Genomic DNA, 57,671 nt, shown 5'->3' with positions numbered 1-57,671 from the left:
CGAACTGCACGTGCGGGCTCGCGTAGATGTCGAAGGCGAGGACCTCGACGCCCGCGTCGGAGTAGAGCCGGTCCGCGCCGTTGCCGATCTCCCCGCCCCCGACGACGAGCACCGTCGGGCGGGGGTGCCGGGCGCGGAGCCGGTCGAGGAACACGTCGAGGTTGCGACGGGTGCCGCTGTCGGGGTTGGTGATCCGGCGCAGGTTCCGGCGCAGCGCGGCGAGCGCGCCGTGCCCCCGGTCGATCTCGCTGGCGGCGCCGCCGGCGAGCAGCCGGTCCCGGTCGAGGACGCTGGTGGCGAAGTCGACGTACACCGGGGTGCCGCCGACGTGGAGCGGCTCGTCGGGCCACTCGACGAACGCGCTCAGCCGCTCTGCGGGTGCGAGCATGTCCCCACCTCCGGGTCGGTCGGGCGGGCCCCGTCGTCCGGGGCGTCGCGAAGTCCACCGCGCAGGTCGCGCAGCAGGTCGAGGTTGGTCAGCGCGGCGACGGCGGCCACCGTCACGACGACGACGGTGCCGGCCGCCAGCAACGCGGGCACCGAGGCCGGGTCGTCGGCCCCCGCGGCGCGGACGGCGAGGTCGGCGAGCTCGCCCGCGGCGAGCGCCGCGGCCAGCCCGCCCACGGTCCGCAGCACGGGCCACGGCCGGGGGAGGCCACCGGCCCGGTACAGCACGAGCAGCGCGGGCGGGACCACCAGCCACACCGCGACGAGCTGCGCCCAGGCCGTCGCGACGACGCCGTGGGGGACCAGCAGCGCCAGCCCGGCGACCAGCAGCGCCAGGTGCGCGAGCTGCAGCAGCAGGTAGGCACCCGGCCGGTCCACGGCCCGCACGACCTCCTGCAGCATGTACTGCAGGCCGAAACCGATGCCGTACCCGCAGAGCACGACGAGCACCGGGGCCGCCGGGGCCCAGCGGCCGTCGAGCACGACGATCCGTTCGGCGAGCAGGGCGAAGGCCACGTAGGGCACCCCGGCGAGCACGAGCAGCGCCCGGACGAACCGGGTGACCGCGGGCCGCAGGTCCCGGCGCTCACGGCGCAGCCGGGCGTACACCGGGAACGACACCGCACCCAGCACCAGCGACACCATCACGTACGGCGCCCAGGCGATCCGGAAGCCCAGCGAGTACACGCCGACCGCGTGCGGGCCGAGCGTGCGGGACACGGCGAGGTAGTCGACGTTCACCAGCAGCACCGCGACGACCGCGCCCGGGCCGACGACCCGGGTCCAGCGCAGCGCCTCGGCGGCGGCCGCAGTGTCCCAGCCGGGGCGGATCCGCACCCCGGCGGCGATCCCGAGCAGCGGCAGCGCGACCGCACCGGCGAGCAGACCGACCGGCAGCGACAGCGCGCCGAACCCGCCCGCCGCGAGCGAGACCGCGAGCACCGAGGAGACCAGCGCGGACCCGACGTCGGGGACCATCCGGCGGCGGAACTGCAGGCTCCGGTGCATGAGCCCCATCTGCACGCCGCCGGCCGCGGTGAACGGCAGCGACAGCGCCGCGATCCGCACGAGCGGTTCGGCGTGCGGCGCGCCCATCGCCGCCGCGATCGGGGCGGCGCCGAGCAGCCCGGCCAGCGCCAGCAGCACCCCGATGCCGACCGAGATCGTCATGAGGACGCCGGCCATCGTGCCGGGGTCGCGGTCGGTGCGGGCGACGATGTCGAAGACGCCCATCGACTGCACGACCTGCCCGACGCCGATCAGCGCCACGGCGACGGTGACCAGGCCGAGCTCGGACTCGGTGAGGAACGCGGCGAGCACGACCATCAGGACGATCTGGCTGCCCTTGGCCAGCAGGTTGACCAGGCCGAGCCACAGGGTCCCGCGGGTGGCGCTGCGGGCGAGACCGGAGGCGGAACCGGTGTCGGCCCCGGTCGGGGTCACGGTCATCTCAGGACACGACGGCGGCGAGCACCCGGGTGCCCGGGCGCAGCGAGCGGACCACCGCGTCCAGGTCGGCCCCGTCGGCGGCCCGGTCGACGACGAGCACGAGCGACTCGTCGGCCTGCCCGCCCGCACGGCCGCCGGGTTCCCGGGCCAGGTCGGCCTGCAGACCGAGCACCGCGTCGGCGACGCCGGGCGACCCGGCAGCGACCTGGACCGGGCCGCCCGCGGCGCGGGCCAGCACGAGCAGGCGCTCGCCGGCGTCGGGGTCGCGGGCGCTCAGCACCGGGACGATCCCGTGCCCGGCCGCGACCAGCGTCGAGAGCACCGAGCGGCGCACGTCCCCGCGGCGGGCACGCATCCGGCCGACCAGCACCACGGCGGTGCCCAGCCCGGCGAGCGTCCCGGCGATCAGGCCCAGCCCGACGCCGAGGGTGAGGTCCGGGCCCTTCTCCAGCAGGGTGGCCTGCCGGTCGAGGACCCGCAACGTCCCGGCCGGGGCGAGGAGGTCGGCGGCGGCGACGCGTCCGGCGAAGGCCTCGGCCAGGCGCGCGGCGAGCTCCGGGGACCCCGCCGAGACCGACACCCGGGCCACCCCGGAGCCGGCGAGCAGCTCCACCGACACGTCGTCGGCCAACTCGGTGGGGGCCGGGCCCCCGGGCACCGCGGCGGCGACGGCGTCGAGGGTCGACGGGGAGGTCACCAGGTCCGCGATCGAGGGCATCGCCAGGGTGACGACCTCGCCGTAGCTGGTGGACACCCCGGACTCGCTGATCAGCGCGGAACCGGTGGAGCCCGAGGGCAGGGCGAGCAACCCCACCCGACCCTCCCAGCGGCCGGGCAGCGCCGCGAACACCCCCGCGACGAGCGCAGCCACCAGCAGGCCCACGAGCACCGCGACCGCGGCGACGCGCAGTCCCGGGCGGCGGGGCCCGGCGGCCGTGGCCGTGCGGGTGGGCGGCGGCGGGGCGGGGTCCACGGGCGTCGTGCCCGGGGCGTACCGATCGCGCACCACACCGTTCGACCTGCTCACCGCGTTCCTCCCCCACCGAGCGGTCCTGTCGATCACCCGGTTACTCCTGACTCGCTCCCCGCCGTCGATCCGTTTCCCGGAGCCGTCTCCGGCGGGGATGACGTGGGCCACTCGCCAGCGGCCAGCTCGGCGACGATTCCGACGATCCGGGCCGTCATCCGGCTCCGGTCGAACAGCTCCTCGGCCCGGGCGCGGGCCGCCCGGCCCTCCCCGGCGGCCAGGCCGGGCGCGGCGAGCCGCAGGGCGATCGCGTCGGCGAGCGCGGGCACGTCGCCGGGCGGGACGGTCCGCCCGGCCGGTCCGACCGCCTCGGCCATCCCGGTCACCGCGAAGCCGACGACCGGTCGGGCGCTGGCCATCGCCTCCAGCGCCACCAGCGGCATGCCCTCCCACCGCGACGGCAGCACCACGACGTCCGCGGCCCGGTGGTACGGCGCGGGGTCGGTCGTCGGCGGGTGCAGCAGCACCGAGTCCCGCAGCACCGGGTCGGCCGCGCAGCGTGCCCGCAGCGCGTCGGCGTCCGGTCCGTCGCCGACGACCAGCAGCCGCGCACCGGGAACCCGGGCACGGACCGACGGCCAGGCGTCGAGCAGCAGGTCCTGGCCCTTCTGCTCGGTGACCCGGCCCAGGCACAGCGCCCAGGGCCCCGGTCCGAGGCCGAGCACGGAGCGGGCGTCGTCCGGCCCGCCCGGGGTGAACCGGTCGAGGTCGACCCCGTTCGGGACGACGACCGCGGCACCGCCGATCCCCGCCGCGCGGCCGGTGGCGAGCTCGTCGGCGGAGACGCACAGCAGCAGGGAGGTCCAGCGGGCGCCGACCCGTTCCCAGGTCCGGGCGGCGCGGGCGAGGGGCCCGGCGACGGCGTCGAAGGACCAGGCGTGCGGCTGGACGATCGTCGGGACCCGACCGCGGACGGCGAGCCGCCCGGCCAGCCCGGCCTTCGACGAGTGCAGGTGCACGACGTCCGGTGCGGTGCGGGCCACGATCCGGGCGAGCGCGCGGACCTCCGCGAGGACCGACCGGCCGGGCGAACGGGTCGCCTGCCAGGTCCGTACCGGCACACCGGCACCGCGGGCGGCGTCGGCGAGCGGACCGTCGGGGCAGGCGAGGCTGGCGTCCCAGCCGCGGTCGTGCTGGTCGGCACACAGCGTGCGCACGACGGCGGCCACCCCGCCGTCGACGGGCTGGCTGACGTGCAGGACGCGTAGGGGGCGGCTCATCGGGGCTCCGCGGGGTGCGGTCGGTGGCGGCGTGGCGGCATGGAGGTTCAGTGGACGGACGCGAACACGACGACGTTGTCGGTGTAGGAGCGGACGGCACGGTCGAACGACCCGCCGCAGGTGATCAGCCGGAGCTGGGCGTTCGCGGTGCCGCCGTAGACCTCGGCGGCGGGGAAGGCGTCCTTCGGGTAGGTCGCGACCCGGTCGACGGTGAAGGTGGTCCGCCTGCCGTCGGTGCGCGGGACGACGATCTGCGCGCCGACCGGGATGTCGCGCAGCCGCCAGAACACCGCGGGCCCGGCGACCGAGTCGACGTGCCCGACGATCACCGCGGGCCCGGCCTGGCCGGGCCGGGGACCGGCGGCCCACCAGCCGATCCGGCCGAAGTCGACCGGGGCGCCGAGCGTCCCGTCCGGGCCGACGACCAGCTGTTCCGGTGCGCCGGCGGTCAGTCCGATCGCGGGGACCACCAGCCCGGACGGCGGCGCCACCGGACGCGCGGCCCGGGCTCCGGTCGTCGCGACGGTGGCGGCGCGGGTCGCCTCCGGGGCGGACGGCCCGGTGACCGAGGCGGCGGTGACCACCGGCGGCGACGACGGCCCCGGCTCCGCCGCCGGGGTCAGCACCGGGACCAGCGGCAGCGCGAGCACCGCGGCGGCGACGGCGGCCCGGGCCGCGGGCCCGCCCGGGGTTCGGGCGACCCCGGCGCGCGCGGACACGCCCACCCCGGACGCCGCCGCCCGCAGCCGCCGGACCGGCCCGGGCGGGGTCCGCAGCGGCGGGGTCCAGGCGGGGGCGGTCGGCGCGCGCAGCGGCGCCCGCCAGGGCAGGCCGGTCGCGTCGAGCCACGTCGGGTCGGGGGTTCCGTCGGGACGGGTGCCCTCGGTGCGGGTGCCCTCTGTGCTGCTGCTCTCGGTCCGCGACCCGGCCACCGTTCAGCCCCTGCGGCGGGCGGCGCGGAGCACCGAGGTCCCGTAGACGAGGACGGGCGCCGCGAGCAGGCACAGCACCAGCGGCAGCACGCCAGGGCCGTCGTCGTCCGCCGTGCCGCCGGCACCGGCGGGGACGCCGCCGCGGGGCGGCGGGGCGCCGCCGTGAGCGGCGGCGGGCGCGGGGCCGACCGGCAGGCCGGGGGTGTCGGTGATCGGGTGCGCCGTGAGCGCCCCGCCGGGGCCACCGGTCACGACGACCGTGGTGACCGACCCGGCGCCGACCGGGAGCTGTGCGGCCTCGGTCGCGGCGCCGGAGGACAGGCGCACGTCCCAGGTGCGGGCCGCGACGGTCGCGTAGTCGGTGACGGCGCCGTAGGCGAGGTCGGTCGCCAGCCGGGGGCCGCCGACCGCGAGGGCCTGCAGCGGGGTGGGCGTCCGGACACCCTGGACGATCCGGACCCGGCCGGAGCCGGCGGCGGGCGCGGTCAGGTCGTCGGGGACGAGGTCACCGCGGACCTGGCCGGAGCCGGTGTCGAAGAAGAACAGCGACTGCGTGGTGCCGGGTGCGATCTGCAGCCCCGCCGACAGCGGTGCCGGCCCCGCCGGGTCACTCCCGACCGGGCGCATGGTCACCGTGTAACGCCCCGGGACGAGCCGCAGGTAGCCGGTGACGTCGCCGTACGCGGCGTCCCGGGCGACGACCTGCTCGGTCGAGCCCGCGCCCTCGGGGCCGGAGATCGTCGCGACGACGGCGCCGGTCCCCGGCGACAGGTGGCCGAGTCGCAGCTGCCCTGTCGGCTGCGCCGCGCCCGCGACCGGCGCGAACGCCAGTCCGACCGACATCGCGAGCAGGATCGTGCCCACGAGGACGGCGGCCCGTTCACGTCCGCTCCGCCCGTGCATCCCGCTCTCCCCCCGCCCCGTGTCCGGCTCGGTCGCCGAGCCCGTCGCATTACTGAATGCAACGATCTCGCCGGCGCGACTACCCACGATCAGGGCATAGTGGCCAAGTTCATCACTCTGCGTGCCCGACCGTGGACGAGCGGCTCACGCGGCGGCGGTCAACCACGGTTCCCAGGCCGACAGCGGCTCCACCGCGAGCACCAGGACCCCGGCCCCGTTGCGGGCCGGCGGTGCCGGAGTGGTGCGCAGCGTCCAGCCGATCTCCTCGATCAGCCGGTCGGCCTTGCGGGAGTTGCAGGCCTTGCAGGCGGCGACGCAGTTCTCCCAGCTGTGCGCCCCGCCGCGGCTGCGCGGGACGACGTGGTCGATCGTGTCGGCACGTTTGCCGCAGTAGGCGCAGCGGCGGGCGTCGCGACGCAGCACACCGGCCCGGGTCATGGGGACGACGCGGCGGTAGGGCACCCGGACGTAGCGCGACAGGCGCAGTACCGACGGGGCGGGGAGCGAGAGGGACTCGGAGCGGAACTCCGCCCCCTCGAGCGCCTCCTGGAGGCACTCGGCCTTGCCGGAGAGCAGCAGGCAGATCGCACGTTTCGACGTGACGACGGCCAGCGGTTCGAAGCTGGCGTTGAGGAGCAGGACCCGGGACCCCGCCGGGATGCGAGCCGTGGTCGACGGCTCGGTCCCCGGTGCCGGGACGGGATCGTCGGGGAGCGGGTCGACCGCTCTCAGGTCGCCAGGGACGATCATCTCGGCACCACTGGGGACGGGTTGTCGGTACGGCACGCGACCACCTCCGGAACGCACGAGGTCCGTGATGTAGTCGACCATACGGAAGCCCGGTTACGCGAGGGTGATAACGCGCCCTCGGGGAGGTGACCGCGCGGCGCGGGCGCCCCGGGACCGCCCACCCGCCCGCCGGTGCCGCACGACGGCCCTCCGGGTCCGCGCGACCGTTCGTCGGACCGGACCGGACCGGACCAGGTCAGGTCAGGTCAGGACGACCGCCAGCACCCGCTCCCGCTCCGGGACGGCCGTGAGGACGCCGGTGAGGTCCTCGGTGCGGGTGCGCCGCGGGTCCGCGAGCGCGACGACCGCGCCGGGCCGCGCCGGGCCGGCCACCGGACCGTCGCGCAGCGCGAGTGCCTCGGTGATCCGCCGGGCGTCGGTCTCCAGGCCGGGACCGGCCGGCACCACCCGGGTGCGGTCCGGCCCCGCCAGCAGCCGGATCCGGTCGACGAGCACCGGGTCCGCCGCATCCAGCACCGCGACCGGGCCGCGGCCCGACGCGGCGACGGCGCGCAGCAGTCCCGAGTTCGGGGTGGCACGTCGGCGGGGCAGCAGCGCCGCACCCGTCACGACGGCGACGACGATCCCCGCGAGCAGCGCGAGCGCCGCGGCCAGCGTCGTCGAGGTGGCGACCGGGGTGACCGCGGCCCGGGTGTCGACCGGCACCAGCCGCCCGGCCGGGTCGAGGACGTCGGCCGCCACGACCTGGTCGACGACGGCCTCGGCCAGCGCCTCCGCACGGCCCGGGTCGGGGTCGCGCACCGAGATCCGCGCCAGCCCCGACGCCGGGACCAGCTCGACCGACACGGCGCGGCGCAGCTGCTCGGGGTCGGGACCGCCGGGCACCGCCGCGGCCGCCCGGCCCAGCAGCGACGGCCCGGTCACGATCTCGGGCAACGCGGGCAGGGCCAGCGAGACGACCTCGCCGTAGCTGGTCGAGACCACGGGGCGGGCCGGGTCCAGCGAGACGGTCGCTCCGACGTCCGGGCGGGCCACCAGCGTGACGCTGGCCTGCTCGGTGATCGGTCCGAGCGCGACGGCCAGCAGCACCGCGGCCGTCGTCGCGAGCCCGGCCAGGGCGGCCACGCCGGCCAGCCAGAACCGGCCGGGCCCGCCGGCGCCCGCGGCACGGGCGTCGTGGAGCAGCGCGTCGTAGTCGGCGGCCAGCGCGACCGGGTCGTGCTCGGCAGCCACCCGGGCCCGCCCGGCCGCGGCCGGTGCCCCGCGGCGGCGCGGGTCGGCCAGCCCGTTCAGCGCGGCGGCGACCGCGGCCGGGTCGCCCGGCGGTACGAGCAGCCCCGCCGCGGGTGCGTCGGCGCGCGGGCCGAGCGCCTCGCGGACCCCGTCGACGTCGGTGGCGACCACCGGGAGCCCGGCGGCCATCGCCTCCAGGACGGCCATCGGCAGGCCCTCCCAGTCGCTGGTCAGCACGGCGACGTCGGCGGCGGCGAGCAGGGTGGGCATGTCGTCGCGGGCGCCGAGGAACCGCACCCGGTCACCCAGGTCCGCGACGCGTTCCTCGAGCCCAGCGCGCAGCGGGCCGTCCCCGGCGAGCAGCAGCACCGGCCCGCCCGGCACCGCGCGCCAGGCGTCGAGCAGCACGTCGTGGCGCTTCTGCGGGACCAGCCGGGCCGCGCACAGCGCGACGCCGACGTCGTCGGGCAGGCCGAGGGCACGCCGGGCGTCGGCCCGGGCGGGCAGCACCGGCGGGGTGACGGCGTTGCGCAGCACAGCGATCCGGGTGTCGTGCAGGCCCGCGGCACGCAGCCGGTCGGCGACCGCCGCGGACACCGCGACCACGACGTCGGCGGCGCCCGACAGCAGCCGGGCCGCGGCCGGGTAGTCGTCGGCGGCGACGCCGTGGAACACCGTCACCAGCGTCGGTCGGCGGCGCCGGGTGTGCGCGGCGAGCCGGCAGACCAGCCCGACCAGCACGTTGTGGGCGAGCACGACGTCCGGGCGGTGCCGCCGGAGGGCGGCGGCCACGGCGAGGGCCCCGCGCAGGATCCCCACCGGGGTGCGGCGTACCAGCGGCATCGTCTCGGTGCGGTACCCCTGCGCGGCCAGCTCGTCGGCCCGCACCCCACCCGAGGACAGGACCACGGTGTCCCAGCCGAGGCCGGTCCCGTGCCGGGCGAGGTCGGCGACGACGCGCTCCGCTCCCCCGGTCCCCATCTCGTTGACGACCTGCAGGACCTTCACCGGATCGCTCCCTCGCTGCGCAGGCCCACGGCGCAGGCCGCGGCGGTCAGAGCGTGTTTGGAAATGGTGGGTGTGTCGGGATGGTCGACACGGCTGGGGTGCTCCATCGTGGTCGGCATGCAGGAACGACCGCGCCGGTACCCCTCGGACACCAGTGATGCCCAGTGGGTGGTGATCGAGCCGTTGTTACCGCCGCTCGCGCGGCGGGGGCGGCCTGTTGCTCATGCTCGTCGGGACGTGCTGGACGCGATCTTGTATGTCGTGCGGACCGGGTGTGCCTGGCGGGCGTTGCCGGTGGACTTCCCGCCCTGGCAGACCGTCTACTGGTACTTCAACCAGTGGGAACAGCAGAAGGTCACCGAGAAGATCCTCCCGGTCGTGCGGGGGCAGTTACGTATCGCCGAGGGCCGTGATCCGGAGCCGAGTGCGGGGATCATCGATTCCCAGTCGGTCAAGGGCGCCGACACCGTCGGCCAGGACTCCCGCGGCTACGACGCCGGGAAGAAGACAGGCGGACGGAAACGGTTCATCGTGACCGACACCCTCGGTCTGCTGCTGACCACGATGGTGTGCTCGGCCTCGGTACAGGACCGCGACGGCGCCAAGCCGATCCTGCTCAACCTCTACCTGCGCACCAGGGTGCGGTTCGTCTACGCCGACGCCGGCTTCGCCGGGCGACTGCTCGACTGGGCCGCCACGATCCTGCAGACAACGATCGAGATCATCCGCAAGCCACCCGAGCAGCGCGGATTCACCGTCCTCCCACGAAGGTGGGTGGTCGAACGGACCCTGGCCTGGCTCACCGCACACCGACGCCTGGCCCGAGACTACGAACGCCACCCCACCACATCCGAAGCCATGATCCGCTGGGCCGCGATCAACACCATCACCCGCCGCATCGCCCGTGGATACCCCGCCACCCGCCAGCAGAAACACACGACACCCTCAACCCACTAGAATTTCCAAACACGCTCTCAGTGCCCACAGGGGCATGTAGTACTGCTCGGACAGGAACGTCGAGGCGACGCAGACCGCGATGAGCGCGGTCTGCACGGCCAGCGGCAGCAGCCGCCCGGGGCCGGGGCCGGCGGCCCGGACCGCCCGCTCGGCCGACCACAGCGCCGCCGCGATCATCCCGACGAAGCCGGCCAGACCGAGCACCCCGAGCTCGGCGGCGACCTCGACGTACATGTTGTGGGCGACCGGGGTCTGCTCCTCCAGCTCGGCGTTGTGGGACGCCGCGAGGTAGTGCGAGCGGAACCCGCCGGGTCCGACGCCGAGCAGCGGTTGCTCGGGCAGCAGTGTGGCCGCCACCTCCCAGCGCAGCGCCCGGCTGTCGATGTTGGAGGCGGCGACCTGGTCCTTCTGGGAGAGCGCGCGGCCGACGTCGTCACCGAAGCCGGCGACCAGCCCGACCCCCGCGACCACGACGGCGACGGCGGCCGCGGCGAGCACCCGGGGCGCGATCGCCCCGCGCACCGTCAGCCACACCATGGCGACGACGAGCGCGATCATGCCGCCGCGGGACACGGTCACCGCCGCCCCCAGCACGAGCAGCACCAGCAGCACCCCGACCAGCACCTGCGCGGCCCGGGGTGCGCGCTCAGGCCCGTCCCGGCGCGGACGGCGCAGCCACAGCGCGAGCAGCAGCGGCACCGCCGAGACCAGCACGTAGGCCAGGTCGTTGGGGTCCTCCAGCGGCCCGGTCGCCCGCGGCGAGCCCTCGATGAGGAAGCTCCACAGGGCCCCGCTCGCGGCGACGGTCGCGCCGGTGACCGAGGCCCACACCGGCACCCGCACCGGGACCTCGCGGGAGCAGACGTCGATCAGCACCGTCACGGTGACCAGGAACGACACCCAGCGCTGGGCGTAGCTCATGGTGAAGGTGTCGCCGGCGTGCACCGCGGTCGAGGCGAGCACGGCCACGGCCAGCACGGCGAGCGGCACGTGGACCGGGTGGAAGCGCGGCAGCCGGAACGGGCGCAGCCGGGCCACCAGCCACACGAGCACGAGCGTCGCCGCGGGGAGCTTGGTGACGACGTCGTTGATGTCGAGCAGGTAGCCCTCGCAGGAGGCCACGCCCACGGTCAGGAACACGAGCCCCTGCAGCAGCCGGGCCAGTGGCGTGCGGGTGGCGATCTCCTGCACCAGCGGGGTGCCGGGCCGCGGGCCGGTGTCCCGCAGGACTATCCCGGCCGGTGCGGTCTGCTGCACCATCCCGCCTCCGCCCGCCGCCCGCCGTGATCCGTACTGCGGTGCATTCGGCCGTTCACCAGGGATCGTTACCGCTCGTGGCGGAGATCGACGACACTGCGGCGTAACGCGGGTGCCACTCCGGGACGACGGTCATCCCAGCGACCCCGACAGAACGGACGAGAATGGGCCACCACCGTCAGGCACGTCCGCGGTTCAGCTTCCTGTCGACCGCCTACCGCACCGAGCACGCGGTGTCGGGGATGATCGGGTCGGTGCAGGCCCAGACCGATCCTGACTGGGAGCTCGTCGTCGTCGACAACGGGATGTCGGACGAGATGGCCCGGATCGTCGGTTCCCACGCCGAGCACGACCCGCGGATCGTGCTCGTCCGCCAGCCCAACCGGGGCGCCGCGGGCGGCATCAACCGCGCCTCGGCCGAGTCCTCGGGCCGGTACGTCACCCTGCTCAACTCCGACGACCGGGTGCTGCCCGAGTTCTGCGCCCGGCTCGGCGACGTGCTCGACTCCCGTCCGGACCTCGCCGCCGTCACCTGCGACGCCTGGTTCACCGACGCCGCCACCGGGGCGCGGCTGCCCGCCTCCTACCTGGAGAACGCCGGGGCGCCGACACCGGACCCGGAGCACGTGCTGACCCTGCCCGAGCTCATCGAGGGGCCGTGCCCGTACTACACCGGGGCGGTGCGCCGGGAGGTGTGGGACGCCCACGGCCACGTCGACGACGCCGGGGTGACCGTCGCGGACCTGCACCTGTTCCTGCGGATCGTCGCGGCGGGCCACCGGATGGTGACGCTGCCCGAGCGGCTCGCGAGCTACACCCAGGCGCCGCAGTCGCTGTCCCGCGGCGGGCCCGCGGTGCTGGCCGTGGAACAGGCCCGGGAACGGGCGGTCCGCGCGGCCGCCGCACGCTCGGACGACCCGGCCGTCGCCGCCGCCCTGGAGCGGGAGCTGCGCCGCAGCCGGCACCGCCGCGGTGTCGTCGGGGCCCGGGTCGCGCTGTTCGAGGGCGATCTCGCGACCGCCCGCGCCCGGGTCCGGGCGGCGTTGCGGGAGCGGACCGACCCGCGGACCCTCGCCGTCGCCGCCGCGGTGCTGCTCGCCCCGGGCGCGACCCGCTGGGCCTACCGCCGCTCCCGGGGCGGGGAGGTCCCGGCGCCGGTCGTCCCGGTGCGGGTCACCGACGCCGCGCGCTGAGCGCGCTCACCCGGTCCGGCGGGCCAGCACGACGAGCTTGTTGCCCCGGCCCATCCGCCGGAACAGCGCCTCCGCCGCGGGCCAGCCGCGCGCGAGCAGCCGGTCCACCGGGCCGGAGCCCTCGGCCCCGTGGTCGAAGGTGGCCTGCATCTTCGCCACCGGCGAGGTCATCCGGTGCACCTCGACGACGGTCACCCCGTGCGGCGCGAGGACCCGTTCCAGGCCCCGCTCGGTGAAGTAGATCTTGTGTTCCCAGTAGTACATGTTCTTGGCCAGGTCGACCCGCCCACCGGTGGCGCGGTGCAGCGCACGCACCAGCGGCCGCACCGGGAACGCGGCGTCCGGGGTCTCCAGCAGCACCCAGCCGCCGGGACGCAGCCGGGACAGCGCGTCGGTGAGGAACGGGCCAGGGTCGGCGACGTGCTCGATCACGTCCCAGAGGGTGACGACGTCGACCTCGGTGTCCTGCGCGGCGAGCTGCTCGGGGGTGAACACCGTCAGCCCGCGGGCGGCCGCGCCGGCCAGCGCGCGCTCGTCGACGTCGGACCCGACAGCGTCCAGCCCGCGGTCCCTCGCCCACGCCAGGAAGTTCCCGATCCCGCAGCCCACGTCGAGCACCCGCCCGCACCGGCCGGCCCGGTCCTCCAGCCGGTCGAACACGGCGGCGTAGCGCTGCTCGTAGCCCACCCGGACGGCGTCGCCCGCGTAGACGTCGAACTTGTAGTCCTCCCAGTACTCCCCCGCCGTCGAGCCGCCGGGGACCGGGTCGCGCAGGAACTCGGTGCCGCAGCCGGTGCAGCGCAGCAGCCGGTACCGCTCCTGGACGACGTGGCGGAGCAGCCGGCCCGGGGCGCCGCAGGCCGGGCAGGCGGCGGCACCGGCCGACCCGGTGCCGGACGTGCGCTCGGCATGGTCGGCGTAGTCGGTGTGACCGGCGTGGTCGGCGCGGTCGGTGGTCATGGACGGCACCTCGTCTCGCGGCGGATCGTGCACCGCTGCGCTCGTGCCGGACCTGCCCGCCGTTACCCCCCGAGGGCGCCGATCACGTCCGCGAGGAGGTCGTCGGTGTCCTCCACCCCGCAGGACAGCCGCACCAGGCCGTCCGGCACCGCGTCGCCCCACCGGGCCCGCCGGTCCGCGGCCGTGCGCAGTCCGCCGAAGCTCGTCGCCGAGTCGACCAGCGTCGCGGCGGCCAGGAAGTCCGAGACGGCGTGGGTGTCGGCCAGGGTGAACCGCAGGATGCCGTTCCAGCGCCGCATCTGGGTCCGAGCGAGCAGGTGCGACGGGTCGTCGGCCAGCCCGGGCCAGCGGACGTCCCGCACGCCGGGGGTCTCCCGCAGCGCGACGGCGAGCGCGCGGGCGTTCTTGGCCTGCCGACCCAGCCGCAGGTCCAGGGTGCCGAGCCCGCGCAGCGCCAGCCAGGTCTCCATCGGCCCGGCGATCGCGCCGCCGCGGGTGCGGAAGGCGCGGACCCGCTCGTGGTGCACCGGGTCGGCGGCGGAGACGTGCCCGAGCAGCAGGTCCCCGTGCCCGGACAGCGCCTTGGTGTCGCTGGCGACGACCAGGTCGGCCCCCAGCGCGAGCGGCTGCTGCCCGAGCGGGGTGCACGTGGTGTTGTCGACGGCGACGACCGCACCGGCCGCGTGCGCAGCGGCGGCGACCGCGGCGACGTCGCAGACCTCCAGGCCGGGGTTCGACGGCGTCTCCAGCATCACCAGCGCGGGCCGGTGCCGGGCGATCGCCGACGCCCAGTCGCCCGCGGTCGCGCAGTAGGCGACCGGCACCCCGAGCGGGGCGAGCTCCTCGTCGGCGAGCAGGCGTGCGACGTAGTAGCCGTCGCTGGGCAGCAGCACGCCGCGCCCGGCGCCGGTGAAGGCGCGCAGGACCGCCGCGACCGCGGCCATCCCGGACGGGAACACCGTGCACGGCCCGCCGTCGAGCTCGCCGACGGCGGCCTCGAACTCCCGCCACGTCGGGTTGTCCGCGCGAGCGTAGAAGTCCGCGCCCTGGTCGGCCTCCTCCGGGCGTCCGAGGTGGTACGTGCTGGTCAGCACCGGTCCGCGATGGATCGGGTCGCCCACGGCGTGGGCGTGCTGCTCCCCGCCGTGCACACAGCGGGTGCCGTCTCCGAGCATGGGGTTCACTCCGGTTTCGGGGCCCGGGAGATCAGTTCCTTGGCCATCTGGTGGGCGGTCATGCCCTCGTGGCAGACCCGGCGGACCGCGTCGGCGATGGGCAGCTCGACCCCGGCGCGCTCGCCGAGCTCGCAGATCGACAGGCAGGACTTCACGCCCTCGGCGACCTGGCCGTGGTTGGCCTTCTCCGCCTCGGCGAGGCTCGCGCCGCGCCCCAGCTGCTCGCCGAAGGTCCGGTTGCGCGACAGCGGGGAGCTGCACGTCGCCACCAGGTCGCCCATGCCGGCCAGGCCGGCGAAGGTCAGCGGCGAGGCGCCGAGCGCCATCCCGAGCCGCGACATCTCGGCCAGCCCGCGGGTGATCAGCGACGCCCGCGAGTTGTCACCCAGCCCCATCCCGGAGGCGACGCCGACGGCGAGCGCGATGACGTTCTTGCCCGCCCCGCCCAGCTCCGCCCCGACGACGTCGGTGTTGGTGTAGGCGCGGAAGTAGCCGGTCGCGCAGGCGGTCTGCAGTGCCACCGCGCGCTCGTGGTCGGAGCAGGCGATGACGGTGGCCGTCGGCTGCTCGTGCGCGATCTCCGCGGCCAGGTTCGGCCCGGACACGACGGCGAGCCGGTCCGCGCCGACACCGGTGACGTCGTCGATGACCTCGGTCATCCGCTTGAGCGTCCCCAGCTCGACACCCTTGGCCAGGCTGGTCAGGGTGACCCCGGCCGGGACCAGGTCACGCCACTGCTCCAGGTTGGCGCGCAGCGACTGCGACGGCACCGCGAGGATCACCGCGTCGACGCCGTCGAGGGCCTCGGCGGCATCGTGGGTGGCGCGCAGTGTGTCCGGCAGCGCGACGTCGGACAGGTAGTCCGGGTTGCGCCGGTCGGCGTTGATCGCCTCGGCGATCTCGCAGCGGCGGGCCCACAGCCGCACGTCCCGGCCGGCGTCGCCGAGGACCTTCGCGAACGCGGTGCCCCAGCTGCCCGCGCCGAGCACGGCGACGCGCTGGATCGAGTGCACCGGCTCGTTGACCGGGCGCTCCCCGAACGACGGGACCCCAGGGACGCTCATCGGCCTGCCTCGCTCTCCGGGCGTCGGCGGTAGAACTCCTCCGGCGCGTCCTCGTCGCGGACCTCGGCGAGCAGCTCCCGCACCCGCCCCATGATCAGGTCGGTGACCTCGCGCAGGACGTGGGCGTCCAGCGGGCGCCCGCGGTAGGCGCTCAGGTCCACCGGGTCCCCCGCGCGCAGCACGACGTCGGTGCGCGGCAGCGGGCGGAACTTCTTCTCGTAGCCGTTCAGGACCTCGCGGGTCCCCCAGTGCACCATCGGGATGACCGGCGCGTCCGAGGCCAGCGCCATCCGCGCGACGCCGGTGCGCGAGCGCATCGGCCACCCGTCGGGGTCCCGGGTGATGGTGCCCTCCGGGTAGATGATGACGATCTTGCCGTCGGCGAGCGCCTGCGTGCCAGCGGCGAGGCTCTGCTGGGCGTCGGCGGAGTCGCGGAACACCGGGATCTGGCCCGAGCCGCGCAGCACCGCGCCGAGCACCGGCACGTTCCACAGGCTGCTCTTGGCCAGGAACCGCGGCACCCGGCCCGCGCTGTGGACGTAGGTGCCGGTGTGGATCGGGTCCAGGTGGGAGATGTGGTTGCCGACCAGCAGCGCACCGCCGCGGGCCGGGAGGTGCTCGCGGCCCTGGTAGCGCGGCCGGCCGGTGAGCCAGCCGATCGAGTAGAAGAACGGGACGGCGAGACCGACCCAGAATCCGCCCTTCTCGCGTGCCACCGGCGGCCTCCTCCTGCCCGCCGCTGCGGCGGGTCGTGGGGTCGTCGCGGATCGGGATGATCCGGATCTGATCCGTGGAGTCTCCCCACAGAGGCCCCACGGTGTCACGCGGGGTGCCAGACTGGGGCTGTGACCCTGCGGGTGGACCTGGTGGTACCGGTGAAGCCGCTGCCCCGCGCGAAGACCCGGTTGCGTGGCGCCGCCGATGGCGGGGTCGGCGATCTCGGCGCGCACCAGCGGCTCGCGCTGGCCCTGGCCCGCGACACGGTGGCCGCCGCCGTCGCCGCGACGGCGGTCCGGCACGTGCTGGTGATCTCCTCGGACCCGGCGGTGGCGGTGGAGGTCGGCGCGCTCGGCGCCGAGGTCGTCACCGACCCCGGGCGCAGGCTCAACGGCGCGCTGCGCCACGGTGCCGCGCTGCTGCGCTCGCGCGACCCGCACGTCGCGCTGGGGGCGCTGCAGGCCGACCTGCCCGCCCTGCGCCCGGCCGAGCTCGACGCCGCCGTCGCCGCGGCCGCCGTGCTGTTCGCCGGCGGCGCGTCCCGCGCCTTCCAGCCCGACGCCCCCGGCGAGGGCACCACGCTGCTGCTGGTCGCCCCGGGGCAGGACCTCGACCCACACTTCGGCCGCGGGTCGGCCGCCCGGCACCGTGCCTCCGGGGCCCGTCCGCTGCCCGGTGACCGTCCCGGTCTGCGCCGCGACGTCGACACCGCCGCCGACCTCGACGACGCCGTCGCCCTCGGGGTGGGGGCGTGGACCCGGGCCGTGGTCGACGCCCGGCACGGACCCCCCGCCGTACCCCGCCCGCCCGGATGTCACCCGCCGGGGGAGGCCGTCGCCCGACGGTGTGGCACACCACGCACGTGACGGTGTGGCACACCACGTACGTGACGTCGTCGGCCGGGGCCGTGTCCCCGTGGACGGTTGCGGAGCGGTACGAAACAATCGTGACGTGAGCGACGACTCGGCGACCCCGGACGGACGGAACGGCACCTCCGCGCACCCGGGCGGCCGTCCCCGGACGGCCGCGCGCCGTGCCCCGCGGCCGGCGTCGCGGCGGTTGCACACCGCGAGCCGCAGCGTCGCCGACCAGGCACCGTCCGCGGAGATCCCGGCCCAGCAGCACGCGCCAGCGGGTCCCGCGGCACCGCCCGCCCCGCCGGCCGCCACGCCGTCGCCGAGCCAGGGGCGGCCCCGATCGCGCCGCCCGCGGGGGCGACCACCCCGGCGTCGACGATGGGCGAGCTGCTCCCCGAGGACCGCTACCTCAACCGCGAACTGTCCTGGCTCGACTTCAACGCCCGCGTGCTGGCCCTGGCCGAGGACTCCAGCCAGCCGCTGCTGGAGCGCGCGAAGTTCCTCGCGATCTTCGCCTCCAACCTCGACGAGTTCTACATGGTCCGGGTCGCGGGCCTGAAGCGCCGCGACGAGACCGGCCTGTCCGTGCGCAGCGCCGACGGCCTCACCCCGCGCCAGCAGCTGGCCCGGATCACCGAGCGGAGCCGCGCGCTGTCGCGGGCGCACGCCGAGGTGTTCATGGACGAGCTGCTCCCCGAGCTCGACGCGGCCGGCATCCACCTGCGCAGCTGGGAGGATCTGACCGACGCCGAGCGCCTGCGCCTGTCGGACTACTTCACCGAGACGGTGTTCCCGGTGCTCACCCCGCTCGCGGTCGACCCGGCGCACCCGTTCCCCTACATCTCCGGGCTGTCGCTGAACCTTGCGGTGACCGTCCGTGACCCGGAGGGCCGGACCGAACGCTTCGCCCGGGTGAAGGTGCCCAACAACGTGCCGCGGCTGGTGTCGGTCGACCCGCCGGACACCGACACCCGCGCCGGGAACCGGCAGTGCACGTTCCTGCCGATCGAGGACCTGATCTCCGCGCACCTCGGTGACCTGTTCACGGGCATGGAGGTCACCGAGGTCCATCCGTTCCGGGTCACCCGCAACGCCGACCTCGAGGTCGAGGAGGACCGCGACGAGGACCTCCTGCAGGCCCTGGAGCGCGAGCTCGCCCGGCGCCGGTTCGGGCCGCCGGTGCGCCTCGAGGTGCTCGACACGATGTCCGAGCACGTGCTGGAGCTGCTGCTGCGCGAGCTCGACGTCGATCCCAACGACGTCGTCACCGTCCCCGGGCTGCTCGACCTCACCAGCCTGTGGCAGGTGCACGGGGTCAACCGCCCCGACCTGAAGGACGAGCCGTTCCGCCCCGCGACGCACCCCGCGTTCGCCGAGCGGGAGACCCCCCGCAGCGTGTTCGCGACGCTGCGCGAGGGCGACGTGCTCGTGCACCACCCCTACGACTCGTTCTCCACCTCGGTGCAGCGCTTCATCGAGCAGGCCGCCGCGGACCCGAACGTGCTCGCGATCAAGCAGACCCTCTACCGCACCTCCGGCGACTCCCCGATCGTCAACGCGCTGATCGACGCCGCCGAGGCGGGCAAGCAGGTCGTCGCCCTGGTGAGATCAAGGCCCGGTTCGACGAGCAGGCCAACATCCGCTGGGCGCGCGAGCTGGAGAAGGCCGGCGTGCACGTCGTCTACGGCCTCGTCGGGCTCAAGACGCACTGCAAGACCTGCCTGGTCGTGCGCCAGGAGGGGTCGGAGATCCGTCGGTACTGCCACATCGGCACCGGCAACTACAACCCGAAGACCGCGCGGCTCTACGAGGACGTCGGCGTGCTCACCGCCGACCCGCCGATCGGCGCGGACCTCACCGACCTGTTCAACTCCCTCACCGGCTACTCGCGGCAGACCTCCTACCGGAGCCTGCTCGTGGCGCCGTACGGGATCCGCCGCGGCATCGTCCGCCGCATCGACGACGAGATCGAGGCGCACCTGTCCGGCGAGGCCGGCGCGCGGGTGCAGATCAAGGCGAACTCGCTCGTCGACGAGGCGACCATCGACGCCTGCTACCGGGCGTCGCAGGCGGGCGTGCCGGTCGACATCGTGGTGCGCGGCATCTGCGCGATCGTCCCCGGGCGGCCGGGGCTCAGCGAGAACATCACGTCCGGTCGATCCTCGGGCCGTTCCTGGAGCACTCCCGGGTGCTGCACTTCGGCTCGGCCGACGAGTACTGGATCGGCTCGGCGGACATGATGCACCGCAACCTGGACCACCGGGTCGAGGTGATGCTGCGGGTCGCCGACCCGAAGCTCGCCGACCAGCTCGGCGCGATGTTCGACTCCTGCCTGGACCCGGCGACGCGCTGCTGGACGCTCGGCCCGGACGGGACCTGGTCGCCGTCCCCCGCGCCGGGATCGGAGAACATCCGGGTCCGCGACCACCAGGTGGAGATGATGAACTCCCGGCGAGGGAAGAGCGAGGGACTGATGCTCTCGCGCAGTTCCGGACCGACGGGGCCGAGGTCGACCCGGCGGGATCGCCGACGTCGTCGCGGCCGGGACGGTGCCGTGGCGCCGCGCGGACGACGGCACCGTCGAGGTGGCCCTGGTCCACCGCCCCCGCTACGACGACTGGTCCTGGCCCAAGGGCCACCAGGACCGGGCGAGGCGCTGACGCTCGACCGCGCGCTGCGCGAGACCGTCGAAGAGGCGCACTGGAGTGCCGCCTCGGCGCGCGGCTCGGCCACACCGCGTACGACGTGCCCGGCAAGGGCCACAAGGTCGTGCACTACTGGGCCGCCGAGGTCGTCCGCGACCCCGGCTTCACCGCCACCGACGAGACCGACGAGCTGCGGTGGCTGCCCCGCGACGAGGCCCCACGCTGCTCAGCCGCCCCGGCCGACGCCGACCTGCTGGACCGGCTCGACCAGGTGGGGCCGCCGTCGTCGACGGTGGTGCTCGTGCGGCACGCCAAGGCGGGCAGCCGGACCGCCTGGGAGGGCGACGACGACCTGCGCCCCCTCTCCGGCACCGGGTTCACCCAGGCCGACCGGCTCGCGGACTTCCTCGCCCGCTTCGGCCCGGACCGGCTCGCGACCGCCCCGCCGCTGCGCTGCGGCCAGACGGTCGAGCCCTACGCACGGGCGTCCGGTGCGGGCGAGCCGGACGTGGAGCCGCTGCTGGGCGAGCACGGCTACTGGGTCTCGCCCGCCGACGGCCTGGCCCGTTTCCGCACTCTCGCGGCCCAGCCCGGCGTGACGCTGCTGTGCAGCCAGGGCGGGGTGATCCCGGACGTCGTCGGGCACCTGCTGGCCGATGCGGGGAGGTCCCCCGATCCCGACCTGCCCTCGCACAAGGCCAGCACCTGGGTCCTGGGCTTCGGCGACGACGGGGCCCTGCTGTCGGCCGACTACTACCGCCGCCCGCCGGCCTGACCCGCCTCGCCGTCCCGCTCCGCCCGCCTCCGGCATCCCCGGTGCCGCGCCACTCGTCGATCAGTACCTGAGTGCTGTTCGGGCCCGGATCGACAACCCTGATGCACTGATCGACGCCGGGACCGGGAGGGCCCTCCTGGCGTCGGGGTGTGCGATCGCGAACGGGCGCACCGGTTCCGGCCCGGCGGACGTGGGCCGAGGTGCAGGGTGCGCGGGTGGAGGAGCCGTTCCGGGGGTCGGACGCCGTCGCGCGCGGGATCGTCACGCCGGGCGGCTGCGCGGGCCACGGTTCGTGCGCCTGTTCCCCGACGTGTACGCGTCCGCCGCGGTCCCCGTGACGCCGGTGCTCCGGGCCCGGGCCGCGTCGATCTACGCCGGGCCGCTCGGGGCGGCGTCGGCCTACTCGGCGGCCGAGATCCTCGGCGCGTCCTGCGGACCGTGGGGTGCTCCGGCCGAGCTCGTCGCGCCACGGCGGATCCGGCCCGCCCGGACCTGCTCGCCCACCAGGGCGTCCCGCTCGAACCGGGCTCTGCGACGGCGTCCGGGTCACCTCGCCCCGCGCCACGGCGTGGGAGCTGTGCCGGCGACTCGAACTCGTCGACGCCGTCGTCGCCCTCGACGCGCTCGCCGCCCGGAGGCGGGACCGGCCGGTGTTCGTCCCGCTGCGGGGCACACCGGCACCCGAGCAGCGGAAGCCGTCCCGGATGCGGACGCCGTGTCCCGGCTTCGACCCCGCCGACCTGCTGGTCCTGCGGTCGCTGTACCCGCATGTGCGGGGCTCGGCCCGGCTGGACCGGGTCGTCGCGCTCGCCGACCCGCGTGCGGAATCCCCGCCCGAGACCCGGCTACGGCTGCTGCTCGTGCTCTCCGGGCTCCCCGGTCCCGCAGGTCCAGTTCCCGCTGTACGACGACCGGGGCCGCCCCTGGGTGCGGTTCGACCTGGCCTACCCCGACGCCCTGCTGGCGATCGAGTACGACGGCGCGGAGCACGACGACCCGCTCGACCGCGTCCGCGACGCCCGCACCGCGGCGCTGGGATGGCAGACCCTGCGGATCACCGCCGACGGCCTCACCCGCAACGCCCGTCGCACCGTCGGGACGGTCCGTGCCCTGCTCGCCCAACGGACCCGCCTCGCGTCCCGCTGACCCGCACCGGCGCCGCGGCCGCACCTCCCCGCTCGGTCGGGCAGCGCCGCGAGGCAGGGGGAGCCGCATGCGACCCCACCGGCCCGGAGCCGCCCGGTTGCCCGCACCCAGCTCGACCCGCCCACACCGCGCGCGCTCGCCGGGCCACCCCGAGCCCAGGGCGCACACCGCCGGAAGCCCGTCGATCAGTACATGAGCGCTGTCCGCACCCGCTCGAACAGCACTCATGTACTGATCGACACGCGCAGGCAGCGCTGGGCGGGCGGGGCGAGGAGCGCGGGGGCGCGGCTACTTCTCCGCGGTGGTCTTCCGTCGGCCGGCTTCTTCTCCGCAGCAGCCCCCTTCTTCGCGGAAGCGGCCGGCTTCTTCTCCGGGGCAGCTGCTGTCCTCGCCGGGGCAGCCGTCTTCTTCGCCGGAGCGGCCGTCTTCTTCCCGGGGGCGGCGCCGCCGGCCGAAGGGGCTCCGCCAGCCGGAACGGCTGCGGCGGCCGGGGCGGCTGCCGGGGCCCGCTCGGCGCGGCGGGGGGCGCTGGTCGCGTTCGCGGCGGCGGCCTCGCTGGCGGCCACCCGCTCCTTGAAGGCCGCACCCGGCCGGAACGACGGCACCACGGTCTCCCCGACGGGCACCGTCTCCCCGGTGCGCGGGTTGCGGGCGGTGCGAGGAGCACGTCGACGCGGCTCGAACACCCCGAACCCGGTCAGGGTGACGGTCTCACCGCGGCCGACCGCGTCCACGATCACCTCGACCATCGCGTCGACGGCCGCCGTGGCGGCACGACGGTCTCCGAGCCGGGCGGTCAGCGCGTCGACGAGCTGAGCCTTGTTCATGGTCACGAAAGGTAGGGCTGCGCCCTGCCGCGCACCAGATCCCGGCGCGAGTCCAGGTCGCATACCCTCCATTGGTACAGGTCCGAACGGGTGATCACCACGACTTCTGTCAGGTCATGGTGACCACCCGTGTTCGGTTCAGGCCAGAGTGCGTGGCATCCGGGCGGGCCGGGTTCCCTCGAACGCGGTGATGTCGGCCTCGTGCCGCAGCGTGAGTCCGATGTCGTCGAGGCCCTCGCGCAGCCGCCACCGGGCGTAGTCGTCGATCTCGAACGGCACGGTCAGGTCGCCGGCCTGCACGGTCTTCTCGCCGAGGTCGACGGTGACCTGCGTGCCGGGCTCGTTCTCCAGCTTCTTCCAGAGCAGCTCGACGTCGGGCTGGGCGACCTGGGCCGCCACCAGACCGGCCTTCGCCGAGTTGCCGCGGAAGATGTCGGCGAACCGCGAGGAGATGACGACCCGGAAGCCGTAGTCCATCAGCGCCCAGACGGCGTGCTCGCGCGAGGACCCGGTGCCGAAGTCCGGTCCGGCGACGAGGACCGACCCGCGGGCGTAGGGCTCGGTGTTGAGCACGAACGACGGGTCCTGGCGCCAGGCCGAGAACAGGCCGTCCTCGAAGCCGGTGCGGGTGACCCGCTTGAGGTAGACCGCCGGGATGATCTGGTCGGTGTCCACGTTGGACAGGCGCAGCGGCACGCCGATCCCGGTGTGGGTCTCGAACTTCTCCATCAGTCCAGGTCCTCCGGGCTGCTCAGGGTGCCGCGCACGGCGGTCGCGGCCGCGACGAGCGGCGACACCAGGTGGGTACGACCGCCCTTGCCCTGCCGCCCCTCGAAGTTGCGGTTCGAGGTCGACGCACAGCGCTCGCCGGGCGCGAGCTGGTCGGGGTTCATCCCCAGACACATCGAGCAGCCCGCCGAGCGCCACTCCGCGCCGGCGTCGAGGAAGACCTTGTCCAGCCCCTCCTCCTCGGCCTGGAAGCGGACCCGCATCGACCCCGGGACGACGAGCATCCGCACGCCCTTCGCGACCGTGCGCCCGTTCAGCACATCGGCCACCGAGCGGAGGTCCTCGATCCGGCCGTTGGTGCAGGACCCGACGAAGACCGCGCCGACCGGCACCTCGCGCAGCGGGGTCCCGCCGGTCAGGCCCATGTAGGACAGCGCCTTCTCCACCGCGGCGCGCTCGCCGTCGTCGGTGATGGCGGCCGGGTCCGGCACCGACTCGCCCAGCGGCAGGCCCTGCCCGGGGTTGGTGCCCCAGGTGACGAACGGGGTGAGCTCGTCGGCGTCGATGTGCACGACCCGGTCGAACTCCGCGCCGTCGTCGGTGCGCAGGGTGCGCCAGTCGGCCACCGCGGCGTCCCAGTCGTCGCCGGCGGGGGCGTGCTCGCGGCCCTTCAGGTAGGCGAAGGTCGTCTCGTCGGGGGCGATCATGCCCGCGCGGGCACCGGCCTCGATCGACATGTTGCAGATCGTCATCCGGGCCTCCATCGAGAGGTTCTCGATGACGTTGCCCCGGTACTCCAGCACGTGGCCCTGCCCACCGCCGGTGTCGATCTTCGCGATCACCGCGAGGATGACGTCCTTGGAGGTGACGCCCGGACGCAGCGTGCCGTCGGAGCTGGTCACCTCGATCGCCATCGTGCGGAACGGCTTGAGCGGCAGCGTCTGGGTGGCGAGCACGTGCTCGACCTCGGAGGTGCCGATGCCGAAGGCCATCGCGCCGAACGCGCCGTGGGTGGAGGTGTGGGAGTCACCGCAGACCACCGTGGTGCCCGGCTGGGTCAGACCCAGCTGCGGGCCGACCACGTGCACGATCCCCTGCTCGGGGTCGTTCATCGGGTGCAGCCGGACACCGAACTCCGCGCAGTTGCGCCGTAGGGTCTCCACCTGGACCCGCGACACCTCGTCCGCGATCGGGGCGAGCACGTCGAGGGTGGGGACGTTGTGGTCCTCGGTCGCGATGGTGAGGTCCGGGCGCCGGACCGGGCGGCCGGCGAGCCGGAGCCCGTCGAACGCCTGCGGACTCGTGACCTCGTGCACCAGGTGCAGGTCGATGTAGAGCAGGTCGGGCTCGTCACCCTCGCCCTTGCGGACGAGGTGCCGGTCCCAGACCTTCTCGGCCAGCGTGCGCGGCTTGTCTGCGGTGGTCACCCCCGCCTCCCTCTGTGATCTGATCGCGGTGGACTTCCCAGATCGCGGGAAGTTAGTATCGGAACGTGGGACAGTCTAGCGGGATCGGCGTGCTCGACAAGGCCGTGGGGGTTCTCCGGGCGACGGCGGAGGGGCCGTGCGGCCTGGCGGAGCTCTGCGAGCGCACCGGGCTGCCCCGGGCGACGGCACACCGGCTCGCCGTCGGCCTGGAGGCACACGGGATGCTGCTGCGCACCCCGGACGGGCGCTGGCACCCCGGCCCCACCCTCGGCCAGCTCGCCGGCGGGCGGCCGGACCCGCTGCTCGACGCCGCGGCCGCGGTCCTGCCCCGGCTGCGCGACATCACCGGCGAGAGCGTGCAGCTCTACCGACGCGACGGGATCCACCGGATCTGCATCGCGCACGCCGAGCCGCCGTCCGGGCTGCGCGACACCGTGCCCGTCGGCTCTCGGCTGCCGATGACCGCGGGCTCGGGGGCCAAGGTGCTCGCCGCCTGGTGCGACCCGGTCACCCAGCGCCTGATCCTCGCCGACGCCAGCTTCTCCGAACGCGTCCTCATCGATGTCCGCCGCCGCGGCTGGGCACAGAGCGTCGCCGAACGGGAGGCCGGTGTGGCGTCGGTGTCGGCCCCGGTGCGCGACGCGGCGGGCCAGGTCGTCGCCGCGGTCTCGGTGTCGGGACCGGTGGACCGGATCGGGCGCCGGCCGGGGGTCCGCTGGGCCGCCGACCTGCTGGCCGCCGCGGACGCCCTGCAGCACCGGCTCGTCTAGGGGGCGCCCCCTGCCGGGCCGCACCCCCTGCCACGTCCCGAGTCGGTCGAGGTCGCGGTTCCGGGCTCCACTACCGTGTGGTGGTCCGGCACCGGGCCGGACCCTTCGGACATGGTCGGCACACCGGGGAGACGATGGGTTACCTGCTGGGCATCGACGTCGGCACCACTCGGACGGCGGCCGCGGTCATCCACGCCGACACCGTCGAGATGGTCACGCTCGGTGACCACTCGGTCGACATCCCGTCCGTGGTCTACGTGGCACCGGACGGCGGGCTGCTGTTCGGCGATGCCGCCGAACGCCGTGCCCTGACCGAACCGGACCGCGTCGCACGCGAGTTCAAGCGGCGCATCGGCGACCCGACGCCGATCCCGCTGGGCGAGCAGTCCTTCGCCCCCGAGCAGCTGTCCGCGCTGCTGGCCGAGCACGTCGTCGACGTCGTCGCACGCACCGAGGGCGGCGCCCCCGACCGCATCGCGGTGACCCACCCGGCGGCCTGGGGCATGCACAAGTGCGACCTGTTCGCCGCTGCCCTGGCCGAGCGCGGCCTGACCGTCACCTTCCTCACCGAGCCACAGGCCGCCGCCCTGCACTACGCGACGAACGAGCGGGTCGAGCCCGGCGCGACGGTCGCCGTCTACGACCTCGGCGGTGGGACGTTCGACGCCGCCGTCGTCCGCAAGGAGGCCGCGGGCGGCGGGTTCACCCTGCTCGGCAGGCCCGAGGGTGTCGAGCAGCTGGGTGGCGCCGACTTCGACCAGGCCGTCGTCGACCACGTGCGCGACGCCGTCCCGGCCGCCTTCGAGGGACTCGACGAGACCGACCCGAACGCCCTGTCCGCGATGGCCCGGCTGCGCCGCGACTGCCGCGAGGCCAAGGAGGCCCTGTCGGCCGACACCGAGGTCTCGATCCCGGTGTGGCTCGGCGAGGTCCGCACGACGGTGCGCCTGCACCGCAGCGACTTCGAGGAGCGCATCCGGCCCCGCCTGGAGGAGTCGGTCGAGGCGTTGCAGCGCGCGATCGCCTCGGCCGGGCTGGCCGCCTCCGGGCCGTCGGTGGTGCTGCTCGTCGGCGGGTCCTCGCGCGTCCCGCTGGTCGCCGAGCTGGTCTCCACCGGCCTCGGACGTCCCGTACAGGTCGACGCGGACCCGAAGAACACCATCGCGAAGGGCGCCGTCGTCGCGCTCGGGCCGCCCGACCCCGTGCCCGGCACCGGCTCGGGCGGGTTCGGTGCGGTGCCCGGCACCGGCTCGGGCGGATTCGGCGCGGTGTCGACGGCCAGCGGTCTTGCGCTGGCCCCCGACCCCGGCCCGCTGCCCTGGGAGAACCCGGACCCGGTCACCGACCGGATGCCGACCGGCGGCACGACCCAGCTCGACGGCGACCGCACCGCCTACCTGGACAGCGCCCGCGCCGACCCGCCCACCGACCGCCTCCCCGTCGTCCCTCCGGTGGGCTACGACCAGACCGCCGTGCACGGCTACGGCGGGTACGGCGGCTACGACGACGGCGAGACCACCATCGCCCCCGGGCCAGCACCCGTCCGCCGCTCCCCCGCGCTGCTCATCGGCGCCGGCGGGGTCGTCGCGGCGCTGGCCGTGCTGGGCACGGTGTTCTTCTGGCCGCAGGACCGCACGATCAGCAACGCGACGCCCGAGCTGCCGGCGATCCCGACGACGACCCAGGCCCCGCCCCCGACGACCGTCGATCACGAGCCGGTGCGACAGCCGGAACGGACCCGGGAGCGGCCGACCGAGGCCGTCCCGACGACGACCGACGCGCCGATCCCCGAGCCGCCGCCGGTCGTCATCACCACGACGTCCGCTCCGCCTCCGTCGAGCTCGTCGTCCTCGTCGTCCTCTGCACCGCCCCCGCCGAGCAGCTCGACGCCGAACCCGCCGGAGGGGAACCCGGTCCCGCCGGGAACCTGATCCCACCGACAGATCGACAGTCTGGGCTGATGAATCCGGACTGTCGACCTATCGTGGGTTGCATGTCGCAACCACCTACGGGGACCGCCGCCTCCACTGCCCGCGCGGTCCGGATCGGCGTCGGCCGGCTGCGCCGCCGTATGCGTGAGCACTACGACCGCGACCAGCTGACGGCGTCGCAGATCGCGCTGCTCGGCCGCCTCGACCGCGGTGGCCCCAGCACCGCCGCCGCACTCGCCGCCGCCGAGGGCGTCCGCCCGCAGTCGGTCGCGATGTCGATCGCCGCCCTAGAGGAGCGGGGCATGGTCGAGCGCCGCCCGGATCCGTCCGACGGGCGCCGGCAGATCGTCTCGGCCACCGACCTCGGCCGGCGGTTCACCGCCGACGCCCGGTCCGCCGGCGAGGACTGGCTCGCCGGGGCGCTCGCCGACCGGCTCAGCGCCGACGAGCTGCGCACCGTCGACGAGGCCATGCGGCTGCTGGAACGGGTGACCGAGCGATGACGCCGCGCCGGGGCCGCCGTACCGGGCCGTCCACGTTCGACCGCCGGCTGCTCCTCCCCATGATCGGCGGGGCCGTGCTGAACCCGGTGAACTCGTCGCTGATCGCGGTCGCGCTGGTGCCGATCGGGCTCGCCCTCGGGGCCCCCGCGACCGAGACCGCCTGGCTGGTGTCCGGGCTCTACCTCGCGACCGCGGTCGGCCAGCCCGTCACCGGACGCCTGGTCGACCTGTACGGGCCGCGGCCGCTCTACCTGGCCGGCGCCGTGCTGGTCGGTGTCGGCGGGGCCCTCGGAGCGCTCGCCCCGGACATCTGGTGGCTGGTCGCGGCGCGGGTCGTCATCGGGCTCGGGACGTGTGCGGGCTACCCGGCGGCGATGGCACTGATCCGCGGCGAGGCCGACCGCACCGGCACCGACAGCCCGGAGGGCGTGCTGACGGTGCTCTCGATCGCGACGTCGACGATCGCCGTCGTCGGGCCGAGCCTGGGAGGTCTGCTCCTCGGGGTCTCGGGCTGGCGGGGCGGTGTTCGTGGTGAACATCCCGCTGGCCCTGCTGTGCCTGGTGCTCGGTGCGCTGCGGCTCCCCCGTACCCGGGTCGCCCACCGGGGCGTGCGGGCCGCGCTGCGCCGGGTCGACCCGCCGGGCATCGCGCTGTTCGCGGTCACCACCGTCGCGCTGCTGCTCGCCCTGCTGCACCCCGACGCCGGCGCGGTCGCCCCCGCACTGGTGGCCGTCGCCGCCGGGGCGGGCTGGTGGTGCGCGAACTGCGGACCCCCGAGCCGTTCCTGGACCTGCGGGTGCTCGGCGGGAACCTGCCGCTGCTGCTGACGTTCGTCCGGGCGCTGCTCACCGCGACCGTCTCCTACTGCGTGCTCTACGGCTTCACCCAGTGGCTGGAGCAGGGCCGCGGGCTCACCCCCGCGACGGCCGGGCTGGTCCTGCTGCCGATCTTCGTCACCGGGATCGGGTGACCGCGCTGACCGGAGGCGGCGCGCGATCCGGGGCAAGCTGCTCGTCGGCGGGGTGGCGCAGGTGCTGCTCGCCGCCCTGCTGTTCGCCCCTCGGGCCGGCCAGCCCTGTCTGGGTCATCGTCGTGGGTCGCGCTGCTCGCCGGGCTGCCGCAGGGCCTGAACAACCTCGCCGTGCAGAACGCGGTCTACCGGCAGGCCGACCCGGAGCGGGTCGCCTCCTCGGCCGGGCTGATGCGCACCTTCTTCTACCTGGGCGCCATCGCCGCCTCGGCCGCGGGCGGGATCGCCTTCGGCGGCAGCACGGCGGGCGACGGCCTCCCCGTCCTCGCCGCGGTGATGCTCGTCGCCTCGACGCTGTTCGTCCTGCTCACCCTCGCCGACCGTTCACTGGCCCGGCTCGCCGGGCCGGAAGGAGCACCCTCGTGACCGACCGACCGGCTTCCCGGGCTGCTCGACGCGCCCGACCCGGACACGACGAAGGCCCCGCTCCGGAGAGCGGGCCTTCGTGGAGTAGTCCCGACGGGATTTGAACCCGCGCTACCGCCTTGAGAGGGCGGCGTCCTAGGCCGCTAGACGACGGGACCAGGACAGTCGGCTCGGTCTCGATTGCGGACCCCTGCGCATGGAGTCCGTGGTAGTCCCGACGGGATTTGAACCCGCGCTACCGCCTTGAGAGGGCGGCGTCCTAGGCCGCTAGACGACGGAACCTTGGACGAGACCGTGCCGATTGTCAGAAATCGTCATTCCGAAGAAGTCGCGATTTCCGCTGGGTACCAGGACTCGAACCTAGACTAACTGAACCAGAATCAGTCGTGCTGCCAATTACACCATACCCCATCGAAAAGCGGGCCTCGTTCCGGAGCGAGGCCCGCTCTCCGTTGATGTCAGTACTCTAACCCATGCTCCGGGAGCGTCGGACACCGGCCCCCAGGCGGGCGAGCGACCGCTCGCGGCCCAGCAGCTCCATGCTCTCGTAGAGCGGGGGGGACACCGTGCGGCCGCTGATCGCGACGCGGACGGGGGCGAACGCCTTCCGCGGCTTTGAGCTCCAGACCGTCCACGAGCGAGGTCTTGAGCGACTCCTCGATCGCGGGGGCCGACCCACTCCGGCAGGTCCGCGAGCCCGGCGACCGCGGCCTCCAGCACCGGGGCCGCGTCGGAGCCCGAGGTTCTTCGCCGCGGCGTCGTCGTCGGGGGTGAAGGCCTCCTCGTCGCGGAAGAGGAAGGCCAGCATCCGGGCCGCGTCGGACAGGACCTGGCTCCGCTCCTGCACCAGCGGCGCGGCGGCGGCGAGCACCGAGCGGTCGGGGTCGGTGATCCCCTCGGCCGCGAGGTAGGGCACGACCCGCTCGGCGAAGTCGTCGGGGGTGAGCAGGCGCAGGTGCGCGGCGTTGATTGCCTCGGCCTTCTTCAGGTCGAAGCGGGCGGCGTTGCTCGACACCCGGGACACGTCGAAGGCGGCGACCATCTCGTCGAGGGAGAACACGTCGCGGTCCTCGGCGATCGACCAGCCGAGCAACGCGAGGTAGTTGAGCAGCCCCTCCGGTACGAACCCGCGGTCGCGGTAGTGGAACAGTTCGACTGCGGGTCCCGCTTGGACAGCTTGCGGCTGCCCTCACCGGTGACCAGCGGGAGGTGGGCATAGGTGAAGGGGCCGTGACCGATGCCGACCCGGGCCAGCGCCTCCAGCAGCGCGATCTGCCGCGGGGTGGACGCCAGCAGGTCCTCCCCGCGCAGGACGTGCGTGATCTCCATCAGCGCGTCGTCGACCGGGTTGGTCAGCGGGTACAGCGGCGTGCCGTCACCACGGGCCAACACGAAGTCGGGCACCTGCCCGGCCTTGAACGTGATCTCGCCGCGGACGAGGTCGGTGAAGGTGATGTCGTGGTCGGGCATGCGCAGCCGGTAGACCGGCGCCCGGCCCTCGGCACGGAAGGCGGCGCGCTGCTCGTCGGTGAGGTCGCGGTCGGCGTTGTCGTAGCCGAGCTTCGGGTCGCGGCCCGCGGCGCGGTGCCGGGCCTCGATCTCCTCGGCGCTGGAGAAGGACTCGTAGACCTCCCCGCCGTCGATCAGCCGGCGCAGGGCGTCGGCGTAGACCTCGCCGCGCTCGCTCTGCCGGTACGGCCCGTGCGGACCGCCCTTCTCGACGCCCTCGTCCCAGTCGAGGCCGAGCCACTCCAGCGCGTCGAGCAGGGACCGGTAGGACTCGTCGGAGTCACGGGAGGCGTCGGTGTCCTCGATCCGGAACACCAGCGCCCCACCGTGGTGACGAGCGTGGGCCCAGTTGAACAGGGCGGTGCGGATGAGACCGACGTGCGGGGTACCCGTGGGCGACGGGGAGAACCGCACCCGGACCTGGGCTGGAGTACTCATGGTCGGTCCAGCGTATCGACCCCGTCCGGAGGGGTGGTGCACGCGGGCGCCGGATGGGCCAGGGTGGGGGTTGCCGCGGCGCAGCGAGGCGCCGCACGACGACCCCTCAGGAGGGAACACCCGTGTTCCAGCTGACCGCCCTGTACAACCACCCCGAGGACGCCGCCGCGTTCGACAAGCACTACGACGAGGTGCACGCCCCGCTGGCGAAGAAGATCCCCGGCGTGGCCCGGGTCACCGTCTCCCGTCCGGTCCCGGGGGCCGGACGGCGCGCAGCCGCCGTACCACCTCGTGGCGGTCCTGGAGTTCCCGGACGCCTCGGCGTTCCAGGCCGGGATGGGCGGCCCCGAGGGCCAGGCCGCCGTCGCCGACCTCGACAACTTCGCCGGGGCCGGGGTGACCCTGCTGACCGGGCCGTCGAACCAGGTCTGAGCCGGTGGGTGGCCGCCGCGACCCGGCGGCCACCCGTTACCGCGTCAGTTGGTGGCGACCTCGCGGCTCGACACGAGCGCGGCGAGCCGGTCCCCGATCGACGACGTGTTGCCGGTCGCCGCGTGGTCCCGGTGGCCAGGTCGAACGCGACCGCGGCCTCGATGCGGCGGGCCGAGTCGCGGTCGCCCATGTGGTCGAGCAGCAGCGCGACCGACAGCACGGCGGCCGTCGGGTCGGCGATGCCCTGGCCCGCGATGTCCGGGGCCGAGCCGTGCACCGGCTCGAACATCGCCGGGGGGTGCGGCTGGCGTCGATGTTGCCGCTCGCCGCGAGGCCGATGCCGCCGGTGACCGCCGCCGCCAGGTCGGTGAGGATGTCGCCGAACAGGTTGTCGGTGACGATCACGTCGTACCGGCCCGGGTCGGTGACCAGGTGGATCGTGGTCGAGTCGACGTGCTGGTAGGCCACCGACACCTCGGGGTACTCCAGCGACACCTCCTCGACGATCCGCGACCACAGTGCGCCGGCGAAGGTGAGGACGTTGGTCTTGTGGACCAGCGTCAGGTGCTTCTTCGGCCGCCGCTGGGCGCGGGCGAACGCGTCGCGCACCACCCGGGTCGATGCCGAACGCGGTGTTCTGGCTGACCTCGGTCGCGATCTCGTGCGGGGTGTCCTTGCGGAGCAGGCCGCCGGTACCGACGTACGGGCCCTCGGTCCCCTCGCGCACGACCACCAGGTCGATCTCCGGTTGCCGGCCAGCGGGCCGCGCACCCCCGGGTAGAGCCGCGCGGGGCGCAGGTTCACGTGGTGGTCCAGCTCGAAGCGCAGGCGCAGGAGCAGGCCGCGCTCGAGGATGCCGCTGGGCACCGACGGGTCGCCGACCGCGCCCAGCAGGATCGCGTCGTGCTGCTTGATCTCGGTCAGCACCGTCTCCGGGAGCAGCTCGCCCGTGGAGTGCCAGCGGGCGGCACCGAGGTCGTACTCGGTCGTCTCCACGTCGCGGGCGACCTCGCCCAGGACCTTGAGTGCCTCGTTGATCACTTCCGGGCCGATGCCGTCACCGGGGATGACCGCAAGGCGCATGACCTCGTCCTCTCGTCGTACTGCTGGCCGCACGCTACCGCCTGCCGACGCAGGGTCATCGTTCGGCCACCCACTGGGGTGGTCCCGTCCGGGTGAGGTGTGCGCCGCACGCGGTCGGAGTACCCGCGACACACGGCCGTTCCGGGGACACCGGCGCGTGTCGAGGGGTGCGACGACGGCCGCGTCGGTCACCTGTCCGGGTGATGGGGAAGAAGCGTGAGGACGGCGTCGTTGCCCCGGACGTGCCCACGCCCGACCGCCCGCTGCGTCGCCTCGGCTTCCTCACCATCGGCTCCTTCGACGGCGACGACCCACGCCCCGGACACGAGACGACCCTGGAGATGATCGCCCTGGGCGAGCGTCTGGGCTTCGACTCGGCCTTCGTCCGGCACCGTCACCTGCAGTTCGGCATCTCCTCGCCGGTCGCGGTGCTCGCCGCGGCGACCCAGCGGACCTCACGGATCGAGCTCGGGACGGCCGTGGTCCCGCTGGGCTGGGAGAACCCGCTGCGTCTCGCCGAGGACCTGGCGACCGTCGACGTGCTCTCCGGCGGCCGGCTCAACCCGGGCGTCTCGGTCGGGCCGCCGATGCAGTGGGAGCACGTGCGGGACGCGCTCTACCCGGACACTGCCGACGTCGAGGACTTCGGCCGCGAGCGGGTGTCGAGGCTGCTGCGCCTGGTCCGTGGGGAGCGGGCGAGCACCTTCTCCGGGACGGTCGGGATCGAGTCGTTCTCCGAGCGGGTGCAGCCGCACTCCCCCGGTCTGGCCGGACGCATGTGGTACGGCGCGGGCAGCGACTCCTCCGCCGTCTGGGCCGCGGAGCAGGGGCTCAACCTGCTCACGAGCAACGTGGTCCGCAGCGGCGGGGAGAGCGACTTCGCCGCGATCCAGTCCCGGCAGATCCGCGCCTACCGCGCGGCGAACCCGGCGGGACGGGTGTCGCAGGGGCTGGTCGTCGTCCCCACCGACTCCGCGACGCCTGCCCAGCGCGAGCGCTACGCCGCCTACGCCCGGGAACGCGACGCCAGGGTCGGCGTCCCGCAGGGCCCGGCCGGGCTGCTGTTCGCCCGCGACCTGGTCGGCACCTCCGCCGAGATCGCCGAGCGTCTGTGGGCCGACGCCGGGTTCCGGGAGGTCGACGAGGCGGTGTTCGCGCTGCCGTTCGGCTTCCCGCACGACGACTACGTCCAGATCGTCACCGACATCGCCGGCGCGCTCGGACCGGCACTGGGCTGGACCCCGCGCGGCTGACCCGCCCCGGCGGCCGGCCGCCCCGGGCTCAGTGCCCGGCGCGCGGCAGCGACCGGCGGGCCCGCACCCGGCCCGGCGCCTCGATCAGCCCGACGAGCGCGGCGAGGACCACGAGCATGCCGGGGCCGATCGTCATCGTCGCCGACGGCGGCCCGGTCACGATCGCCATCACCGACACGACGTAGGGCACGGTCAGCGACAGCCCGGTGACGAACCCGACGCCGAGCAGCACCAGGCACGCGACGCCGATCGCCGCACCGGCCAGCACCAGCGCCCGCAGCCAGCTCACTGGAGTACTCCCTCTCGACGTGGCGAGCGGACACGATCCCACGCCCGGCCCGGCCGGCACAGGTCCGTTCCCGCGATCCGGGACGTCAGTCGTCGAAGGAGATCAGCCGGATAGTCCGGGCGCCGACCGAGGCGCCGATCGGCTCCAGCACCGCCGGGTCGATCTGGCGGTCCACCCGCAGCAGCATGATGGCGTCGGTGCCGTCGGTGGTCTGCGAGATCTGGGCGGCCTCGATGTTGACCGCGGCCTCCCCCAGCAGCGACCCGACCCGGCCCATCACGCCGGGGCGGTCGGCGTACTCCAGCAGCACGACTTCGCCCTCGGCGCGCAGGTCGAAGTGCCGTCCGTTGATCTCGACGAGCTTCTCGACCTCGGCGCGGCCGGTCAGGGTGCCGGACACGGTGACCTTCTCGCCGTCGGGCATGGCACCGCGCAGCTGCACCACGCTGCGGTGGTTGGCGCTCTCCGGACTGGTGGTGATCTCCACGGCGACCCCGCGCTCCTCGGCGAGCTGCGGCACGTTCACGAAGGTCACCTGGTCCTCGACGACGGGGTGAACACCCCGCGCAGCGCGGCCAGCCCGAGGACCTGGACGTCCTCGCTGGCCAGCTCGCCCGCGACGTCGACGGTGACCGAGGTCGGGGTCCGCCCGGCGACGGCGTGCAGCGTGGTGCCCAGCTTCTGCACCAGCGGCAGCCAGGGCCGGACCTCCTCGCCGACGGCGCCGTGGATCTGCACGTTGACCGCGTCCGGCACGAACTCCCCGGCCAGCGCCAGCTGCACCGAGCGGGCCACGTCGGTCCCGGCCCGGTCCTGCGCCTCGGTGGTGGAGGCACCCAGGTGCGGGGTGACGACGACGTTCTCCAGCTCGAACAGCGGGCTGGACGTGGTCGGCTCGGTGACGTAGACGTCGATCCCGGCGCCACCGACGTGCCCGGAGCGGACCGCCTCGGCCAGGGCGTCCTCGTCGATCAGGCCACCGCGGGCGGCGTTGACGAGGAGCACCCCGGGCTTGGTGAGCGCGAGCTGGTCCTTGCCGATGAGCCCGAGCGTCTCCGGGGTCTTCGGCAGGTGCACCGTGATCATGTCCGCGGTGCGGAGCAGGTCGTCGAGGCTCAGCAGCTCGATGCCGAGCTGGGCGGCGCGCGACGGCGCGATGTAGGGGTCGTAGGCGACCAGCGTCATGCCGAACGCGGCGAGGCGCTGCGCGACGAGCTGCCCGATCTTGCCGAGACCGACGATGCCGACGGTCTTGCCACCCAGTTCGACCCCGCCGTAGGACGAGCGCCGCCACTCGCCGGACCGCAGCGCGGCGTCCGCCGCCGGGATGTGGCGCGCGGTCGCGAGCAGCAGCGCGATGGCGTGCTCGGCGGCGGAGACGATGTTGGAGGTCGGGGCGTTGACGACCATCACCCCGCGGGCGGTGGCGGCGGGGACGTCTACGTTGTCCAGGCCGACCCCGGCACGCGCGACGACCTTGAGCCGGCCGGCCGCGGCCAGCGCCTCGGCGTCGACCCGGGTGGCGGACCGGACCAGGAGCGCGTCGGCGTCGGCGAGTGCCGCCAGCAGGGCCGGACGGTCGGTGCCGTCGACGCGGCGGATCTCGACGCCGTCACCGAGCAGCTCGACGGCGGAGGGCGCGAGCGTCTCCGCGAGCAGGACGACGGGACGGTGGTCGGTGGCTGCGGTGCTCACGGTGTGCGAGTGCTCCCCGAGATCGGTGCGCGAACGTCGACCATCCTAGGACCGCGCGGGCCGTCGCGGACCGAGACGGACGGACGGGTCGTCGCGCGGCACACCCCGAACGCGCGAAACCCCCGCCCGGTGTCGCCGGTACGGGGGTTTCGCGTCGCCTGGTCCGGATGGGTGCGTCCGGACCCGGGCATCCGCGGGCCGTCTGGGGCCCGGGCGGATTCATCCTGCCGGACGCGTCCGGCAGAGGGTCATACGAGGGTCACTTGGCCTTCTCGCCGACCCAGCTCATCAGACCGCGGAGCTTCTCGCCGACCTGCTCGATCGGGTGCTCGGCGCCCTGCTGCTGCAGCTTGGTGTAGTTGCCGCGGCCGGCCTCGTCCTCGGCCACCCACTCGCGGGCGAAGGTGCCGTCCTGGATCTCGCCCAGGATCTTCTGCATCTCGGCCTTGACCGCGGGCATGATGACGCGCGGGCCGCGGGTGAGGTCGCCGTACTCGGCGGTGTCGGAGATGGAGAAGCGCTCGTTGGCGATGCCGCCCTCGTACATGAGGTCGACGATCAGCTTGAGCTCGTGCAGGCACTCGAAGTAGGCGATCTCCGGGGCGTAGCCGGCCTCGGTCAGCACCTCGAAACCGGTCTGGACCAGCGCGGCGGCACCGCCGCAGAGCACGGCCTGCTCACCGAACAGGTCGGTCTCGGTCTCCTCCTTGAAGGTGGTCTCGATGACGCCCGCGCGGGCACCGCCGATCCCGGCCGCGTAGGAGAGCGCGAGCGCCTTGGCGTTGCCCGAGGCGTCCTGCTCGACGGCGATCAGGGCGGGGACGCCCTTGCCGTCGACGAACTGGCGGCGGACCAGGTGGCCCGGACCCTTCGGGGCGACCATGGCGACGTCGACGTTCGCCGGGGGCTTGATCAGCTCGTAGCGGATGTTGAAGCCGTGCCCGAAGAACAGCGCGTCGCCGTCCTTCAGGTTCGGCTCGATGTCCTGGGCGTAGATGAAGCGCTGCTTGGTGTCGGGCGCCAGGACCATGATCACGTCCGCCCAGGCGGAGACCTCGGCCGGCGTGCCGACCTCGAGGCCCTCGTCGGCGGCCTTCTGCCGGGACTTGGAGCCCTCGGGCAGACCGATCTTCACCTCGACCCCGGAGTCACGCAGCGACAGCGAGTGCGCGTGCCCCTGGGAGCCGTAGCCGATCACGGCGACCTTGCGGCCCTGGATGATCGACAGGTCGGCGTCGGCGTCGTAGTAGATGTTGACACTCATGGCTCTGGGACGGTTCCTCTCAGGGGGTGTGTAGCCGTCGGCTACGCGGTCTGTCTAACGGACGGCCGCGGCGGTGATGGACCGGGGGCCGCGGCCGACGGCCACCATCCCGGACTTCACCATCTCGCGGATCCCGTAGGGCTCCAGCATGCGCAGGAGCGCGGTGAGCTTGTCGGCCGAACCGGTGGCCTCGACGGTCAGTGCCTCCGGCGAGACGTCGACCACCTTGGCGCGGAACAGCTGCACGGTCTCGACGACCTGGCTGCGCACCGTGGCGTCGGCCCGGACCTTGACCAGCAGCAGCTCGCGCTGCACCGAGGCGTCCGGCTCCAGCTCGACGATCTTGATGACGTGCACCAGCTTGTTGAGCTGCTTGGTGACCTGCTCCATCGGGAGCTCGTCCACCTCGACGACGATCGTCATCCGGGAGACGTCGGGGTGCTCGGTCGGGCCCACGGCGAGGGAGTTGATGTTGAACCCGCGGCGGGAGAACAGCCCGGAGACCCGGGCCAGCACGCCCGGCTTGTCCTCGACCAGGACCGAGAGGGTGTGGAGCTCGCTCACTTCTCGCCCTCCAGGGCCTGCTCGGTGACGTCCGCGACCGCGTCGACCGAGGCGGCCAGCTCGTCGTGCTCGAACTCCGGCCGGATGTCGCGCCGGACGTTGATCTCGTCGTTGCTCATCCCCGCGGCGACCATCGGCCACACCTGGGCGTCGGCGCCGACGACGAACTCCACGACGACCGGCCGGTCGTTGATCTCCATGGCCTGGTGGATGACCCGGTCGACGTCGGACTTGGACTCGACCCGCAGCCCCTCGCAGCCCATCGCCTGCGCGAGCATCGGGAAGTCCGGGATGCGCAGCTTGTGGGTGTTGAGGTCGGTGTTGGAGTACCGCTCGCCGTAGAACAGGTTCTGCCACTGGCGGACCATGCCGAGGTTGCCGTTGTTGATGACGGCGACCTTGATCGGGATGCCCTCGATCGCGCAGGTGGCGAGCTCCTGGTTGGTCATCTGGAAGCAGCCGTCGCCGTCGATGCACCAGACGACGGTGTCCGGCTCGCCGACCTTGGCACCCATCGCGGCCGGGACCGCGTAGCCCATGGTCCCGAGCCCACCCGAGTTCAGCCAGGTCCGCGGCTTCTCGTACTTGACGAACTGGGCGGCCCACATCTGGTGCTGGCCGACCCCCGCGGCGTAGATCGCGTCGGGCCCGGCGATCGCGCCGATCCGCTCGATCACGTACTGCGGGGACAGCGCACCGTCGCTCGGCTCGTCGTAGCCGAGCGGGTAGCGGTCGCGCAGCCCGCCGACCTGCTTCCACCAGGAGGACAGGTCCGGCTCGCCGTGCTCGGCGCGGTCGGCACGGACGGCCTCGACCAGGTCGGCCAGGACCTCCTTGCAGTCCCCGACGATCGGCACGTCGGCACGCCGGTTCTTGGAGATCTCGGCCGGGTCGATGTCGGCGTGGATGATCTTCGCCTCGGGGGCGAAGCTCTCCAGCTTGCCGGTGACCCGGTCGTCGAACCGGGAGCCGAGGGCGACCAGCAGGTCGGCGCGCTGCATCGCCGCGACCGCGGCGACGGTGCCGTGCATCCCGGGCATGCCCAGGTGCAGCGGGTGGCTGTCGGGGAACACACCGCGCGCCATCAGGGTGGTGACGACGGGCGCCCCGGTCAGCTCGGCCAGCTCCCGCAGCTCCTCGGCGGCCTCGGCCTTGAGGACGCCGCCGCCGACGTAGAGCACCGGCTTGGCCGACTCGCGGATGAGCCGGGCGGCCTCGCGGATCTGCTTGCCGTGCGGCCGGGTCGTCGGCCGGTAGCCGGGCAGCTGCAGCTCCGGGGGCCAGGAGAACGTGGTCTGCTCCTGCAGCACGTCCTTCGGGATGTCCACCAGGACCGGACCGGGCCGGCCGGTGGACGCCAGGTGGAAGGCCTCGGCGATCGCGCGCGGGATCTCCGTCGCGTCGGTCACCAGCATGTTGTGCTTGGTCACCGGCATGGTGATGCCGGTGATGTCGGCCTCCTGGAAGGCGTCGGTGCCGATCAGCGGCCGGGTCTGCTGACCCGTGATGGCCACCAGCGGCACCGAGTCCATGTGGGCGTCCGCGATCGGGGTGACCAGGTTCGTGGCCCCCGGTCCGGACGTCGCCATGCAGACCCCGACCTTGCCGGTGGCCTGCGCGTAACCGGTCGCAGCGTGTCCGGCGCCCTGCTCGTGGCGGACGAGGATGTGACGCACCTTCGTCGAGTCCAGGAGCGGGTCGTAGGCGGGCAGGATCGTCCCGCCGGGCAGCCCGAAGACGACCTCGCAGCCGATCTCCTCGAGCGAACGCACCAGGGACTGGGCGCCCGTCATGGGCTCGTCCACGATCCGCGGACCGGGGACGGCGGTGTCGGCGAGCGCAGAGGTGTGGCTACGGGACGTCGTGGTGCCGGCCGGAACGGCGGACCGGCCGGGCGGCGGGCCCGGCTTCGGGCCGGACGAGCCGGACTTGGCGGGGACGGTGGTCATCTGGGTCTGCCTCGCTGGAGATCGTGTCGATCAGATGCCGGACATGGGCTGGACATGAAGAAACCCCCGCCGCCCGGTAGCTCCGGGCGCTGCGAGGGTGAGCGCGTCGTCGTTCGAGATGGTCGAACTCAGGCGACGACGCGCCCAAGAAGTACGAGAATTCGAACGGCGAACATGCGTCGACGCTAGCACGCGTCCCACGGACGGAGTCAAACGACCCCACCCGTCCGGGCCGCCGTCACCCCGCCCCCGTTTGCCACACTGGGGTTGTGAGCAGCACCGACGACCACGCCGTCCCCGCCGACACCACCTCCGCCGCAGCACCGCGGGCCACGGCGGCGTCCCAGCAGGTGGACAGCGAGCTGGCGTGGACCCCACGGGTCCGCGACGAGGGCCGCAAGCTTCGCGTGGGCTCGCGCGCGCTGGTGTTCAAGCCGAGCCGGCTGACCATCTTCGCCATCCTGGTCGCGGTCGTCGGGTCGACGCCACTGGTGTTCAGCCTGCCGTGGTTCTGGGTCGTGCTCGTGCTGCCGGTGGCGGCGATCGCCTGGATCCTGCGGGTCCGCACCACCGTGGACCCGGAGACACTGACCGTGCGCAGCGCGTTCTCCTCCCGCACCGTGGACTGGGACGACGTGCGCGGTCTGCGGATCGGCTCGCGCTCGCGGGTCAGCGCGGTGCTGGGCGAGGACGACGACCTCGTCCTGCCCGCGGTGCACGCACGCGACCTGCCCGCGCTCTCGGTCGCCAGCGGCGGCCGCTTCGCCGACCCGGCCGCGGTGACCGAGCCGGAGGAGGACCCGGCCGAGGGTCACTGACGACACCGACGCCCGTCGCGGGGCGTACGGTTGCGGGCGATCGGCCCGCCGGCCGACGGGACGCGACCCGCCCCGCCGCCGTCGCGCCGCACCCCGGGCGGCTCGCGCCCACGCTCCGCGACGCGCCCACCGGGGTCCCCTCACGAACCACCACGGAAGACCCGGCTGGAGAAGACCGATGCCCGCCCTGCGTTCCCGCGTCACCACCCACGGTCGCAACGCCGCCGGAGCGCGTTCGCTCTGGCGCGCGACCGGCATGGGTGACGACGACTTCGGCAAGCCGATCGTCGCGATCGCCAACTCCTACACCCAGTTCGTGCCCGGCCACGTGCACCTCAAGGACATGGGTGACCTCGTCGCGGGCGCGATCAAGGAGGCGGGCGGGGTCGCCAAGGAGTTCAACACGATCGCCGTCGACGACGGCATCGCGATGGGCCACGGCGGGATGCTCTACTCGCTGCCCAGCCGCGAGATCATCGCCGACGCGGTGGAGTACATGGTCAACGGCCACGCGGCCGACGCCCTGGTCTGCATCTCCAACTGCGACAAGATCACGCCGGGCATGCTGAACGCCGCGATGCGGCTGAACATCCCGACCGTGTTCGTCTCCGGCGGGCCGATGGAGGCCGGCAAGGCGGTCGTCGTCGGCGGCGTCGCGCAGGCCCCCACCGACCTGATCACCGCGATCTCGGCGTCCGCGTCGTCGGAGGTGGACGACGCCGGCCTGGCCGAGGTCGAGCGCTCGGCCTGCCCGACCTGCGGGTCCTGCTCCGGGATGTTCACCGCGAACTCGATGAACTGCCTCACCGAGGCCCTCGGGCTCTCGCTGCCGGGCAACGGCTCCACCCTCGCCACCCACGCCGCGCGCCGCGAGCTGTTCCTGAACGCGGGCCGCACCGTGATGGACCTGGCGACCCGCTGGTACCGCGACGACGACGCCTCCGCGCTGCCCCGCAACATCGCCACCCGCGAGGCGTTCGAGAACGCGATGGCCCTCGACGTCGCGATGGGCGGCTCCACCAACACGGTGCTGCACATCCTGGCCGCCGCCCAGGAGGGCGAGATCGACTTCGACCTGGCCGCGATCGACGCGATCTCCCGGCGGGTGCCGTGCCTGTCCAAGGTCGCGCCGAACTCGGACTACCACATGGAGGACGTCCACCGGGCCGGTGGCATCCCCGCCCTGCTGGGCGAGCTGTGGCGGGCCGGGCTGCTCAACACCGGGGTGCACGCGGTGCACTCCCCCTCGCTGGAGCAGTGGCTCACCGAGTGGGACATCCGGTCGTCGGCGCCGTCGGAGACCGCGATCGAGCTCTACCACGCCGCGCCGGGCGGGGTCCGGACCACGCAGGCGTTCTCCACCGAGAACCGCTGGTCGAGCCTCGACACCGACGCCGCGGGCGGCTGCATCCGCGACATCGAGCACGCCTACTCCGCCGACGGCGGCCTGGCCGTGCTGCGCGGCAACCTCTCGGTCGACGGCGCCGTGATCAAGACCGCGGGCATCCCCGAGGACATCTGGGAGTTCGAGGGCCCGGCCGTGGTGCTGGAGAGCCAGGAGGAGGCCGTCTCGGCGATCCTCAAGAAGGAGATCAAGCCCGGCGACGTGCTGGTCATCCGCTACGAGGGCCCCGCAGGCGGGCCGGGCATGCAGGAGATGCTGCACCCGACCGCGTTCCTCAAGGGCGCCGGGCTGGGCAGGGTCTGCGCCCTGATCACCGACGGCCGGTTCTCCGGCGGCTCGTCGGGCATCTCGGTCGGCCACGTCTCCCCCGAGGCGGCCGCCGGCGGCACGATCGGCCTGGTCGAGAACGGCGACCGGATCCGGCTCGACGTCCGCGCCCGGTCCCTGGAGCTGCTCGTCGATCCCGAGGTGCTCGCCGACCGGCGCGCCAAGATGGAGTCCTCCGAGCGGCCGTGGCAGCCCGTCGACCGGCAGCGCGTCGTGTCGAAGGCGCTGCGCGCCTACGCCCACATGGCGACCAGCGCCGACACCGGGGCGGTCCGCCGCATCCCCTGATCCGCACGTCACGACGGCCCCGGTCCGCGCCCTGCGGACCGGGGCCGTTCGCGTCTAGGTTGATTGTCATGGCTACCGGAACCGGCCTCGGAATCCGTCGACTCGGCGATCTCACCGTCTCCGCCCAGGGCCTGGGCTGCATGGGCATGAGCCAGGCCTACGGCGACACCTCCGACCGCGCCGAGTCGATCGCGACGATCCACCGCGCCCTCGACCTGGGCGTCACCCTGCTCGACACCGCGAACGTCTACGGCGACGGCGCCAACGAGGAGCTCGTCGGCGCCGCGATCGCCGACCGGCGCGACCGCGTGGTCCTGGCCACGAAGTTCGGCATCACCCGCGACGCGGACGGCAACCAGGGCGCCCGGGGCGACGCCGCCTACGTGCGGCAGTGCGTCGAGGAGTCGCTGCGGCGCCTGCGCGTCGACCACATCGACCTGTACTACCAGCACCGGGTCGACCCGGACACGCCGATCGAGGAGACCGTCGGCGCGCTCGTCGGGCTGATCGAGGAGGGGAAGATCCGCCACTACGGCCTGTCCGAGTGCGGCGCGGACACCCTGCGCCGCGCGCACGCGGTGCACCCGCCGGCCGCGGTGCAGTCGGAGTGGTCGCTGTGGACCCGTGACATCGAGCGCTCCGTCGCGCCCACCTGCGCGGAGCTCGGTGTCGGCATCGTGCCGTTCTCCCCGCTGGGCCGCGGCTTCCTGACCGGCGCGATCACCTCGACCGGCCAGTTCGGCGAGGGCGACATGCGCCGCGGCCTGCCCCGCTTCTCCGAGGAGAACCTGGCCGCGAACCTCGCGATCGTCGACGCGCTGAAGGCCGTCGCTCAGCGCCGTGGGGTCACCGCCGGGCAGCTCGCGCTGGCCTGGGTGCAGAGCCGCGGGGAGCACGTCGTCCCGATCCCGGGCACCAAGCGCCGGACCTACCTGGAGCAGAACATCGAGGCGGCGACGCTGGAGCTGACCGAGCAGGAGCTCGCCGAGATCGAGGCCGCCGCACCGGCGTCCGCGGTCGCGGGCGAGCGCTACCCGGAGCACCTGCAGCGCAACGTCGGGCGTTGACCCTGCGATGACTCTGCGATGTTTGCCCGTTTCCGAGGAAGGACACCCGTCGTACATGACCTCCTACGTCACGACCAACCCCGCCACCGGGAAGACCGAGAACGAGTTCCCCGAGCTCACCGACGCCGAGGTCGGTGACACCCTGCGCCGGGTCACCGAGGCGTTCCCGTCCTGGCGTTCGACCCCGGTCGCGGACCGGGCGCAGATCCTGGTCCGGGTCGCCGAGGCCTACGAGGCCCGCCGTGACGAGCTCGCCACCCTGATCGCGACCGAGATGGGCAAGCCGGTCCGGGAGGCCGCGGGCGAGGTGGCGCTGGCGGCGTCGATCTACCGCTGGTACGCCGAGCACGGCCCGGAGCTGCTGGAGCAGGAGACGCTCGACCCGCAGGGCGCCGCGGAGTCGGTGGTGCAGACCGCGCCGGTCGGGCCGCTGATCGGCGTCATGCCGTGGAACTTCCCCTACTACCAGGTGGCGCGCTTCGTCGCGCCGAACCTGATGGTGGGCAACACGATCGTCCTCAAGCACGCCCCGATCTGCGCGGCCTCCGCCGCGGTGATGGCCGAGATCTTCCACGACGCCGGCGTCCCGGCCGACGTCTACGTCAACGTGTACGCGACCAACGACCAGATCGCGGAGATGATCGCCGACCCGCGGGTGCGCGGGATCTCGCTGACCGGCAGCGAGCGGGCCGGTGCCGCGGTCGCCGAGACCGCGGGCCGGAACCTGAAGAAGGCCGTGCTGGAGCTGGGCGGCTCGGACGCCCTCATCGTGCTCGACGACGCCGACATCGCCCGCACCGCGAAGGTCGCCGCCCGGGCCCGCCTGATGAACGCCGGCCAGGCCTGCAACTCCCCGAAGCGGATGATCGTGCCGAACGACAAGGTCGAGGAGTTCGTGTCGGTGCTGGTCTCGACGTTCGAGTCGACCGAACCGGGCGACCCGACCGACCCCGGCACCCGGCTCGGCCCGCTGTCCTCGGTCACCGCCCGCGACGGCGTCGCCGAGCAGGTGCGTCGCGCCGTGGAGCAGGGCGCCACCCTGCACACCGGCGGCGACGTCGTCGACGGCGACGGCGCCTTCCTCCGCCCCGCGGTCCTGACCGGCGTCACGAAGGACATGGACGCCTACTCCGAGGAGATCTTCGGCCCGGTCGCGGTGGTGTACGGCGTCGACTCCGTCGACGAGGCCGTCACCCTGGCCAACGACGTGGACTTCGGGCTCAGCGGATCGGTGTGGAGCACCGACGTCGACCGCGCCCGGGAGGTCGCCGACCGGCTCGAGGTGGGCATGGCCTACGTCAACGAGCACGGCACCACGCTGCCCGGACTCCCCTTCGGCGGGGTGAAGCGCTCCGGCTTCGGCCGCGAGCTGGGCCGCTGGGGCATGGGCGAGTTCGTCAACACCCGGCTGCGCCGCACGGCCAAGGCCCGCGACTGAGCGCTCGCCGAGAGGCACCTCAGGGCTGTCCGCGGGCGCGTCGGGCAGCCGTGGGGTGCCTCTCGGCGACCGTGTCCCGGCGCAGGGACCACGCGATCGCGACGAGCACGGCGAGTCCCCAGAGCGGCAGATGGGCGGCGACCAGCTGGTCCGGCACACCGCCGCTCCCGTTCCGGACCAGCCAGTGGGGCCCGATCGCGAACAACGGCACACCGGCGAGGAGCACCCCGCACAGCGCTCGGGAGCGGCTCCGCCGCGCGTGCTCGACCAGGACCGGCCCGAGGGCCAGGACCCAGACCCAGTGATGCGACCACGAGATCGGTGAGACCAGCGTCCCGGCGACGGCCAGTACCGCAGCTCCCACCAGCGGGGACCCCTCCCGTACGCATCGCCGGGCCAGGACCAGCGCGGCCGCGCCCACCGCGGCGGCCGCCATGCACCACAGGCCGATTGTCACCGGGCCGGTCGCACCGGACCGGACCAGGATCCCGCGCAGGCTCTGGTTGTCGACGTAGCCGAGATCGAGCGGGATCCCCACCCCGCTGAGCCGGCCCGGCCAGAAGGCGACCGAGTCCGCCGGAGCGAGCACCGCACCGAGCACGATCGACGTCGCGAAGGTGGCCAGCGCGACGACGGCCCCCCGGCGGTCGCCACGCAGGACCAGCCAGACCACGAAGACCAGCGGCGTCAGCTTGACCGCCGCCGCCAGCCCGATCGGCACCCCGCGCCACCGGTCCCAGAACGCGCCCCGGGCGAGCAGCCCGGCAGCGACCAGCCCGACCAGCACGATGTTGACCTGGCCGAGGAACAGCACCAACCGGACCGGGTCGGTCAGCAGCACCACCGGAGTCGCCGCTGCGAGCCAGCGCGCCCGGACCGGTCGGCCCACCGCGCGCTGCATCGCCGCACCCACGACCGGCACCAGCGCGGCCGACACCACGGTCAGCAGCGTGGCCGCGAGCGGCATCGGCACCGACGCGAGTGGGACGAACAGCACCGCCGCGATCGGCGGGTACACGAACGGCAGGGACTCGCCGTAGCCGGTCGGGAACACCTCGGTGTAGAGCGGCCGCCCCGTGCGCCACGCCTGGGCCGCCTGGCGGTACACGTCGAGGTCGATCCGGTACTGGGCCGTCCACCCGGTCGACAGGAGCCCGATTCCCTCGACCCCGTGCAGGAACAGGAAGACCACGCCCACCGATGCGGCGAACGACGCGAGCGGCAGCACCGGTCCGTGGCGCGAGAGCAGCATGACGGCACGGTCCGGTGGTGGAGGGGGGCGAGGCGTCACCCCGGGGCGGGAACCCCGTCCGGCTCTCCAGGGGGATCAGCGCCCCGGTTCGACCAGTCCGCTCTCGTAGGCGACCACGACGGCCTGGGCCCGGTCGCGCAGGTGCAGCTTGGCGAACAGCCTCCCGACGTGCGACTTGACCGTCTCCTCCGCGACGACCAGGTCGGCGGCGATCTCGCGGTTCGACAGGCCGCGGGCGATCAGCCGCAGCACGTCCCGTTCACGGGAGGTGAGTGCGGCCAGGCGTGCGGTCTCCGCGCGTGACGGCGGGCGGTGGGCCGCGAACCGCTCGATCATCCGTCGGGTCACCGACGGCGCCAGCAGTGCGTCGCCGGCGGCGACCGTGCGCACCGCGGTGGCGAGCACGTCCGGCGGGGCGTCCTTCAGCAGGAACCCGCTCGCCCCGGCACGGAGCGCCTCGTAGACGTAGTCGTCGACGTCGAAGGTCGTCAACACGACGACACGGGGGCGATGGTCACGCGCGTCCGCCAGCAGCTCCCGGGTGGCCGCGATGCCGTCGAGGACCGGCATCCGGACGTCCATCAGGACCACGTCGGGACGACGGTCCCGGACGACGGCGACCGCCTCCCGTCCGTCGGCCGCCGCGCCGAGGACGGTGATGTCCGGTTCCGCGTCCAGCAACGCCGCGAAGCCGGCACGCACCATGGCCTGGTCGTCCACCACCACGACACTGATCACGTCGTTCACCACGGCAGACGCGCCCGGACGACGAACCCGCCGTCGTCGGTCGGACCGCTCTCCAGCGTCCCGCCGAGCAGACGGGCACGCTCGGCCATGGCACGCAGCCCGGTCCCCGCCCCGGGTGCCGGCACGGGCGGTGCGGGCGGGCGGTCGTTGGTGACCTCGACGCACACCGGTCCGCCGGGCGTCGCGGTGACCCGGACACCGATCGCGGCGCCCGTCGCGTGCCGGACGGCGTTGGCCAACGCCTCCTGCACGATCCGGTGTACCGAGACGGCAACGACGTCGGGGACGTGGTCGCCACCGTCCACCTCGAGGGCGACCGGGCAGCCGACTCCTCGGGTGGCCTCGACCAGGGCCGGCAGGTCGGACAGGCCGGGCTGGGGCGCGTTCCCGGCCCGGTGCGGATCGTCGTCCGGGTCGTCGTCGCGCAGCACTCCGACCAGGCGACGCATGTCGGCGAGAGCGGACCGGGACAGGGCGGCGAGCTCGTCGAACTCGACGGCGGCCGCATCGGGGACGCCCGGGATGCGTCGGGTCGCGCTGGCCGAGCGCACCGCCAGGACCGACAGGTGGTGGGCGACGACGTCGTGCAGCTCCCGCCCGATACGGTCCCGCTCCGTCCGGAGTTCCCGCCTCCGGAGTTCCTGCTGCTCGTCCGCGAGTGCCGACCACCGGTCCCGGCTCCGGATCCCCACCGCGGCGGCCAGCAGCATCGAGACGATCCAGAGTACGGCGAGCTGCCACCAGGGGCCCGCCCATTGCCCCGAGCCCAGCGAGACGACCGTCCGGAGTGCCGCGGCGAGCGCCATCAGGCCCCCCAGGACGGCCGTGCTCCGCGGCCGCAGCGCCGACGCCGCGACGAGCAGGATCGCTGCCTGGGAGAGGTGGGTGTCCACCATCCAGGGAGGCGGTGCACCGCCGGGTCCCGGCCACGGAAGCTGCAGGAGCACCGTGACCGCGAGCGCCCACCCCGGGCGGTCTCCGGCCACCACCAGGGCGAGCGCGAAACAGACCGCCCGCACGAGCAGCAGAATGTCGTCGAGCTGCAGGAAGGAGACGACGGCCAGGGCCGCCACGCCCAGTGCCGCCGGCAGGAACGGCCATCGCGGCCAGACCCGGCGGCCGCTGTCCGGCCACACCGGCATCCGCGCCGACCGCACGTCCGCCCACAGGCCGCCCACGTCACCCACCCACGATCGCGCCGAACTCGTCCAGCGCCGCGGTCACCACGGCGATCATCGAGGTGGCCCGGTCCGCCGGCTGGTGATCGGCGGCGAACGACAGGTACTGCACGTGGGCCTGGGCTCGCGCCCACGCGGTCTCGGCAGCGACCATCGCGGGCGGGTCCGGTGCACCCAGAGCGGCGTGGAGCGCGTCCCGGTAGACCGCGGGGACCGGCGCCGCCGGTGCGTCGGCGGGCCCGTCGGCGGGCGGCGCGGTGAGCACCACCACGTCGAGCGACCCGGCCGCGACGCGGGCGTTGCCCCAGTCCAGCAACGTCGCCCCGGACGGGCCGACGAGGACGTTCCCCCGGTGTGCGTCGCCGTGGCACAGGGTGCGGGGCAGGACGCGCAGCGCGGTGCGGGCGCGCTCGTCGTCCGCCCACCTCGCGACGAGGCCCGCCCCGTCGTGCCCGGCGGCGCGCAGGCGCTCGGCGGCGTGCCCGCACCGGGCCGCCCACCAGGAGTCGTCGACGACGGGGACGCCGCGTGGGCGGTTGCGCCGCCAGTGCGCGTGCACCAGCGCGAGGGTGCGCCACACCTCGTCGGGGACGGGGGCGTCGTCGGGCAGCGGGGTCCCGTCGACGTGCTCCAGCAGCACCCAGCCGTCGCCGGAGGCGAGCAGCCGCGGGAGCCGCACGGGGCCGTTGACCACCGCGACGGCGCGCAGCGCGGCGGCCTCGACCGCACCGGTCCGCTTGAGGACGACCGCGGTGCCGTCGTCGAGGTCGATCCGTTCGGCACCGCCGGAGCCGTATCCGCCGCTCAGCGGGGTCCGGTCGCGGACCGCGACCGTACGCCGGCGGCGCCGGGCGAGCGGGCCCAGCCAGGCTTGGTCGGGGACGGTCACCGCCGCAGCACGAACAGGACCAGCAGCGCCACCGCGACGCCCACGACCAGCGACAGCACCGCCCACGGCAGCGGGCGGCGCTGGTAGGTGCGTCCGGCGTCGAGCGCGATCCGCCCGGCCCCGGCGAACACCAGCGCCGCGGCCCCGGCGCCGAGCAGCAGGTCCAGCTCCAGGGAGTTCGCGCCGTCCGAGGCGAACAGCGGCACGCTGGTCACCGGCACGAGGGCGACCGTCACCGCGACGATCTTCGTGGCCAGCAGGCCCGCCGCGGCGAACGGGGTCAGCAGTCCCAGTACGAGCAGCACACCGAACACCAGCTGGCCGACCGCGAGCACCCAGGCCAGCGGCCCGGCGAACGCGACGAACCCGGCATCGGCGAGTGCGGCGGCGCTCGCGTCGAGACCGATGCCGCCCGCGACGCCGAAGAGCTTCCGCGCACCGGCCGCGGCGAACGAGGCGCCGACGACCAGGCGCAGCACGAGCAGCCCGATGTCGGAGGAGACGTGCGCGGGCACCGGCAGCCGCTCCGGCCGGGTCGGCTCCGGCGGTGCGTCGCCGGAGATGTTGCCCCAGTCGTAGTGCTGCGTGGGCCCGCTCATGGCGCCGGACCCTACCGGGACACCGGTCGTCTCCCCCGGCGCCGCGCGCGCCGTGAGCGGCGCCGGGGCCGCTCAGCGCACCGACCGGACGAACATCACCGTCACGACGGCCGCCGCCACCAGCCCGGCCGCGACCGTGTACAGCAGCGGGTAGCTGTCGCCGGAAGCAGCCAGCACCGAGACCGCGACCACCGGTGCGAGGGACTGCGAGACCGTCCCGGCGACGTTGTACAGCCCCAGGCCGAAACCGCCGTGGGCGTCGCCCTCCGGGAGCACCTCGGTCGCCAGCGCGAGGTCCACCGCCAGGAAGACGCCGTAGGCGACGAACCCGACCGAGGCGCCCAGCACGAACGTCGTGACGTCCTGCGCCAGCGCGATCAGCAGCATCGACACCGCGAACAGCGCCGCCGAGCAGCCCACCAGCACCCGGCGCCTGCCGAGCCGGTCGGACAGCCAGCCGGCCAGCGGGGCCACCACGAGCTTCAGCACGGCGCTGAGCGTGCTGTTCAGCGCCACCACCGAGGTCGCGACCGCGACGGTCACGCCCAGGTGGTCGGTCAGGGTGTAGAGCTGGAAGTTGAAGAAGATGTAGTAGCCGGTGAGCAGCAGGAACCGGCCTGCCCAGACGAACCCGAAGTCGCGGTAGCGCGCCAGCTGGGCGAGGCGCTCGCGCCACGGGACGCCCCCGGCCGGGGCGCGCGTCCCGGGTCCGGCCGACCGGTCGGGCAGCACGACGAGCAGCGCCGCGGTCGTCAGCACCGCGAACGCGGCCGGGCCGAGGAACAGCGCGACCGGCTGGTTCCCCAGCCAGACCGCGCCCCAGGTCCCGGCGCTCAACCCGGCCTGCAAGGCGACCCCGATCCAGCCGGAGACCCGGCCGCGCCGATCCGGCGGGACCTGGTCGGCGAGCACCGCGAACAGCGCCGAGAACGCCAGGTTGAGGAACAGCGACGCGATCGACCAGCCGAGCACCATCCCCCAGCGCTCCGGCACCAGCGCGATCACCAGCAGGCCCACGACCCCACCCAGCAGGCCCAGCACCAGCCACGGCCGGCGACGGCCCCAGCGGGAGACGGTGCGGTCGCTGAGCCAGCCGCCCAGCGGCTGGGCGACCGAGGCGAACACCGTGCCGATCGCCAGGGTGGTGGCGAGGACGGCGGTCTTCTCCTCGCCGTAGAGCTGCTGGGCGCGCAGGGCGAGCGTCACCGCCACCGGGGTGGCCGTCGTCGCCATCAGCCCGGCGAACGCGAGGAGGTAGAACGGCATGAACAGCCGCGACGTCCGAGGTGCCGGCGCGGCGGTCTCCTGCCGGGTGCCCGGGCTGGTGGTCACGGCGCGGTTCCGTCCGGAGCGGGGTCGAAGCCGGCGGCCGCGGCGAGGACGGCGTCGTTCGCCGGGGGAAGGCCGGTGCTGACCCGCACCCCGAGCCCGTCCTGGTCGCGGACCGCGATCCCGGCGGCGGCGAGGTGTTCCACGAACGCTCGGCTGCGCCCGCCGAGGCGGACCCACACGAAGTTGCCGCCGCTGGGCGGCACGTCGAAGCCGAGCGCCAGCAGTCCGTCGCGGACCCGGTCGCGTTCGGCGGCCACCGCACGGCACTGCTCGCGCATCCGGTCCTCGGCGTCCATAGCGGCCAGCGCGGCCGCCTGGCCGAGGGTCGGCACCCGGTAGAACGGCGTGCTGGGCCGGATCGGTGCGGTGACCCGCTCGGCGGCGACGAGGTAGCCCACCCGCAGGCCCAGCAGCCCGTGCGACTTGGAGAAGGTGCGGACCACCACGACCCGGTCGTCGTGCGCGGCCAGGCCGAGCACGTCGGCGACCGCGTCCGGGTCGGCGAACTCGCGGTAGGCCTCGTCGACGAGCAGCAGGACGTGCGGGGGCAGGTCGTCGAGCAGCTGCTGCACCGCCGCGGTGCCGAGTACCTCACCGGTGGGGTTGTCCGGGTTGCAGAGCACCACGACACGGGTGTCGTCGGTGACCGCCTTCGCCACCCCGGCGAGGTCGCTGCCGTCGGGGCCGTCCGGCACGGCGACGGCCGTCGCGCCGGTGTTGCGGATCAGCAGCGGGTACATCGCGAACGACGGCGCGGTGTGCACGACCGTCGTCCCCGGGGTGCAGTGCGCGGCGAGGAACTGCTGGAGCAGCGCGCCCGATCCCGCGCCCGCGACGACCCGGGCCGCGGGCACCCCGAGCCGCCGGGCGATCTCGGCGGTGAGGCCGTCGGACAACGCGTCGAGGGTGTGGCCGATCGTGTCCAGCGACCCGGTCAGCGCCTCGCGCACCCCGGGCAGGACGGGCCAGTGGTTCTCGTTGAAGGACAGCTGGTGGACGACGGGGGTCACGCTCGTCGCTCCTGTTCCTGGTCGGGGGTGGGGCCCAGCAGCACAGGGAAGGTCCGCGGGGCGTGGACGTGCACGCTGCGCCGGAAGGTCAGCTCGTCCTCCGCCGCGGTGGCCCGCAGCTGCGGGAACCGGCCGAACAGCGCGGTGAGCGCCACGTCGGCCTCCAGCCGCACCAGCGCCGCGCCGAGGCAGCGGTGGATGCCGTGGCCGAAGGCGACGTGCCCGGCGGTGTCCCGGTCGGGGTCGAGCCGCGTCGGGTCGTCGAACCGGCTCGGGTCACGGTTCGCGGCCCCGGTGGACAGGGTCACCGACGCGCAGCGCGGGATCGCCGTCCCACCGATCTCCATGTCCTCGGTCGCGAAACGCAGCGAGGCGTTCAACGCCGGCGACGCCCACCGCAGCAGCTCCTCGACCAGCGCGGGGGCCGTCTCCGGCGAGGCGAGCCGCCGCCGGGCGTCCGGCTCGGTCAGCAGCACCCGGACACTGTTCGTCACGAACACCGCCGTCGTCTCGTGCCCGGCCATGAGCAGCAGCATCGCCATCGCGACGATCTCGATGTCGGAGAGCTGCTCGCCGTCCTCGGAGGCGGCGATCAGGCCGGAGAGCAGGGCCTCGTCGGGGTCGCGGCGTCGCGCGGCGACCAGGCCGCCGAGATAGTCGGCCATCTGGTTCGACGCCCGGACCAGCTCCGGCTCGGGGCACTCGTCGATCAGCACCGTCGACCAGTGGGCGAAGTCCTCGCGGTCCAGCTCGGGGACCCCGATCAGCTCGCAGATGACCTCCATCGGCAGCGGGATCGCGTACCGGCCGACCAGGTCGACCGGCTCGTCGGCGGGGAGCGCGTCGAGCAGGTCGTGGGCCAGCTTCTCGACCCGCGGCCGCAGCGCCGCGATCCGCCGGGCGGTGAACGCCTGGGTCACCAGCCGGCGCAGCCGGGTGTGCTCCGGCGGGTCGAGCGAGGTCAGCATGTGCGACATCGGGGCGGGCAGCCCCGGCGGTGCCGCGGCGCGCTCGGCGGGCGGCAGCGACGCCCGCCAGTCCTTGGCGAGGCGCTCGTCGGCCAGCCCGGCCCGGACGTCGGCGTAGCGGGTGACCAGCCAGGTCGGGCCGGTCTCGAAGGTGACCTCGCGGACCGGGCAGTCCCGGCGGGCCCCGGCCAGTGCGGTGTGCGGGTCACGCCAGTAGGTCTCGAGGAACTCCTCGGACCCGGCGCTCGTGGTGGTCGTCTCGCTCATGGCGGTCTCCCCTGCTGCGGTGCCGGTCGGTTCGTGCCGGTCGTGCCGGTCAGTCGTTGACGGCCGTCGCGCTCATCCCGGCGGCCTGGTGGTGCGGCCAGCGCGCCGGCTCGCCCTTCGGGTGGTCGCCGAGCACGGTGACGCGGCGGCCGACCCGGCGGCCGGTGTAGTCGTTGACGGCGTAGTGCTGGGTGGCCCGGTTGTCCCAGATCGCGACCCCACCCTCGCTCCAGCGGTAGCGGCAGACCCGCTGCGGGCTCTCGGAGACGTCGAAGAGGTGGGTCAGCACCGCGGTGCTCTCCCCCGGGGTCAGCTGCGGGATGCGCCGGGTGAACATCCGGTTGACGTACAGCGAGCGCCGCCCGGTGTCCGGGTGCACCCGGACGACCGGATGCTCGGCCTCGCTGCGGTAGGAGCCGTTCGGGTGCTCGAAGACGTGCAGCGCGGTGAGCCCGTCGAGCAGCTCCCGCAGCGGGGCGGACAGCGCCTCGTAGGCGAGGTACTGGTTGCTCCACATGGTGTCGCCGCCGACCTCGGGGCCCTGCACGATCTGCAGCACCGACGCGATCGGCGGGGTCTGGGAGAACGTGACGTCGGTGTGCCAGACGTCGGACTTCGCCCCCTGGTCGGAGTCGAGGACGACGATCTCGTCGTGCCCGTCCAGCTTCGGCAGGAACGGGTGGACCTCCAGTGGGCCCAGCCGCCTGCCGAACGCCTCGTGGTCGGCCGGGTCGAGACCGGCGTTGTCGGGCAGGAAGAGCACGAGGTGGTCGAGCAGGAGCCGGTACAGGTGCGCGAACACCTCGTCGTCCACGTCGGCGAGCGCGAGCCCACGCACCTCGGCCCCCAGCGCTCCGGAGACCGGACGGACGTCGAGCGAAACCATGTGAAAACCTTTCCGTACGCATTGTTCGACCGCCGTACCGCGCCGGCGGAATCGGTCGGGGAAATGCTGTGTCGAATTGTCACGGACCCTTGTCGGAATCCGCTCCGAACTGCCATCGTCAGTGGCGGACCGACTTCCCCTCCCGTTCGTCGAAAGGAACTCCGTGACCAGTCCGACCACGCAGGACGGCACCGCCGCTCTCGCCGCACTCGTCGACCTGGCGACCCCGTTCGCGGTGCGTACCGCGGTCGCCCTGCGGCTGCCGGAGCTGGTCCGGGACGGTCGCACCGACGCCGGTGAGCTCGCCGCGGCCTCCGGTGCCGATCCCGACGCGCTCGTCCGGCTGCTCCGCCATCTCGTCTCGGCCGGACTGTTCGCCGAGCCCGCGCCGGGCCGGTACGCGCTGACCCCGGTCTCCGAGGCGTTGCTGGACGACCGCAACGCACTGCTGCGTGCCTGGCTCGACGCCGACGGGCCCGGCCTGCGGATGGACCTCGCCTACGGCGGGATGCTGCACGCGGTCCGCACCGGCCGCTCGGCCTACCCCGCGGTGCACGGCCGTGAGTTCTGGGCGGACTACCGCGCCGACGAGCGGCTGCGCCTGTTCTTCGGCGCGACGATGGCCGGCTTCGCCTGGCAGACCGGTCCCGAGGTCGCCGCCGGGTACGACTGGGCGCCGGTCTCCTCGGTGCTCGACGTCGGCGGCGGCACCGGGGCGCTGCTCCACGCGGTCCTGTCCGCCCACCCGCACCTGCACGGCGCCGTGCTCGACCTGCCGGAGGTCGCCCCGGAGGCCGAGGAGTTCCTGTCCGGGGCCGGGCTGGGCGAGCGGGCCCGCTTCGTCGGCGGCAGCTTCCTGGAGCCACTGCCCACCGGCTACGACGTGCTGCTGGTGTCCCGGGTGCTCACCGACTGGCCCGACGAGGACGCCGTCCGGATCCTGCGCCGCTGCGCCGAGGCCGTCGCGCCCGACGGCCGGGTGCTGGTGGTCGAGGTGCTGGCCGGGGAGGAACACGCGAAGAACAACGCGTCGTTCGACCTGCAGTCGCTGACCCTGCTGGGCGGCCGGGAGCGGGCACCGGAGGCCTTCGACGTCCTCGCGGCCGAGGCCGGTCTGGTCGCCCGGGGTCGCCGGGACGGCGCGAACGGTCTGGTCGTGCTGGAGTACGCCAGGGCGTGAGGTCCGTGCGGTCATCGGGCCGCAGCACCCGACCCGCGGACCGTCCGGGCCCAGCCGGGCAGCCGGGCGGCCCGCGGGTCGGGTAGCAGCCCGATCTGGTGCAGGCGGTCCACCGGGGTCAGGCGCCGGATCCCGAGTCCGGACATGGTGTGCATGACCTCGTGCCGGATCCGGTCGTTGGCACCGGTCCCGGTCAGCGCGCGGTCCCCGATCCAGGACCGTCCGGTGATCATCCGGGCGGCGTTGTGGCTGGTCCGGCCGACGTGGTGCAGGTCGTGGCGGCGTGCGGTGTCGTAGCGGCGCAGCGCGTGGTCGACGACGTCGGCCTGCAGCGAGCCGCCCTGCCGGAGCATGGCGGCCAGGGTGTGTGCGTCGGCGATCGAGCTGTTCATGCCCTGCGCCGCCATCGGGTGCACCAGGTGTCCGCTCTCCCCGACCAGGGCCAGCCCCGGCACCGTCAGCGCCGGCGCGAGTGCCCGGGACACCGGCAGCACCTGACGGTCCGCGACGCCCGCGCGGAACGCCTCGGCCACCGGGTCGAGCCCGGGGCAGCCGCGCAGCACCCGGCCGCTCCAGGCGCGGAGCCCGTCCGGCCCGAGCCCGCGCAGCTCGTCCGCGGCGACCTGGACGTACAACCGCACCCGGCCCCCCGGGAGCGGGTACCGCAGCCGCAGCCCGCCGTCGGTCACGTAGGCGGAGAAGTCCGGCGGGACGGTGCCCGCCAGCTCGAAGGCGGCGAGCCGGTGCGGGTAGTCGGAACGGGGCGCGGTCAGCCCGGCCTCGCGCCGCAGCCGCGAGGAGACGCCGTCGGCGGCGACGACCAGCGCGGCCGTGACCGCGGTGCCGTCGCACCGGACGCCGGTGACGCGGTCACCGGTCCGGACCAGGCCCTCGGCCAGCGCCCCGCGCCGCACCTCGACGCCAGGGGGCAGGGAGTCGTCGAGCGCCCGCAGGATCGTCGGGTAGTCGTGGGCCAGCAGCCAGGGCTGCGGGGTGGGCAGGTGCCCGTAGTCCAGCCGCATCCGGGGCGTCCCGTCGGCGGCCCGGGCGACCAGGTGCTCCAGCCGCAGCGCACCCGCCGCCTCCAGCCGGTCCGCCACGCCCCACTCCCGCAGGATGCCGAGGGATCCCGGCTGCAGCACCTCGCCCTTGGCGACCTGCTGCGGCTCCGGGCGCTTCTCCAGCACCAGAACCCGGTGCCCGAGCCTGCCCAGCGCGCAGGCCGCGGACAGACCGGCCACCCCGGCGCCGCACACCACCGCGTCGTACTCGGTGTCGTACTCGGTGTCGTAGTCGGTGTCGCAGTCGGCGTCGTGTCCGTGGCTCACGTCAGGGCCTTCCGGTAGCGGCCGAGCGCGCGCAGCGCCATCCCGTGGGTGAATCCCGGGTTGGCGTAGCGGCTGACCCGGCGGACGTACTCGTGCACCGGCTCGGCCGGCCAGCCACCGTCCGGCAGGCGGGCCGCCAGCAGCCACCGCACGGCCGGTTCCACCTCCGCCGGGGCCGCACCGGCGGCGAGCAGTGCCGCGACCGCCCAGCCGGTCTCCTCCACGGTTCCCGGGGCGCCGTGGCTGTCGCCCCAGGACCCGTCGGGGTTGCGGGTGCGCTCCAGCAGGGTCCTGGCGCGGACCGCGGGCCCGTCCCCGCCGCGGCCGCAGCGGGCGAAGGTCTCCAGCACCGCGGCGGCGCCCATCGTGTGCTCGCGGTACCAGACCGACTCGAAGCCACCACCGGGCAGCTGGGCCCGGCCCAGCCAGCGCAGCGCGCGGCGGACCCGCCGGTCGTCGGCCGGCACCCCGGCGTCGAGCAGGGCGTCGAGCGCCTGCGCGGTCGTCGTCGGGCAGGGGCCGCTGTTCGCGACCCTGGTGTTGCGCACGCACAGACCCCAGGAGCCGCGGGAGTCCTGCCGGTCGGTGAGCCAGCCGACTCCCTCGGCGACGGCGGCGTCCTGCACGGTGCCGGGGAGCCTGCTGAGCACGGACACGATCTCGCCCGTCTCCAGCACGGCGGGCCAGCCGCGCCCGGCGGTCCAGCCCCAGAAGCCGGGCGGGCAGCCGAAGGCGAGGAAGGGCCGGTGCTGTTGCAGGCCCAGCAGTGCGTCCCGGGAGGCGACCAGGCGCTCGTCGTCGCCGTAGCCGGCCTCGACCAGGCCCCGTACCGCGTACATCGTCCAGGCCGCGTCCAGCGGGGTCGTGGCCCACGAGCCGTCCGGGTGCATGGACCGGCGCAGCCAGCCGACAGCGGC

48 protein-coding genes, 3 tRNA genes and 5 pseudogenes (1 of these 56 running past the window's edge) are annotated in these 57,671 nt (G+C 74.4%); 18 read left to right on the top strand and 38 right to left on the bottom strand.

Going from position 1 to position 57,671, the window contains the following annotated elements:
• The 8 genes from KPL57_RS65370 to KPL57_RS65335 all read right to left on the bottom strand — a co-directional run.
• Positions 1-388: the beginning of a methyltransferase domain-containing protein gene (locus KPL57_RS65370; RefSeq protein ID WP_226359478.1), read on the bottom strand. It extends 494 nt beyond the left edge of the window; the window shows 388 of its 882 coding nt (coding positions 1-388); it begins with the start codon at positions 386-388; its stop codon lies off the left edge, out of view.
• Entirely contained in the window at positions 364-1,896 is a 1,533-nt protein-coding gene (locus KPL57_RS65365) for an oligosaccharide flippase family protein (protein ID WP_226359477.1), read from the bottom strand. Before KPL57_RS65365 ends, KPL57_RS65370 begins: the two co-directional genes overlap by 25 nt.
• Position 1,897: 1 nt before the next feature.
• Positions 1,898-2,923, bottom strand: coding sequence for a hypothetical protein (locus KPL57_RS65360; protein ID WP_226359476.1), 1,026 nt, complete (start codon positions 2,921-2,923; stop codon positions 1,898-1,900).
• 32 nt (positions 2,924-2,955) lie between these two features.
• Positions 2,956-4,143, bottom strand: a complete 1,188-nt coding sequence (locus KPL57_RS65355; RefSeq protein WP_226359475.1) for a glycosyltransferase — start codon at positions 4,141-4,143, stop codon at positions 2,956-2,958.
• Between the two features lie 47 nt (positions 4,144-4,190).
• On the bottom strand, positions 4,191-5,075 hold the full coding sequence (locus KPL57_RS65350; RefSeq protein WP_226359474.1) for a class F sortase: 885 nt from the start codon (positions 5,073-5,075) through the stop codon (positions 4,191-4,193).
• Positions 5,076-5,078: 3 nt separating this feature from the next.
• Positions 5,079-5,978, bottom strand: a complete 900-nt coding sequence (locus KPL57_RS65345; protein WP_226359473.1) for a DUF4397 domain-containing protein — start codon at positions 5,976-5,978, stop codon at positions 5,079-5,081.
• A gap of 144 nt (positions 5,979-6,122) precedes the next feature.
• Positions 6,123-6,728, bottom strand: coding sequence for an HNH endonuclease (locus tag KPL57_RS65340; protein ID WP_226359472.1), 606 nt, complete (start codon positions 6,726-6,728; stop codon positions 6,123-6,125).
• A gap of 240 nt (positions 6,729-6,968) precedes the next feature.
• On the bottom strand, positions 6,969-8,969 hold the full coding sequence (locus KPL57_RS65335; protein WP_226359471.1) for a glycosyltransferase: 2,001 nt from the start codon (positions 8,967-8,969) through the stop codon (positions 6,969-6,971).
• Between the two features lie 63 nt (positions 8,970-9,032).
• On the opposite strand from KPL57_RS65335, the pseudogene KPL57_RS65330 reads away from it, so the two are divergent.
• Positions 9,033-9,966: pseudogene (locus KPL57_RS65330) on the top strand (IS5 family transposase).
• Here KPL57_RS65330 and KPL57_RS65325 read toward each other — a convergent pair.
• Entirely contained in the window at positions 9,915-11,186 is a 1,272-nt protein-coding gene (locus KPL57_RS65325) for an O-antigen ligase (protein WP_226359470.1), read from the bottom strand. The pseudogene KPL57_RS65330 and the gene KPL57_RS65325 overlap by 52 nt on opposite strands.
• A 161-nt stretch (positions 11,187-11,347) precedes the next feature.
• Here KPL57_RS65325 and KPL57_RS65320 point away from each other — a divergent pair, with 161 nt between their 5' ends.
• A complete protein-coding gene (locus KPL57_RS65320) occupies positions 11,348-12,376 on the top strand; it encodes a glycosyltransferase family A protein (RefSeq protein WP_226359469.1) in 1,029 nt (342 codons plus the stop codon).
• A 6-nt stretch (positions 12,377-12,382) separates the two neighbouring features.
• Here KPL57_RS65320 and KPL57_RS65315 read toward each other — a convergent pair whose 3' ends face one another.
• The 4 genes from KPL57_RS65315 to KPL57_RS65300 all read right to left on the bottom strand — a co-directional run bounded on the left by KPL57_RS65315 (position 12,383) and on the right by KPL57_RS65300 (position 16,291).
• The gene (locus KPL57_RS65315) at positions 12,383-13,336 is read right to left on the bottom strand and encodes a class I SAM-dependent methyltransferase (RefSeq protein WP_226359468.1); all 954 of its coding nucleotides are present in this window, start codon (positions 13,334-13,336) and stop codon (positions 12,383-12,385) included.
• Positions 13,337-13,398: 62 nt separating this feature from the next.
• Entirely contained in the window at positions 13,399-14,511 is a 1,113-nt protein-coding gene (locus KPL57_RS65310) for a cystathionine gamma-lyase (RefSeq protein WP_226359467.1), read from the bottom strand.
• 5 nt (positions 14,512-14,516) lie between these two features.
• Positions 14,517-15,575, bottom strand: a complete 1,059-nt coding sequence (locus KPL57_RS65305) for an NAD(P)H-dependent glycerol-3-phosphate dehydrogenase (protein ID WP_060712981.1) — start codon at positions 15,573-15,575, stop codon at positions 14,517-14,519.
• The gene (locus KPL57_RS65300) at positions 15,572-16,291 is read right to left on the bottom strand and encodes a 1-acyl-sn-glycerol-3-phosphate acyltransferase (RefSeq protein ID WP_075310690.1); all 720 of its coding nucleotides are present in this window, start codon (positions 16,289-16,291) and stop codon (positions 15,572-15,574) included. Before KPL57_RS65300 ends, KPL57_RS65305 begins: the two co-directional genes overlap by 4 nt.
• A 129-nt stretch (positions 16,292-16,420) precedes the next feature.
• Between KPL57_RS65300 and cofC the strand changes: the two genes are divergently transcribed.
• The 4 genes and pseudogenes from cofC (at position 16,421) to KPL57_RS65280 (ending at position 21,715) form a co-directional block, all read left to right on the top strand.
• The gene (cofC, locus tag KPL57_RS65295) at positions 16,421-17,158 is read left to right on the top strand and encodes a 2-phospho-L-lactate guanylyltransferase (RefSeq protein ID WP_308253623.1); all 738 of its coding nucleotides are present in this window, start codon (positions 16,421-16,423) and stop codon (positions 17,156-17,158) included.
• Between the two features lie 330 nt (positions 17,159-17,488).
• Positions 17,489-19,592, top strand: a pseudogene (locus tag KPL57_RS65290) (RNA degradosome polyphosphate kinase); the annotation flags it as partial.
• Between the two features lie 302 nt (positions 19,593-19,894).
• Positions 19,895-20,569, top strand: a complete 675-nt coding sequence (locus KPL57_RS71645; protein ID WP_226359466.1) for a histidine phosphatase family protein — start codon at positions 19,895-19,897, stop codon at positions 20,567-20,569.
• A gap of 819 nt (positions 20,570-21,388) precedes the next feature.
• On the top strand, positions 21,389-21,715 hold the full coding sequence (locus tag KPL57_RS65280; protein ID WP_226359465.1) for an endonuclease domain-containing protein: 327 nt from the start codon (positions 21,389-21,391) through the stop codon (positions 21,713-21,715).
• A gap of 224 nt (positions 21,716-21,939) precedes the next feature.
• Here KPL57_RS65280 and KPL57_RS65275 read toward each other — a convergent pair whose 3' ends face one another.
• The 3 genes from KPL57_RS65275 to leuC form a co-directional block, all read right to left on the bottom strand.
• A complete protein-coding gene (locus KPL57_RS65275; RefSeq protein ID WP_226359464.1) occupies positions 21,940-22,542 on the bottom strand; it encodes an HU family DNA-binding protein in 603 nt (200 codons plus the stop codon).
• 138 nt (positions 22,543-22,680) lie between these two features.
• Complete coding sequence (gene leuD, locus KPL57_RS65270) at positions 22,681-23,271, bottom strand: 3-isopropylmalate dehydratase small subunit (RefSeq protein ID WP_020625107.1); 591 nt, start codon at positions 23,269-23,271, stop codon at positions 22,681-22,683.
• Positions 23,271-24,698, bottom strand: coding sequence for a 3-isopropylmalate dehydratase large subunit (gene leuC, locus KPL57_RS65265; protein WP_226359463.1), 1,428 nt, complete (start codon positions 24,696-24,698; stop codon positions 23,271-23,273). Before leuC ends, leuD begins: the two co-directional genes overlap by 1 nt.
• Before the next feature lie 65 nt (positions 24,699-24,763).
• Here leuC and KPL57_RS65260 point away from each other — a divergent pair, with 65 nt between their 5' ends.
• The 5 genes from KPL57_RS65260 (at position 24,764) to KPL57_RS65240 (ending at position 29,299) form a co-directional block, all read left to right on the top strand.
• Positions 24,764-25,468, top strand: coding sequence for an IclR family transcriptional regulator (locus KPL57_RS65260; RefSeq protein ID WP_226359462.1), 705 nt, complete (start codon positions 24,764-24,766; stop codon positions 25,466-25,468).
• 134 nt (positions 25,469-25,602) lie between these two features.
• Positions 25,603-27,399 carry an Hsp70 family protein gene (locus KPL57_RS65255; protein WP_226359461.1) on the top strand — a complete coding sequence of 599 codons (1,797 nt, stop codon included), beginning with the start codon at positions 25,603-25,605 and terminating at the stop codon, positions 27,397-27,399.
• 62 nt (positions 27,400-27,461) lie between these two features.
• Positions 27,462-27,902 carry a MarR family winged helix-turn-helix transcriptional regulator gene (locus KPL57_RS65250; protein WP_043279813.1) on the top strand — a complete coding sequence of 147 codons (441 nt, stop codon included), beginning with the start codon at positions 27,462-27,464 and terminating at the stop codon, positions 27,900-27,902.
• Positions 27,899-28,873 (top strand): MFS transporter, encoded by a 975-nt coding sequence (locus KPL57_RS65245; protein WP_226359460.1) that lies wholly within the window; start codon positions 27,899-27,901, stop codon positions 28,871-28,873. The genes KPL57_RS65250 and KPL57_RS65245 overlap by 4 nt, the downstream gene beginning before the upstream one ends.
• Positions 28,874-29,044: 171 nt before the next feature.
• Positions 29,045-29,299, top strand: coding sequence for a hypothetical protein (locus KPL57_RS65240; RefSeq protein WP_226359459.1), 255 nt, complete (start codon positions 29,045-29,047; stop codon positions 29,297-29,299).
• An 85-nt stretch (positions 29,300-29,384) separates the two neighbouring features.
• Here KPL57_RS65240 and KPL57_RS65235 read toward each other — a convergent pair.
• The 5 genes from KPL57_RS65235 to KPL57_RS65220 all read right to left on the bottom strand — a co-directional run bounded on the left by KPL57_RS65235 (position 29,385) and on the right by KPL57_RS65220 (position 31,246).
• Positions 29,385-29,457 (bottom strand) — tRNA-Glu (locus KPL57_RS65235).
• Positions 29,458-29,505: 48 nt separating this feature from the next.
• Positions 29,506-29,581, bottom strand: a tRNA-Glu gene (locus tag KPL57_RS65230).
• A gap of 58 nt (positions 29,582-29,639) precedes the next feature.
• A tRNA-Gln gene (locus KPL57_RS65225) sits at positions 29,640-29,710 on the bottom strand.
• A 55-nt stretch (positions 29,711-29,765) separates the two neighbouring features.
• Entirely contained in the window at positions 29,766-30,392 is a 627-nt protein-coding gene (locus KPL57_RS69145) for a hypothetical protein (RefSeq protein WP_264200140.1), read from the bottom strand.
• Positions 30,284-31,246 (bottom strand): glutamate--tRNA ligase, encoded by a 963-nt coding sequence (locus KPL57_RS65220; RefSeq protein ID WP_264200139.1) that lies wholly within the window; start codon positions 31,244-31,246, stop codon positions 30,284-30,286. Before KPL57_RS65220 ends, KPL57_RS69145 begins: the two co-directional genes overlap by 109 nt.
• 53 nt (positions 31,247-31,299) lie before the next feature.
• Here KPL57_RS65220 and KPL57_RS65215 point away from each other — a divergent pair.
• A pseudogene (locus KPL57_RS65215) lies at positions 31,300-31,678 on the top strand (EthD family reductase).
• A gap of 44 nt (positions 31,679-31,722) precedes the next feature.
• Here the strand turns inward: KPL57_RS65215 and KPL57_RS65210 are convergent.
• Positions 31,723-32,761: pseudogene (locus KPL57_RS65210) on the bottom strand (3-isopropylmalate dehydrogenase).
• Positions 32,762-32,964: 203 nt separating this feature from the next.
• On the opposite strand from KPL57_RS65210, the gene KPL57_RS65205 reads away from it, so the two are divergent.
• Positions 32,965-34,014: an LLM class flavin-dependent oxidoreductase gene (locus KPL57_RS65205; protein WP_226359458.1), complete on the top strand. Its 1,050-nt coding sequence runs from the start codon at positions 32,965-32,967 to the stop codon at positions 34,012-34,014.
• Between the two features lie 28 nt (positions 34,015-34,042).
• Here KPL57_RS65205 and KPL57_RS65200 read toward each other — a convergent pair whose 3' ends face one another.
• The 5 genes and pseudogenes from KPL57_RS65200 to KPL57_RS65180 form a co-directional block, all read right to left on the bottom strand.
• Positions 34,043-34,303: a hypothetical protein gene (locus KPL57_RS65200; protein WP_020627336.1), complete on the bottom strand. Its 261-nt coding sequence runs from the start codon at positions 34,301-34,303 to the stop codon at positions 34,043-34,045.
• An 85-nt stretch (positions 34,304-34,388) separates the two neighbouring features.
• Positions 34,389-35,998: pseudogene (gene serA, locus KPL57_RS65195) on the bottom strand (phosphoglycerate dehydrogenase).
• A 259-nt stretch (positions 35,999-36,257) separates the two neighbouring features.
• Complete coding sequence (gene ilvC / locus KPL57_RS65190) at positions 36,258-37,262, bottom strand: ketol-acid reductoisomerase (protein ID WP_226359457.1); 1,005 nt, start codon at positions 37,260-37,262, stop codon at positions 36,258-36,260.
• A 54-nt stretch (positions 37,263-37,316) separates the two neighbouring features.
• Positions 37,317-37,826 (bottom strand): acetolactate synthase small subunit, encoded by a 510-nt coding sequence (gene ilvN, locus KPL57_RS65185; RefSeq protein WP_060712994.1) that lies wholly within the window; start codon positions 37,824-37,826, stop codon positions 37,317-37,319.
• Complete coding sequence (locus KPL57_RS65180) at positions 37,823-39,619, bottom strand: acetolactate synthase large subunit (RefSeq protein ID WP_374111605.1); 1,797 nt, start codon at positions 39,617-39,619, stop codon at positions 37,823-37,825. The genes ilvN and KPL57_RS65180 overlap by 4 nt, the downstream gene beginning before the upstream one ends.
• A gap of 425 nt (positions 39,620-40,044) precedes the next feature.
• Here KPL57_RS65180 and KPL57_RS71640 point away from each other — a divergent pair, with 425 nt between their 5' ends.
• The 4 genes from KPL57_RS71640 to KPL57_RS65160 all read left to right on the top strand — a co-directional run bounded on the left by KPL57_RS71640 (position 40,045) and on the right by KPL57_RS65160 (position 45,118).
• Positions 40,045-40,593 (top strand): PH domain-containing protein, encoded by a 549-nt coding sequence (locus KPL57_RS71640; RefSeq protein ID WP_020627341.1) that lies wholly within the window; start codon positions 40,045-40,047, stop codon positions 40,591-40,593.
• A 178-nt stretch (positions 40,594-40,771) separates the two neighbouring features.
• The gene (gene ilvD / locus KPL57_RS65170) at positions 40,772-42,613 is read left to right on the top strand and encodes a dihydroxy-acid dehydratase (RefSeq protein WP_020627342.1); all 1,842 of its coding nucleotides are present in this window, start codon (positions 40,772-40,774) and stop codon (positions 42,611-42,613) included.
• Between the two features lie 68 nt (positions 42,614-42,681).
• A complete protein-coding gene (locus tag KPL57_RS65165; protein WP_226359455.1) occupies positions 42,682-43,680 on the top strand; it encodes an aldo/keto reductase in 999 nt (332 codons plus the stop codon).
• A 55-nt stretch (positions 43,681-43,735) separates the two neighbouring features.
• Positions 43,736-45,118: an NAD-dependent succinate-semialdehyde dehydrogenase gene (locus KPL57_RS65160; RefSeq protein WP_226359454.1), complete on the top strand. Its 1,383-nt coding sequence runs from the start codon at positions 43,736-43,738 to the stop codon at positions 45,116-45,118.
• A gap of 19 nt (positions 45,119-45,137) precedes the next feature.
• On the opposite strand, the gene KPL57_RS65155 is transcribed toward KPL57_RS65160, so the two are convergent.
• The 9 genes from KPL57_RS65155 to KPL57_RS65115 form a co-directional block, all read right to left on the bottom strand.
• On the bottom strand, positions 45,138-46,370 hold the full coding sequence (locus KPL57_RS65155; RefSeq protein ID WP_226359453.1) for a glycosyltransferase 87 family protein: 1,233 nt from the start codon (positions 46,368-46,370) through the stop codon (positions 45,138-45,140).
• A 75-nt stretch (positions 46,371-46,445) separates the two neighbouring features.
• Positions 46,446-47,108, bottom strand: a complete 663-nt coding sequence (locus KPL57_RS65150) for a response regulator transcription factor (RefSeq protein ID WP_226359452.1) — start codon at positions 47,106-47,108, stop codon at positions 46,446-46,448.
• A gap of 5 nt (positions 47,109-47,113) precedes the next feature.
• Entirely contained in the window at positions 47,114-48,304 is a 1,191-nt protein-coding gene (locus tag KPL57_RS71635) for a histidine kinase (RefSeq protein ID WP_226359451.1), read from the bottom strand.
• A complete protein-coding gene (locus KPL57_RS65140; RefSeq protein ID WP_226359450.1) occupies positions 48,297-49,184 on the bottom strand; it encodes an aminoglycoside phosphotransferase family protein in 888 nt (295 codons plus the stop codon). The genes KPL57_RS71635 and KPL57_RS65140 overlap by 8 nt, the downstream gene beginning before the upstream one ends.
• Positions 49,181-49,783 carry a DoxX family protein gene (locus KPL57_RS65135; protein ID WP_226359449.1) on the bottom strand — a complete coding sequence of 201 codons (603 nt, stop codon included), beginning with the start codon at positions 49,781-49,783 and terminating at the stop codon, positions 49,181-49,183. Before KPL57_RS65135 ends, KPL57_RS65140 begins: the two co-directional genes overlap by 4 nt.
• Positions 49,784-49,855: 72 nt before the next feature.
• Positions 49,856-51,115, bottom strand: a complete 1,260-nt coding sequence (locus KPL57_RS65130) for an MFS transporter (RefSeq protein WP_226359448.1) — start codon at positions 51,113-51,115, stop codon at positions 49,856-49,858.
• Complete coding sequence (locus KPL57_RS65125) at positions 51,112-52,125, bottom strand: histidinol-phosphate transaminase (RefSeq protein ID WP_149665807.1); 1,014 nt, start codon at positions 52,123-52,125, stop codon at positions 51,112-51,114. Before KPL57_RS65125 ends, KPL57_RS65130 begins: the two co-directional genes overlap by 4 nt.
• On the bottom strand, positions 52,122-53,360 hold the full coding sequence (locus KPL57_RS65120; RefSeq protein WP_226359447.1) for a cytochrome P450: 1,239 nt from the start codon (positions 53,358-53,360) through the stop codon (positions 52,122-52,124). Before KPL57_RS65120 ends, KPL57_RS65125 begins: the two co-directional genes overlap by 4 nt.
• Positions 53,361-53,409: 49 nt before the next feature.
• On the bottom strand, positions 53,410-54,246 hold the full coding sequence (locus tag KPL57_RS65115; RefSeq protein ID WP_226359446.1) for a TauD/TfdA family dioxygenase: 837 nt from the start codon (positions 54,244-54,246) through the stop codon (positions 53,410-53,412).
• A gap of 163 nt (positions 54,247-54,409) precedes the next feature.
• Here KPL57_RS65115 and KPL57_RS65110 point away from each other — a divergent pair, with 163 nt between their 5' ends.
• The gene (locus KPL57_RS65110) at positions 54,410-55,426 is read left to right on the top strand and encodes a methyltransferase (RefSeq protein WP_075310652.1); all 1,017 of its coding nucleotides are present in this window, start codon (positions 54,410-54,412) and stop codon (positions 55,424-55,426) included.
• Positions 55,427-55,437: 11 nt separating this feature from the next.
• On the opposite strand, the gene KPL57_RS65105 is transcribed toward KPL57_RS65110, so the two are convergent.
• Positions 55,438-56,754, bottom strand: coding sequence for an NAD(P)/FAD-dependent oxidoreductase (locus KPL57_RS65105; RefSeq protein ID WP_226359445.1), 1,317 nt, complete (start codon positions 56,752-56,754; stop codon positions 55,438-55,440).
• On the bottom strand, positions 56,751-57,671 hold a 921-nt coding region (locus KPL57_RS65100; protein ID WP_308253612.1), incomplete at its 5' end, for a prenyltransferase/squalene oxidase repeat-containing protein. The genes KPL57_RS65105 and KPL57_RS65100, both read right to left, overlap by 4 nt.

Source organism: Pseudonocardia sp. ICBG601 (genome assembly GCF_020496245.1).
The sequence above is the reverse complement of the archived record's forward strand: the minus strand, read 5'-3'. Positions and strand labels throughout refer to the sequence as shown.

Coding starts and splice junctions, on each gene's coding strand:
- leuD (WP_020625107.1), bottom strand. CDS start 23,271: ATGGAGAAGTTCGAGACCCACACCGGGATCGGCGTGCCGCTGCGCCTG.
- KPL57_RS65255 (WP_226359461.1), top strand. CDS start 25,603: ATGGGTTACCTGCTGGGCATCGACGTCGGCACCACTCGGACGGCGGCC.
- KPL57_RS65115 (WP_226359446.1), bottom strand. CDS start 54,246: ATGGTTTCGCTCGACGTCCGTCCGGTCTCCGGAGCGCTGGGGGCCGAG.
- KPL57_RS65180 (WP_374111605.1), bottom strand. CDS start 39,619: ATGACGGGCGCCCAGTCCCTGGTGCGTTCGCTCGAGGAGATCGGCTGC.
- KPL57_RS65160 (WP_226359454.1), top strand. CDS start 43,736: ATGACCTCCTACGTCACGACCAACCCCGCCACCGGGAAGACCGAGAAC.
- KPL57_RS65205 (WP_226359458.1), top strand. CDS start 32,965: ATGGGGAAGAAGCGTGAGGACGGCGTCGTTGCCCCGGACGTGCCCACG.
- KPL57_RS65345 (WP_226359473.1), bottom strand. CDS start 5,978: ATGCACGGGCGGAGCGGACGTGAACGGGCCGCCGTCCTCGTGGGCACG.
- KPL57_RS65120 (WP_226359447.1), bottom strand. CDS start 53,360: ATGAGCGAGACGACCACCACGAGCGCCGGGTCCGAGGAGTTCCTCGAG.
- KPL57_RS65165 (WP_226359455.1), top strand. CDS start 42,682: ATGGCTACCGGAACCGGCCTCGGAATCCGTCGACTCGGCGATCTCACC.
- KPL57_RS65355 (WP_226359475.1), bottom strand. CDS start 4,143: ATGAGCCGCCCCCTACGCGTCCTGCACGTCAGCCAGCCCGTCGACGGC.
- ilvD (WP_020627342.1), top strand. CDS start 40,772: ATGCCCGCCCTGCGTTCCCGCGTCACCACCCACGGTCGCAACGCCGCC.
- KPL57_RS65340 (WP_226359472.1), bottom strand. CDS start 6,728: ATGATCGTCCCTGGCGACCTGAGAGCGGTCGACCCGCTCCCCGACGAT.
- KPL57_RS65325 (WP_226359470.1), bottom strand. CDS start 11,186: ATGGTGCAGCAGACCGCACCGGCCGGGATAGTCCTGCGGGACACCGGC.
- KPL57_RS65250 (WP_043279813.1), top strand. CDS start 27,462: ATGTCGCAACCACCTACGGGGACCGCCGCCTCCACTGCCCGCGCGGTC.
- KPL57_RS65305 (WP_060712981.1), bottom strand. CDS start 15,575: ATGAGCGTCCCTGGGGTCCCGTCGTTCGGGGAGCGCCCGGTCAACGAG.
- KPL57_RS65310 (WP_226359467.1), bottom strand. CDS start 14,511: ATGCTCGGAGACGGCACCCGCTGTGTGCACGGCGGGGAGCAGCACGCC.
- KPL57_RS65275 (WP_226359464.1), bottom strand. CDS start 22,542: ATGAACAAGGCTCAGCTCGTCGACGCGCTGACCGCCCGGCTCGGAGAC.
- KPL57_RS65320 (WP_226359469.1), top strand. CDS start 11,348: ATGGGCCACCACCGTCAGGCACGTCCGCGGTTCAGCTTCCTGTCGACC.
- KPL57_RS65220 (WP_264200139.1), bottom strand. CDS start 31,246: ATGAGTACTCCAGCCCAGGTCCGGGTGCGGTTCTCCCCGTCGCCCACG.
- KPL57_RS65315 (WP_226359468.1), bottom strand. CDS start 13,336: ATGACCACCGACCGCGCCGACCACGCCGGTCACACCGACTACGCCGAC.
- KPL57_RS65155 (WP_226359453.1), bottom strand. CDS start 46,370: ATGCTGCTCTCGCGCCACGGACCGGTGCTGCCGCTCGCGTCGTTCGCC.
- KPL57_RS65135 (WP_226359449.1), bottom strand. CDS start 49,783: ATGAGCGGGCCCACGCAGCACTACGACTGGGGCAACATCTCCGGCGAC.
- KPL57_RS65245 (WP_226359460.1), top strand. CDS start 27,899: ATGACGCCGCGCCGGGGCCGCCGTACCGGGCCGTCCACGTTCGACCGC.
- KPL57_RS65365 (WP_226359477.1), bottom strand. CDS start 1,896: ATGACCGTGACCCCGACCGGGGCCGACACCGGTTCCGCCTCCGGTCTC.
- ilvC (WP_226359457.1), bottom strand. CDS start 37,262: ATGAGTGTCAACATCTACTACGACGCCGACGCCGACCTGTCGATCATC.